Source organism: Paenarthrobacter sp. NPDC089307, assembly GCF_040685055.1.
In the GTDB taxonomy this organism is placed as follows: Bacteria; Actinomycetota; Actinomycetes; order Actinomycetales; family Micrococcaceae; genus Arthrobacter.
Genome location: NZ_JBFBHE010000006.1, coordinates 216307 through 272075, shown reverse-complemented (window position 1 = coordinate 272075; position 55769 = coordinate 216307). Strand labels below are relative to the sequence as shown.

Genomic DNA, 55769 nt, shown 5'->3' with positions numbered 1-55769 from the left:
GTCAAAATCCGTTCCCACCCCAGTAGATGACCACCACGCTGAAATGAGCAGACCACCCCGTGTCCCCGCGCCCCCTTGCACGACGCTCTACTTCTCGCAGTCCCGGCACTTCACGCGGTCCATCCACCGAGAGCTGGCACTATCCGCTGCGGCACCATAACTACCGGATCTTCGTGGCGCTCTCACTGGTGGGCAGCGGCGGGGTGTGGATGCAGCGGCTCGCCCAGGACTGGTTGGTTCTCCAGCTCACGGGCAGTCCGGCCGCAGTGGGCCTCGCGGTGGCCCTCCAGTTCCTTCCCATGTTGGTGGTGGGACCCATCAGCGGGGTCCTGGTGGACCTTTTTCCCAAGCGCCGCATTCTGCTGGCCTGCCAAACGGTGGCCGCCTTGCTCGCGGCGGGTCTGGCAGTTTGGAATGCGACGGGTGGCAGCGACGTCTGGGTGGTCTACGTTTCCTGCATAGCCCTGGGCATTACCAGCGCCATTGACGGCCCTGCCCGGCAGGTTTTCGTCAACGAGGTGGTGGGCGATGCCGGCCTCCCCGCAGCCATCGGATTGAACAGCGCAATCGGCCAATTGGGTGCCATGGCGGGTCCAGCCCTTGCCGGTGTCATCATTGCCCACGCCGGTCCTGCGGCGGCTTTCGCCGGTAATGCCTGCCTTGGTGTGGCTGTCCTGGCCATGATCGCCGCCATCAGGCCCGGCGAACTGCATCAATCCCCGGCGGCTTCGGAACCTACGGCCCGAAAAGGCCGGATACTCGCTGGCTTCCGCTTCGTCCGGGCCCGCCCGCCGCTCCTGTTGACCATGCTCCTGGCCGGATTGCTCGGTGCCTTCGGTATGAACGGCCCTGTGGTCCTGGCCGCGTTCGCGGACAGGGTGTGGCACAGCGGCCCGGCCGGATTCGGCCTGTTCAACACGGTCAGTGCTTTGGGCGCGTTGGCCGGGGCGCTGGTGGCCACCAGGATCAAGCGATTCGGCCGGAAGGGGATCGTAGCCAGTGCAGGCCTTTTCGGACTGACGCAATTGCTCGCGGCAGTGATGCCCACGCAGGAACTCTTTGTTGTGATGCTCGTGGTGGTGGGCTTCATGACCCTCGTTTTCCTCACCAGCGCGGCCACTGCGGTGCAGCTTGAGGCCGGCGCGCATGTCCGCGGAAGGGTTTTGGCCCTCTACTTCCCGCTGCTCCTGGGCGGACACGCGCTGGGTGGCCTGCTTGCCGGGTGGCTCACCGAGGACTTCGGCGTCAGGACCGGGCTGGTGGTCACGGGCGCCTTGGGCATGGCCTCCGCCGCGGTCATTGGCCTGCTGATGTGGCGGATCGGGCGGCTCAGCGTCCGGCCGTGACCAGGTCCTCGATCTCCTGACGGTCCAGGATGCCATCACTGATCCAGACAGTGTTGCTTCGCGTGAGCGGCTCACCGGCAGCGAGTTCCACGGCCTTGTCCCACGCCAGGGCCGAACCTACTGCCGGATAACCGTCACGCCGGACGAACCATGGGTCCGCCGACTCCAACGGTGCCGCGAACACCAAAGTGGCAGGGCCGCCGTCGAACTCCCCAGCCCATGCCAGCCACGGCGAAACGGAACCGTGCACGGCTGATTCGCCATCGGCCGTGGAGGAGAAGACGCGCGCCGAGGAGCTGGCGGGTAACCGCCAGAAGAACCCGCCGTATCCGCTGCCGTCCGCACCGTGCGAGCCCGGGCTGCCCAGCGAGGTATTGACGACGGCGGTGAGCTGGGTCTGGATGTCAAGGCGCCATATGCGGGGACTGCTGACGGAGCGTTCGAAAGTGCGGCGTTCCTGGAGGAGGAGGCTGCCGTCGGCGCCGAACCAGTCCAGTTCCAACGTGGTGCGGTCCGTTTCGCGGGCGACTCCAGCGACCTCGATCCGGCCATGGTCGTGGAGGTCGACGTACTTTCCTGCGGTCCTTCGGTAGCTGCGACCTCCCCAGAAGTTGCTCCCGTTGACGTCCTGCAACGCGAAACCAGCGCCGAGGTGCCAGACGTGGTCCGACGCAAGGTGGTCGGTCACCACGGTTCCGGAGGGCGTGCCCACAGGGTGCAGGTACGGCCTGGGCGAGAGCCAGGACTCGAGGCCCCTTCCATTCCGCAGGACAGCGCCGCCCGCGCCGCCGGCTGAGGTGTCGCTGCCGAAAAGAGGTTCCGCGCCCGATGCGGCGGGGCGTGCCCAGGGAAGTCCCAGTTCCGCGAAGGTGGCGTGGGCGCGGGTTGCCCGTTCCACGGCATCCTGGATGCCCCGGATCACAGCGTGGGCCTGATCGCCTGTTCCTACCCAGTCCACATGGTCGGAAGCGATCAGCCGGGGCGGTTCTGCGGTACGGATGGACTCCACCACGCGCATGAACGCGCCACTGTGGCTGAGCGGGCTGATGAGCTGTGCTCCCGTGGCGAGGTGTTGAAGCAGGTTCTCCGTCAGGTCGTCGCGGCCGAATACCCGGGTGGTTTCACCGGCCTCGGTGGTCACCACTACGCGGTCCTCCGTGTAGTGGAAGACGGCTGTTCCCTCCGTACCTTGCAAAGTGACGTATGGTTCCACCGACTCGGCCGAGCAGAGGGTGAGTGCGCAGGTGATCCGCAATCCGCTGTTGGTCCGCAGGCGGATCACCGAGGTGTCATCGGCTTCGATGTCGTTCGCGCGGTAGAGGTCTGTTTCCACGCTGGCCAGATCTTGTGCTTCCCGCGCGCCGGCAATGCGCAGCGCCGTTGCGATGGCGTGGGCCAGGGGGTTGGTGGCTACGCCATCAACCACGTCCACCCCGTCCAGGCTGCGCTTTCCGGCCCAGCGTGAGCGTTTGTAGTAAGCGCGGTCCCGGACCCAGCGGCCCGTCGCGGAGATTCCCTTCAGGGTGCCGATGCCGGGAAGATCTGCCGTGGAATCGCCGCCGGCCAGCTTCTCCAAGGCGGCCACGGCATGGGAACCAAGGCTTTGGAAGCCCACCTGGACGCTGCGGCCGGCGGCCGAGGCTGCTGCTTGGAGGCGAAGGAAGTCCGCCATCGACGCAACCGGAGGCTTCTCCAAATACAGGTCCGCATGGGAGGCCAGCGCGGACAACGCCAGCGGTGCGTGGGTCTGGATGGGTGTTGCCACAATGACGATGTCCGGGTGATGCTCTGCCGCCAGCAGCTCATCCAAGGTGGCGTGGACCGCCGTAGCCTCAGGCAGGGCTCCGGGTTCCGGGGGATTGGGGTCAGCCACAGCGACGAGTTCGACGTGTCCATCGGCGGAGAGCCGCTCGAGATTGTGCAAGTGGTGGGTGCCAAATCCGTGGACTCCAACCAAGGCGATCCTGGCTCGTGCCGGGGCGGTTCCGGATGCGGTCCGCGAGGGCGTGGGGCTGATCGTGGGCTCGATGGAGGGGGTGTCCATGGATCTCCTCTGCTGGCGCTGCAACGAAGGCGTATGACGTCGTCGTCGGATTCTTGTGGGGCGTTGTGGTTGACCCCAGACTACCTTCGGCAAGCGCTTTCCGAAAGGTGTGACTACTTGGCCCGGTGTGAATAACGGCCGAATGTAACGATTCAAGAAACTGCTTGACTCGAATATCCGGCCCGGTCTAAGTTGGCGGGAAAGCGCTTGCTAAGTGAGATGTGGCCCACACGGGTCGACCCCGGCTTTCAGGCAATGGCGGCTCATGCCGACCACTGTTGCCATGAAGGCAGGGCCTGTTCTGCAACGATGGAGAAGGGGGCGGACAATGACGCCTGATGGACTCGGCGCCCGGGCCTACACGTTCTTCGACACCCTGGTATGGATTGCCTGCCTGAATGTCCTGTGGATGGTTTTTACCGTTTTGGGTGGGGTGGTCTTCGGGGTGGGGCCCAGTACTGTTGCGGCGCACATCCTTGTGCGCTCCAGGGTCCGCGGCGAGGCCGCGCCACTCCTGCGACGGTTTGCGCGGGAGTATTTCCACAACTTTGCAAAGGGCAATGCCTTGGGTCTGCCCATCCTGGCCGTGGGTGTGGCGCTGGCCCTGAACTGGGCCTTCTTTTCAGCCGGATGGGATCTGGGATCGCAGATCGCCTCAGCGGGAATCCTGTTGGCCACCCTGTTCGTCGCCGGGACGCTCTGCTACGTCTTCCCGATGTTCGCCCGGTATGAGCTCACGGTTCCCCAGTATTTCCTGACGTCTTCGCGCTTCGCCATGCGCCACCTTGCGGGCACGGTCATCCTCCTGTTCGTGACGGCGGCCGCCCTGTTCGTTTGCCGCTCTGTTCCCGGACTGGTCCCCTTCTTCGGAGTGGGAGCCTGGCTTTACGTGACGGGCTGGCTGTGTGACAGGTTCTTCACGGCCAATGACCAGGTGATGGCCGGATCCGAGGCTGAGGCCGACGGTGGCCGCGGGCTCGCGCTATGGAGCGCTCCTGCCGGCTCGAAGGAGGCCAGTCTTGCCTGAGAGTGAACCCGCCCCGCGCACGGTGAAGCATCTCCTTCACCGGCCCCTGGATGTGCAGGAGCACGCTGAGGCCATTCGAAGTGCCTCAGCCACGATCGCTAGTGAAACGTATCAAGATGCGGATGGCCAGCACCTCTGGACCCTCAAAAGGTTCTACGGCGCACCGGACACCAACGCGTCGAACCCAAACAACCCCGAAGAAGTGGAGCAGGTAAGAAAATGATCCGTAAGAAACATACGCTGGCCGCCGCCGTCGTAGTCTCAGCTGCCCTGGCGCTGACCGCCTGCGGTGGCGAAGCACCGGCGTCGGACCTTTCCTCCGTCAAGATCATGGCGCCGTTCCTGGAGGCCCAGCCGCCCTCCGCCGACGGCGCCGTGCAGAAAAAGCTCGAAGAGCTGACCGGCAAGGACGTCAACATCACGTGGACGCCCAACGCGTCGTACGAAGACAAGATGAACATCACCTTGGCTTCCTCGGACATCCCGCACGTCCTGGTGGTCCAAGGCAAGACGCCGGGCTTCGTCAAAAACGCCGAAGCCGGTGCTTTCTGGGACCTGACGGACAAGCTGAAGGACTACCCGAACCTCAAAACCACGTTCCCGGAGGTCCAGCAGAACGCCAGCATCAACGGCAAGGTTTACGGCGTCTACCGGGGACGAAACCCCATCCGGGCCGCTGTCATGTTCCGCCAGGACTGGCTGGACAAGCTGGGGCTCAAAGCGCCTGAAACGGTTGAAGACCTTTACAAGGTGGCCAAGGCCTTCACCGAACAGGATCCAGACGGCAACGGGCAGAACGATACCTACGGAATCACCATCCCCAAGTGGGGCGCGTTGGGCACCAACAGCCCCTACGACCTCATCGAAACCTGGTACGGAGCCGGCAACCGCTGGACCGAGCGCGACGGCAAGCTGGTGCCCAGCTTCGAGACCGACGAATTCCTGGAAGCCGACCGCTTCATCAAGAAGATGGTGGACGAAAAGCTCATCAATCCCGATTTCGCCACCTACGACAGCACCAAGTGGAACGAGCCGTTCTTCAACGGCAAGGGCGGAATCATCATCGACGTCGACTCCCGCGTCAGCGTCCTGATCAACCTGTTCAAGCAGGCCAACCCCAACGACTTCCAGAACAAGGTGGGTTTCGTGGGCAGCTTGAAGGGTCCCGACGGGAAACTCCACGCACACCCCACCGACGGCTACTCCGGCTTCCTGGCAATTCCCAAGGCCAGCGTCAAAACCGAAGCCGACCTCAAGAACGTGCTCAGCTTCCTCGACAAGCTCAACAGCAAAGACGTTGCCATCCTCATGAACAACGGCATCGAGGGCGTGAACTTCACGGTGGAGGACGGCCTGGCCGCGACCATCAAGCCCGAAACTCCGGAAGGCAAAGCGGTCAACACCGATATCAAGAGCTTTGCCCAGTTGGGGACAAACGTCACGGGCAACAACTTCTACCCCGTCAAGCAGGCCTCCGAGTATGAGCAGAAGGTATTCGACGAGCGGACCGCCATCATGGCCGAGGACCTCAAGAGTGCTGTCTACAACCCCGCTGCCGCGTTCGTTTCGCCCACCTACGTTGCCAAGGGCGCGCAGCTGGACAACATCGTTGCCGACGCCCGCATCAAGTACCTCGCCGGCCAACTCGACGAACAGGGCCTGAAGGACGCCATCAAGCTGTGGAACACCAGCGGCGGTGACAAGGTCAAGGAAGAAATCAACAAGCTCTGGCAGGAAAACAAGAAGTGACAGCGCCGGTCGTTGAGGCCAAAGCGTCGGAGCGGGCGGCCAGCAAGCCCCCCGCCCCGGCGCGGCGGCGCGGATTTGCTGTCCACTTTGCGCACTACAAGTGGCTCTACCTCCTCCTGCTTCCGGGCGTGTTGTACTTCGCGATCTTCCGCTATGGACCCATGTACGGGGTATCCATTGCCTTCAAGGACTACGTACCGTTCCTCGGGGTCAACGGCAGCCCCTGGGTGGGATTCACCAACTTCACCGATTTCTTCGCCAACCCGGACTTCCCCCGGTTGCTGGCCAACACCCTGATCCTGGCGTTCCTGAACCTCGGGATCGCGTTTCCGTTGACCATCGTGCTGGCCCTGCTGCTCAATGAAGTCCGTTTGGCCGTGCTGAAGCGCACTGTCCAGACGCTCGTGTACATCCCCCACTTCCTGTCGTGGACCATCGTGGCGTCGTTGAGTTTCCTGCTGTTCGCCTTGGACATCGGGCCGTTGTTCCAGTTCGTCAACGGACTCTTCGGAACCAACGTGGATATCCTGTCCGACCCCAATTGGTTCAGGCCGCTGATCGTGCTCCAGGAAATCTGGAAGAACACCGGTTGGGGAACCATCATCTTCCTCGCCGCACTGGCCACAGTGGACCAGGACCAATATGAGGCGGCAATTATCGACGGCGCCGGCAGGTTCCGACGCGTCTGGCACATCACCCTCCCCGGCATCCGGTCCACGATCATCGTGATGCTCATTCTGGCGATCGGGCAGATGCTCAACACGGGCTTCGAGCAGATCTACCTCATGACCAACGCACTCAACCGCTCCGTGGCCGACGTCTTCGACACGTACGTGTACTTCGTGGGCATCACGCAGGGCGCCTACAGCTACAGCACCGCCGTCGGGCTTTTCAAGTCCGTGGTGGGCATCGTGCTGATCTTCGGCACCAACTGGCTGTCCAAGCGGTTCAACCAGAGCGGACTGTTCTAATGAAGATCCACAACACCCGCGGCGGCAGGGTCTTTGATGCCGCCAACTACGTCTTCCTGTCAGCAATCGGCATCATCACCCTGCTGCCGTTCGTGTACGTGATTGCAGGCTCTTTCGCGAACGAAGCGGAGATCACCCGGCGCGCGTTCTTCATCTGGCCGGAACAGTTCACCCTTGGCGCCTACGAGTACATTTTCTCCACGCCCGCGTTTACCCGTGCCCTGGTCACCACCGTCCTGGTGACCCTTGTGGGTACGGTGATCCAGCTGGTCCTGACCGTGACCATGGCCTACCCGCTTGCCAAGAAGAACCTCCGGGGCCGCAAGCTGATCATGTCCTTGGTGGTGTTCGCCATGGTGTTCTCCGGCGGCATGATTCCCACGTTCCTGCTGGTCAAGGACCTGGGCCTGCTCAACACCTACTGGGCCCTGATCCTCCCCGCTGCCATCAACCCGTTCAGCCTGATCATCATCAAGAACTTTTTCCAGGAATTGCCCGCCGAGCTGGAGGAGTCCGCCAAGATGGACGGTGCCACGGAAATCGGGATCCTCTGGCGGATCCTGTTGCCGCTGTCCAAGCCGGTGCTGGCCACATTTGCCCTGTTCTACGCCGTGGGTATCTGGAACGACTTCATGTCCCCGCTGCTCTACCTGAGCGATAACAACATGTGGACCCTGCAGATGTACCTCCGCCAAGTCACCGCAGCATCCGACCTCCTGGGCACCGGCAATGTGGATCCGTCGTACATCCCGCCGGAACAGGGGATCAAATTCGCGGTGATCGTCGTGGCAACCCTGCCCATCCTCATCTTCTACCCGTTCCTCCAGAAGCACTTCGCCAAGGGCATGCTGATCGGGTCGGTCAAGGGCTAGGCACGCTTGGCCCAGGTTCCTGAAAGGACAACCATGAAAATCCTCCTCGCCGGCGACTCCACTGTGGCTGCCTGCCCCAGCTACGAATATCCGATGAGCGGCTGGGGCGCCCACCTGGCGGCGGAGACCTACTGGTGGGGTGCCGTTCACAATTACGCCAAGGGCGGCGCTACCACGGAGTCGTTCAGGGAAGAGGGCCTCTGGCAGCAGTTGCTGCATCAGACCGTCCAGGCAGACGTGGTGCTCATCCAGTTCGGTCATAACGACCAAAAGCGTGAGCACCTTGCGGCGAGGACGGGCTATGCGGAAAACCTTCGCCGGATGGTGGCCGACGTGCGTGCCAAGGGCGGGGTGCCCATTCTGTGCACTTCCGTGGAACGCCGGCACTTCCTTGCCGGTCAACTGGAGCAGAGCCTTGGTGAGTATCCCGCCGTCGTGCGTGAACTGGGCGCCGAGCTGGGACTTGACGTCCTCGACCTCAACGCATGGACCCGCGACCTTTACCTGGAGCTGGGAGAGGAGGGGTCCAAGGAGCTCTTCTTCCATTTCGCTCCCGGGGCGCATGCGCATTGGGCCGGAGGTTTGGCGGACAACACGCACTTCCATGAGGCGGGTGCCAAACGGGTGGCCGCTTATGTCGCCGAACAGCTGGAAGCGCTGGGTTACGGCCTGGCCGCGCTCCCTTCCGGGGCACGCGCGTGACGTACACGAACCCCTTGCGGGGCCCTTCAGATGTGGCATCCTGGATCGCCGAAGGGCCGGTGCAGTTCGGAACGTTCGACGACGGCGGGCCCGGTCTTGGAGCCGACGGAACCAGTGCGCTGGTCCTGTCGGGTTCCCTCGACGGGGAAGAGCACGGTGACCATGCCCACTGGACCCTGTGGTGCCCCGAGAAGCTGCCCGACCACGTCCGCATCAGCTGGGAGTTCCTGCCGCTTGAGGAACCCGGGCTTGCCATGGTGTTCTTCGCGGCCCGGGGCCACGGGGGAGAGGACATTTTCTCCAAGGCCCTGGCCCCGCGGACCGGCTTTTATCCGCAGTATCACTCAGGGGATATCGATGCGCTGCACGTGTCCTATTTCCGGCACAAGTACGCCTCCGAGCGTGCCTTCAGGACCTGCAACCTGCGAAAGAGCGCGGGGTTCGAACTCGTGGCGCAGGGTGCAGATCCGCTCCCGCCGGCTGGGGATGCGGACGGTTTCTACCGGATGGAAGTGATCAAGGACGGTCCGCGGGTGTCCTTCGCCATCAATGAACTTCCGCTGTTTGCCTGGTTGGACCCCGCGCCTGTTCCGCTGGGTGGGGGCTATTTCGGCATCCGCCAGATGGCCCCGCTCAAGGCCGCGTACCGCAACCTGTCCATCAGCAATTTGTAGCCAGCCGCGCCTGTGGCCGAGCACACAAAACCATGACGTAGGATGTCCCCATGCCTCTCTTTGATCTCCCCCTCGAAGAACTCCGCGACTACACCTCAACAGCGGTCCCACCCGCAGATCTCGATGCTTTCTGGGACCGGACCATCGCCGAGGCCCGCGATGTACCACTGGACGCCGTGTTTGAGCCGGTGGACAACTACCTGGCCGTGATTGATTCATTCGACGTCACATTCTCCGGCTTCGGGGGAGACCGCATCAAAGGATGGCTGCATCTGCCCGCGCACCTTGAGCCTGGCACGCGGCTTCCCGTTGTGGTGGAGTACATCGGCTACTCCGGCGGCCGCGGCCTGGTCAACCAGAACACCCGCTGGGCACAGGCCGGCTACGCACACTTCGTCATGGACACCCGCGGCCAAGGCTACGGCGGTGTCTCGGGCGACACTCCGGACCCGCACCCTTCCGCCGGCGGGGTTGCCTTTGCAGGCTTGATGACCCGAGGTGCCGACCACCAGGACAACTACTACTTCAGGCGGGTCTACGTGGACGCCTTCCGTGCGGTGGAAGCGGCACAAAGCCATCCCGCCGTCGACCCTTCCCGCGTTGTCTTGACCGGCGTGAGCCAGGGCGGCGGCATTACCGTTGCCGCCGCGGGGCTGACGGCAGGGAGGCTCGACGGCGTCATCGCCGCACTGCCCGACGTCCCGTTCCTGCAGGACTTTCCGCGCGCGATAGACATCACCCCGCGCGGTCCGTACCCGGAGATTGCCTCCTTCCTCGGCAGGCACCGGGACCGCTACGAGTCGATGCTGTCCGTGCTGAACTACTTCGACGGCGTCCACCTGGGCAGGGCGGCGACTGTTCCGGCGCTGTTCTCCGTGGCGCAAATGGACGATATCTGCCCTCCGTCCACGGTCTTCGCCAGCTACAACAACTACGGGCTTTCTGCTGGGTCGCCTGAAAAGGACATCGAGGTATACCGCTTCAACAACCACGAGGGCGGCCAGGAACACCACTGGATCAAGCAGTTGCAGTTCCTCCGCAAACTTTTGTCATCATGACGGACGCGATTTGCCGGGTCTGGCCCGGGGTGGTTATGGTGTGGCTATGACAAACCGTTGGTATGCGTATTTTTCGTTGGCTCTGGAGGGGCCCGCGTCTAACTGACACGCATCCAACTTTCCTTCAGAGCCAGCAGGGCAGAGATGATTCTCTGCCCTTCGCCATATCCGGCGGGTTCTGAAAAGGGGCCCGCTCCGCATCCCGGACAGGACCCAGAAATGACCAGCATCGCCGCCGAATCCCCCTCGCTCGACTCCGCAGACTCTGCGCAGCCCGCCACCTCCAACCTTCGGGTGGCCCGCTTCGAGCCGCTTCCGGCACCACAGGACCTCATCGCGGAGTTGCCGCTGGACGCCCGCTCAGCTGCCGTCGTCGAGCGCGGCCGTGACCAGGTCCGCGCCATCATGGACGGAGTGGACGACCGTCTTCTGGTCATCGTGGGCCCGTGCTCCATCCACGATCCCAAAGCCGGCCTCGAATACGCACGGCGCTTGGTCAGCCAGGCCGAGAAGCACAAGGAAGACCTGCTGGTGGTCATGCGGACGTACTTCGAGAAGCCGCGCACCACGGTTGGCTGGAAGGGCCTGATCAACGATCCCCACCTGGACGGCAGCCACGACATCGCCGCGGGCCTCCGCGCAGCCCGCGGCTTCCTGAAGCAGGTCACCGCCCTGGGACTGCCTACCGCCACCGAATTCCTCGAACCCATCAGCCCGCAGTACATGGCTGACCTCGTTTCCTGGGGTGCGATCGGCGCCCGCACCACCGAAAGCCAGATCCACCGCCAGCTCGCCTCCGGCTTGTCCATGCCCATCGGCTTCAAGAACGGAACCGACGGCGACCTCCAGGTGGCCATCGACGCGTGTGGCGCCTCTGCCGCCGAGCAAGCCTTCCTGGGAATCGACGACGACGGCCGCGCATCTTTGGTTGCGACATCCGGCAACCCGGATACCCACGTCATCCTCCGTGGCGGACGCAAGGGGCCCAACTACGGAGCCGACGATGTTGCAGCTGCTTCCGCAAAGCTCGCCGCCAAGGGCTTGAACCCGCGACTGATCGTGGACGCAAGCCACGCCAACAGCGGCAAGAGCCATCACCGTCAGGCCGAGGTTGCGCTGGAAATCGGCGCCCAGCTGGAAGCCGGGGCTTCCTCTCCGATCGCCGGTGTGATGCTGGAGAGTTTCCTGGTGGGAGGGGCGCAGAACCTGGATACAGCCAAGCAGCTCTCCGGCGAGCAGGAACTTGTGTACGGCCAGAGCGTTACGGATGCCTGCATGGAATGGGGCGTCACGGCGTCGGTGCTGGAGCAGTTGGCTGCCTCTGCACGCAAGCGCCGGACTGTCTCTGGGGTTGCCTCGGGGGAGTAGGGTCCCACTTCCGGGGAAAGCTTTCACATTGGCCCCATGAGCCTCTAGAGTATCTAGCACATGGTTGTTTGATGGCTCAGCATCGTCACACCGTTTCCTGGGGGTGTCCTGGTCGGCTGAGAGCAAAGGAATATGGGAAATGTCGGCGGAGTCTAACTTCTCGAATGCGCGATTCATGACGGTGGCCGAAGTGGCCGACGTCCTGCGTGTTTCCAAAATGACCGTGTATCGCCTGGTCCACTCAGGGGAAATGCCAGCCGTCCGGTTTGGCCGTTCCTTCCGGGTGCCGGAGGAAGCCGTGGCACAGTACCTCAAAGGTGCCGTAGTGGACGGACAATCCGAGACTGCCTAAGGCTGCTGTGGTCCGTCCAGCGGACCGTGGTCATGGGGTACCCCTTTGAAGCGGTACTCTGTTAAGGAACGTTTTACGTCAATGTAAGAATCTGTCAGTTGTACTGTCTGCTTCCGCGGATCTGTTCCAACAGACAGGAACTTCTAGTTTGTAAGGAACTTTCGTGGGTTCAGTTATTAAGAAGCGCCGCAAGCGTATGGCCAAGAAGAAGCACCGCAAGCTGCTTCGCAAGACTCGCCACCAGCGCCGCAATAAGAAGTAGAGATACTTCATCAAGCGTGAATGCCCGTTGCCTCTCGAGGTGGCGGGCATTTTGCGTCCCGTCCCTCTCTCACATCCCGGGTGCTTGGGTGGGTCGCTCGCTCACGTTCCGGGTGCTTGGGTGGGTCGCTCGCTCATGTTCCGGGTGCTTGAGTTGGTCCCTCGCTCACGTTCCGGGTGTTTGGGTGGGTCGCTCGCTCACCCCTGGGGTCTCGCGAAACCTGCTTGCACTGAAGGGTCCACCCAACCGTTTCGCAACGCCTTCTTTATTTGCTGCGTAGCGTTGGCAAAGCCATCGGCAAGGTCGTCTTTTCCAAAGACAAGCACCGTCCAGCCGGCGGCCCGGAAGGCTTTATCCCGACGCTGATCGCTGAAGTACTGTGCCTCTTCAAGGTGATGGCCGCCGTCGTACTGGATAGCGACCCGACGCTTGCGGTATCCGAGATCTGCTGAAGGCGAGAAGGGATCGGAAAGTCGCAGCGAGACCTGAAGTTCCGGTTCGGGAAGCCCGGCGTCCAGCATCGCGAGACGCAGCATCGATTCCGGTGCCGAATCGGCCCCGACCCGCATAAGCTCGAGCGCTTCCCTGGCTCGGACAACACCTTGCAGGTTCTTATGGCGTTCCACCAAGGTGCGAAGGGCCTCAAGTGTTGTGAAGGGCGCATCCCGTTGCTCAAATTCAGGCCTTGGAATGCGAATAAGTTCGTCACCGATGCAGACGAGCTCATTCAGCGGCAGCACCCGGGCCAAGTCGAGCCAAGTCCTGGGTCTCGTGCTGATCCAAAGCCCGCGGATCAGCTCGACTTCGCCATTTTCGACCACGACAGTGTGGCCGATGACGCCTTTTCGCCGAACCGCCGGCAGACTTCTGGGTTTACTTAAGTGCAGCTCGTTTGAATCCGACAGCCACGGAGGAAGTGAAAAATTGTGAAGCTTGGCTGCTGTGACGTGGGAAATCCAAGCGCCGGGGCTGGCCGCTGACAGTGATCGGGCAGCCGCCTCGAGGTCGAAGTCCCAATCTGCGGGGCGGTAAATACCCTTACTGACAGGCTGGATGCCGATGCGGTTCCAGAGTTCCACATGGGCGAGGCCAGCTGCTTTGGCCTCCGTCAAGGTGAATGGGGCCGAACTCAGCTGAGCCGGAACGGGTATGGGAATCTGCATACCGGCATTCTTACCCAGATCGGACTCGACGCGCAGAAGTTATCCACAGGTAGGCTAGCCCTGCCTGGGACCTGATGGAGGGTTGGGTTCAAGCGCTTGGGACCTGATGGAGGGTTGGGTTCAAGCGCTTGGGACCTGATGGAGGGTTGGGTTTAAGCGCTTGGGACCTGATGGAGGGTTGGGTTTAAGCCCTTGGGTTGTGATGGAGGGTTGGGTTAGAGGCGGGGGCCGCGGAATCGTGAGAAGCCGCGCCACAGGCCGTAAACGGCACCGCCGACCGTGGCAGCTTTGAGGCCCAGAGTTGCTGCGCGGCGGCCGGAACGGAAGTCGTAAACGGGCCAGTTGTTGTCGCGGGCATGTCGCCGTAGCTTGGCATCAGGATTTATCACAACCGGGTGACCAACCATGGTCAGCAGCGGAATGTCGTTGGCCGAATCGCTGTAAGCCCAGCAGTGGTCCAGATCCAGGCCTTCGCGGTCAGCGACCAACTGGACTGCCACGGCCTTGGCGGGCCCGTGCAATATATCCCCGACCAATTTCCCTGTGTACATGCCCTCATGCACCTCCCCGACAGTCCCCAACGCTCCGGTGAGGCCGAGCCGGGTGGAAATGACCGTGGCCACTTCGATTGGCGTCGCGGTGACCAGCCAAACTTTACGGCCAACTCGGAGGTGCTGTTCGGCCAGGGCTTTGGTTCCAGGCCAGATGCGGGACTCGATCATTTCGTCGTAGACCTCTTCGCCCAGGGCTTTGATGTCATCGACGGTGATGCCGGCAGCCAGGGTCAGGGCAGAGTCCCGAACAGCATGGACGTCCTCCATGTTTTCGCCCCGCATTACGAACTTGAACTGCTTCCATGCAAAACCTGCCGCTTGCGGCAAGGTGAAGGCTTTACGTTCGTACATCTTGCGTGCCACGTGGAAAAGGCTCGCGCCCTTCATCAACGTGTTGTCGACGTCGAAGAAAGCAGCTTCACCGGTGTGCTTCTGCGCTTGGGCAGTTGCGGCAACAGCGGCGTTCTTCTCCTCGGGCATGCCTTGAGTCTAGTCAATCGCGGGTACCCCGCGTTGAGGGCGCACTGGCAGCCCGGTCGAGGGGGAGGTGGTGGAGGGTTGGCGGGAAGGGGGTGGGATGTGGTGGAGGGTTGGCGGGAAGGGGGTGGGATGTGGTGGAGGGTTGGCGGGAAGGGGGTGGGATGTGGTGGAGGGTTGGGGGCGGTTACCGTTAATCACATGGCTATTCCCGACGTCGTCCTCCTCACCAAAGCTGACTGCCACCTCTGCACGGAGGCGCGTGCCGCCGTCGAGCGCGTTACCAAGAGCCTCGGCGTGAACTGGACCGAACAGGCAATCGACGGCGACCCCCAACTTCAGGAGCGCTATGCGGAAGAGATTCCAGTGGTCCTGGTGAACGGTATTCAGCGCGATTTCTGGAAGATCGACGAGGATCGCCTGACCCGCACCTTGAAGAAAGCCCTGGCAGGCTGAGGCTGCGCTTACCCGCATGTAGTGGCTTTTGTTGAGTCCGGCCGGGGGTCATAGAGTGGAACAACAAAGCGACGCAATGGAGAATACCGTGACTGCGCTGGAACCGTCCGCGGAAGCAATATCCGGGGACAACGAACCTGCCGCCAAGCAGATCCCGCCCGCGGCTGTGGCCCGGATGACCCTCTATTTGCGCGCGCTGAACTCGCTCCTGGCCGAAGGAGTGGAGCGCGTCTCCTCCGAAGCGCTGGCAGAAGCGTCGGGCGTCAGTTCCTCAACGCTCCGCAAGGACCTTTCCTATGTCGGCTCGTACGGAACCCGTGGCGTGGGCTACGAGGTCCAGTACCTGAGCCGGCACATTGCCGCAGCCCTTGGCCTGACCCATGACTGGAAAGTGGCCATTGTCGGCGCCGGTAACCTCGGCAAGGCCCTGGCCCGGTATGGCGGCTTTGAGTCCAGGGGCTTCGACGTCGTGGCCATCTTCGACGCCGACCCCATGGTGATCGGCAACGAGGTAGGTTGGCTGCGCGTCAGCGATTCGGCCGAACTTGAGCGGGTCCTGGAACGAACGCACACAAACATGGTGGTGCTCGCACTGCCGGCCACCGTAGCGCAAGCGGTTTGCGACCGGGTCATCGCGGCTGGAATCAGGAGCATCCTGAGCTTCGCGCCGGTCCTTCTGCAGGTCCCGCCGCATGTGAACCTCCGCAAGGTGGACATGGCGACGGAACTCCAGATTCTGGCTTACCACGCACAAAGGGCGCAGACACCGGGTCAGGCTGTCTAGCCTTCGCCGGGTCCGCGCCCCTCGTGGATGTTTGCGGAACGTTGCCGCTTAGCGGCCCTGGTACGGGTTCCCGAACTGCGGCGTCTTGCGGAAGTACGGCGCCGACGCCGGCAGGTACAGCAGGATGATTCCTACGATGCCAAGAATGGCTGCCAGTGATGCCAGGCTCGGCGGCAGCAGGAAGAAGATGGAGAGCGCAGCAAGGACCGTGCCAAGGATACGTGCCCAGTTCCGGCCCTTGCGGACGTTGATGGCCACGAGGGCGTACAAACCGGCACCGATTACTCCGAGCGCAACCATGACGGCGACGATGAAGCCTTGGACGTCTTGGAAACGGACATCTGCGCCGCCGCTGGCCGACATCTGGTCCTCGAACATGCTCCTGAAGGAGGGGTCGTTCAACGCTGCCATGGAAATGATGATGGAGATGAGCCAGATGGCCCCCGCTCCGACAATCAACCAGAACGCGGTGTTGACCATCTGGGGAACAGTGGACGGCCCGGGCTGCTGGCTTGGCCAGTTGGTGTCCTGCCCGTACTGGGGTGCTTGGCCATAAGGCGATGCACCGGGCTGCCCGTACTGGGGCGCTGCCGGGGGCTGGGACTGCTGGCCGTACTGGGGCGCTGCAGGCTGCCCGTACTGCGGTGCTGCCGGGGGCTGGGACTGCTGGCCGTACTGAGGCGCCGAGGGCTGGCCGTACTGCGGGGCGGGCTGGCCGCCGGGCTGCTCGGACTGGTTGGAGTCGCCCGGGTTCGACGGCGGGTATGGAGGGTTGCTCATGGCATTCCTTTGCTTGTTCGACTGCAGGTACGGCCGCCGGGATCAGCAAAGTGACCCTGCCCCCAGCGTGGTTCTGCTTCCACCGTACCCCCGGGGTCCCGCACCGTTGCCTACCACACGCAGGAATTTCAAGAGGGCGGGGAAAATCATCATGTGGGCGTACTTCTTCATGATGAAGGCCGCGGGAATCCTTGGGGATCCGGCCGCGGCCTTCCGCTCAACGCGCTCCTAGACGAAGTGTTTTTGGGATTCGGGGAGCCACATCATCACTGCGGCAGCAATTGCAGCTGCTGAACTGAGCAATGACAGGTTGAGGGTGATGAGGAGGAAGAGCAACGAGAGGACAGCGAACCCGCCCAAAATGGTCAGAACCAGCCGGGCCCAGCGCGCTCCCTCCTTGAGGCGGATGGCGATGAACACGTACACGGCGGCTATCACCAAGCTGAAGACAAAGTTGAAGATGCCCGTCCCGATGGACAAGGCTCCGAAGTAGTCGCGGTAGATGAAGATGTTGGCGAAGTTGGCGATGATGCCCAACACCGCCGCAGCGATCCAGAGCCAGTAGGAGGTGGTGAGTGTCTTCGGAACGCCCGTGGTGTCACGGAACCTTTGTGCGATGTTGTTGAAGTCCAAACCGAAGACGTTGCGGGGCGGGGCGTTGTAGCCCAGGCCGGCGGGCGGTGCGGGATTCGGCCCGGCGGGCGCGGCGTACGCGGGTTGGCCGGGTTGCTGATAAGAAGGGGGCTGCTGGTAGGCAGGGGGCTGCTGGTAACCCTGCTGGTCCGGGTAACCCGGCTGTCCTTGGTAACCGCCGGGCGGAACGGTGCCGCCCTGTGGTGGCTGGTAACCGGCGGGGGGTTGGTAGCCCGCAGGAGGAACATTGCCTGGCTGCGGTGGCTGGGCGCCGGGCTGCTGTGGCTGTGGTGCTTCATCTGGGGTACTCATGGCATCACTGTAGACCGCAGGTTGAAGGTTGCATAGGAAATTCGGAGCCAACTCGCAGCTAAATACAGGGTGTTTGCCGAACAATATCGGGGTGACTCATGTGTATGCGAAACGGCGCCCCTGCAGCACCAGGCTGAACAGGGACGCCGTCCGGGGTGTTGTGGAATCAGGCAGCTGCCGGAGCGATGAACGCGAGCTCCAGGTTGATGACAACCTTGTCGCTGACCAGGACGCCACCGGCCTCGAGAACTGCGTTCCAGGTGAGGCCGAAGTCCTTGCGGCTGATGGTGGTTTCACCCGAGACGCCTGCGCGGGTGTTGCCGAACGGGTCAACTGCAACACCGTTGAACTCGGTCTCGATGGAAACTTCCTTGGTCACGCCCTTGATTGTGAGATCGCCCACGAGGTCGAAGCTGTTTCCGTTGGCCTTGACGTGGCGGGAGACGAAGGTGATTTCCGGGAACTTCTCCACATCGAAGAAGTCTTCGCCCTTGACGTGGCCATCGCGGTTGACGTCGCCGGAATCGAAGCTGGCGGTCTGGATGGTGGCGTTGACCTTGGAGTCGGCCAGGGTTTCGCCAACTTCGAGGGTGGCTGCAGCGTCCTTGAACTGGCCGCGGACCTTGCTGATGCCTGCGTGGCGAACGGTGAAGCCGATTTCGCTGTGGGAAGCGTCGAGGGTCCAGGTGCCGGTGGTGACGGAAGCGGGAAGGGTCATCATGGTTGTTGCTCCTATGTAGTGGAAGGTACTGCGTGCTTGCCCGGTTGAAACCAATTGCTTGAAGCGTCAACCGAGCTTCGTATCCAGTATAAACATGCATATGCATCTTTTATTCCAACTCCGCGGAACATTTCGGGAAATTTTTGAGTTCTACTTGCGGTAGAAGATTTCGGATCGCCCCGCTTCTTTGAGAAACTGGTAAACATGCCCCAAGCAACTGTCCATCTGCTTCGCCATGGCGAGGTCCATAATCCCGACGGCGTCCTCTACGGTCGACTGCCGGAATTCCACCTCTCTGAGCGCGGCCGGGAGATGGCCCGGATGCTGGCCGACCACTTCGTTGCCCGTGCCGGCCAAGGTGCCAAAATCGTCCACCTGGTTGCCTCACCCCTGACCCGCGCCCAGGAAACGGCCATGCCGACGGCGGAAGCGCTGAACCTTCAGATCACCATCGAACCGCGCATCATTGAAGCCGAGAACCACTTCCAGGGACTCCACCCCACCAAAAGCGAATTCCTGAAGCCCAAGCACTGGTTGTACTTCCGGAATCCGATGCGCCCGTCGTGGGGCGAACCCTATAAAGAGCAGGCCGCGCGTGTCCTGGCGGCAGTTGAAGATGCCCGGGTAAAGGCGATCGAACTGGGCGGGGACGGCGCCGAGGCCATCCTGGTCAGCCACCAGCTTCCCATTTGGTCGACCCGGCTGACTGCAGAAGGACGACGCCTGGCGCACGATCCCCGCAAGCGCGAATGCACCCTGACATCGCTTACGTCCCTGACGCTCGATGACGACGGCAAGATCATCCGGGTCGAGTACAGCGAACCCGCTGCCGCACTGCTTCCCGGTGCGGCGAGCACTCCGGGGGCATAGGAAAACATGGACAACAACCTTTCACGCCGCGGCGTTCTTACTGCCGGGGGCGTCCTGCTTGCCGGACTGACCATGGGGCTTTCCGCGTGCGCGCAAAAGGACTCCCTTGCGGAGCAGGCGAAGGCAGGCGATAACAAGAACTACGTGGCCGGAGACGGATCGGTCACGGAGTTCGCCAAGGCTGACCGTGCGGCGCCCGTAGTCCTCAAGGGCACGCTGTTCAACGGCGCGGAGGTAAAACCCGAGGACCTAAAGGGCAAGGTCACGGTGCTGAACTTCTGGTTCGCAGCCTGCGCTCCCTGCCGTATCGAAGCTCCCCAGCTCGAAGCCCTGCACCAGGAGTACAAGGACCAGGGAGTCCAGTTCTTCGGAGTGAACCTTCGCGACGAGAAGGCCACCGCTGAAGCCTTCGACAAGACGTTCAACCTCACCTACCCGAGCTTCAACGACAAGGACGGGTCGGTGCTCCTTTCCGTGTCTGGCATCGTCCCACCAGGAGCCGTGCCCACAACCCTGGTCCTGGACAAGGAAGGCAAAGTTGCCTCCCGCGTGCTCGGGGAGATCGAAAAGGGCACTTTGAAGGCCCTCATCAGCTCCGCAGTGGCCGAGTAGTCGCCGTGAACAGTCCTTTCGCCGAAACGATCCTCAACGGTTCCCTGCTGCTGGCTGTGCCGGTGGCATTGCTGGCCGGGCTGGTCTCGTTCCTCTCGCCGTGCGTGCTCCCCCTGGTCCCCGGTTACCTGGGCTACGTGACCGGGCTGACCGGCGTCGACCTTCAGAAGCAGCGGCGGGGCCGCATGCTGGCGGGTATCGGACTGTTCGTCCTGGGGTTCTCGGCGATCTTCGTGCTCCTGGGCGGCGCCTTCGGCCAGCTCGGCACGCTGCTGACCGGGCCGCAGAACGCCTGGATCACCCAGTTGTTGGGGGTCCTGGTGATCGTCATGGGCGTCGTGTTCATGGGTGGTTTCGGCTGGTTGCAGCGTGACGCCAAGATCCATGCGAAGCCGCCGGCCGGCCTGTGGGGTGCACCGCTCCTGGGACTGACCTTCGGCCTGGGCTGGGCACCCTGCATCGGCCCGACCTACTCCGCGGTACAGTTGCTGAGCTTGTCCGGAGGGTCCTCGGCCGCCAAGGGAGCGCTCTTGGCGTTCATTTACAGCCTTGGCTTGGGCATCCCGTTCCTCCTGATTGCCTTGGCTGTCCGCCGGGGCATGGGAGTGATGTCCTTCTTCCGCAAGCACCGGCTCGCTATCCAGCGGATTGGTGGAGGCATCCTGATTTTGCTGGGCATCCTGATGGCCACCGGTGTGTGGGGCCACTGGGTGACCGAGTTGCAGTACTGGTTCCAAAACGACGTGAAGTTGCCAATCTGATGAGCGAGTCCGTGAAAGCCAAGAAGAAGTCACCCTCCGCCGGCAGCACCAAGGCAGCGGAAGGAAAACTCCAGCAGGCCAAGTCCGACGCCGCGGTACCCGTGCTCGGATTCAAAGGCATGCTCCGGTGGGCCTGGACCCAGCTGACAAGCATGCGGACGGCGCTGTTCCTGCTGCTCCTGCTCGCCGTGGGTGCCGTGCCGGGTTCGTTGTTTCCGCAGCGCGCCGCCAACCCCGTTACCGTCACGGAGTGGATCAAGAACAACCCCGCCACGGGGCCGTTCCTGGACGCCCTCCAGATGTTCGATGTCTACTCGTCCGCCTGGTTCTCGGCCATCTACATCCTGCTGTTCATCTCCCTGATCGGCTGCGTCACTCCCCGCGCCATCGCGCACTACAAGGCCATGAAGTCGCAGCCTCCGCGCACCCCCAAGCGCCTTTCGCGCCTTCCGGAGTACGGCACCTTGGCGCTGCCCGCCGACGCCGGGATCCCGGCGTCGAAAGCCATCAACGATGCCGCCGGGCTGCTCAAGAAGCGCGGCTACCGCGTTGAAGTACGGGACGTCGACGGCGCCCTGCCGTCCTTGGGTGCCGAGCGCGGCTTCCTGAAGGAAGTGGGCAACCTGGTGTTCCACACCTCGTTGATCGGCGTGCTGGTGTCCGTGGCCATCGGCGGCCTTTTCGGATACAGCGGCCAGCGCATCCTGGTGGAGGGCGAAACGTTCGTGAACACCCTGGTGGGCTACGACCAGTTCACGCCGGGGACCAACTTCCAGAGCAGCTCGCTCCAGCCGTACTCCCTCCGGTTGGACAAGTTCCAAGCCACCTTCGACCGGGAGTCGCCCAAGAAGACCGGCCAGCCTATCGATTACACGGCCGAGGTCACCACCAAGGAAAACCCGGACGCCCCCGAGCAGAAGGAAGTCCTGAAGGTCAACGACCCCGTTTCCTTGGGCGGAACCAGCCTGTACCTCACCGGCAACGGCTACGCACCCGTGGTCACTGTCCGCGATGGCGATGGCAATGTGGCCTTCCAAGGGCCCGTCACGGCGAAGGTCCAGGGCGCCAACTACTACTCTTCAGTGGTCATCAAGGTCCCGGACGGCAAGCCCGAGCAACTCGGTTTCAACGGCTTCTTCCTGCCCACGGCCTTCGAATCCGAGCAAGGAATCTCCTACAGCGCCGACCCTGCATTGGCCAATCCGCAGTTGAACCTGGATTCCTACTACGGCGACCTCGGGCTGGATGACGGAGCGCCGCAAAATGTCTTCGAACTGGACGTCAGGAACCTCACCCAGCTGAACGGGCGGAAGCTCGAAGCGGGTGGCATCGTGTTGGGTCTGGGCCAGACCGCAACGCTGCCCGAAGGCAAGGGAAGTATTAGCTTCGACAGCGTCAAGAAGTACATCGGCGTGGACATCCACCACAACCCCGGCCAGCTGTACGCCCTCATTTTCGGCCTGCTGGCTGTGGGCGGCCTGATGGTTTCCCTCTACGTCAACCGCCGCCGTGTCTGGGTCCGCACCGGAACGCATGAGGATGGACGCACGATGGTGGAGTACGGCCTGCTGGCACGCGGCGAAGACCACCGCCTCGCCGGCGAAGCAGCAGCACTGCGTGAAATCCTTGCCCGCGAATGGAACATCCCGGAATCCCCGGAGCCACCACGAACCGTCTCTTCCTCAACCTCGAAGGACCAGTAATGCCAGCCATCAACGAAACCCTGGGCCAGTACAGCGAGCTGTTCATGCTGTTGGCCGCCGGCACGTATACCGTGGCGTTCATCGCCTTTGCCTGGGATCTGGCGAAGAGCAGCAAAACCTTCCAGGCGGTGGACCTGAGGGCCGCTGCCAGCTCCACCAGCGAAAAGGTGAGCGTTGCCGCCGGTCGCGTTGGAGCTGCGTTGTCAGGTCCCGACGCCGGTGGGCCGGCCGGCCGGGCCGAGCGTCCGACGTCGGGCCTCACCTATGCGGGCGGAACCGCCGCGGGCGACATGCGGTACACAGCCGAACGACGCGTCCCCGCTCGTGTTGCGGTGGCCCTGACGGTTCTTGGTGTCCTGATCCACGGCGCCGGAGTGGTGACGCGCGCCCTGGGTGCCGGCCGTGTGCCGTGGGGCAACATGTACGAGTTCCTCACCACGGGTGCGTTCGTTGCCGTGGCGGTCTTCCTCGTCACCCTGATCCGCCGCGACCTGAGGTTCCTGGGCACGTTCGTCCTGGGCCTGGCCATCATCATGCTGGTGGCTGCCTCGGTATCCTTCTGGACCCCGGTGGGCCACCTTGTTCCCGCGTTGCAGAGCTACTGGCTGATCATCCACGTTTCCATCGCGGTCCTGTCATCTGCGCTGTTCACCCTGACTTTCGCCATGTCCGTCCTGCAGCTGCTGCAGTCGTACCGGCAGAAGAACCTGGCCGCCGGGCGCAAGGACAACCTCGCTTTCATGCGGGTGGTTCCCAACGCGCTGAGCCTGGAGAACCTGTCCTACCGCATCAACGCGATCGCCTTCATCGGCTGGACGTTTACGCTCATGTTCGGTGCCATCTGGGCCGAGAAGGCGTGGGGCCGGTTCTGGGGCTGGGATCCGAAGGAAGTCTGGACGTTCGTCATCTGGGTTGTCTACGCAGGCTACTTGCACGCCCGGGCCACGCGTGGCTGGACGGGAACCCGGGCAGCCTGGTTGTCAATCGTCGGCTATGCCTGCGTCATCATCAACTTCACGCTGGTAAATACAGTTTTCAACGGCCTGCATTCCTACTCCGGGCTCTAGGCCGCTTGCTGGGCCATGCGTGCCTACTTCAGCTCGTCGGTATCATGCGTGTCCGGCTCACCGCGTTTGGCGTCCCCTGAGCCGAATCCCTTGCCCTCGCTGCTGCCATCGGATGACTTGTCCCGAAGCTTGCGTTCCTTGGCCTCAAGGTCCGCCTTGAGTTTTTTCAGGCGGTCCTCTTCGGCTTGGTTGCGGCGGCGGGTTTCAAGGTTGCGGAGGAACTCGGGGTCGTCGTCGGGCGCCGTGGGGTGACGCCTGACGGGTGCGGCGGTGGGTTTGTTGTAGGGGCGGCCGAAGATGAACCACAGGACGGCGCCCAGCACCGGCAGGACGATCATCACAATGATCCATGCGGTCTTCGAAATGCCACGCGTCTGGTGGCGGTCCGTCCGTATGACGTCCACCAGGGCATAGACGAAGACAACCAGGACGACGACGACGCCTATAACGCGGAGCATGCATCAAGTCTAGTGCCCGGAGGCCGTTCGCTGGACTGCCTGTTTTGGCCGTGATCAGAGTGCAACGATCCGGGCGGCTAAACTTGGATGGTGGCTTTCCTGAAGTATTCCCTCATTCGTCTGGCGCTGTTCGTGCCGTTGTTCGTGCTGTTCGCCTTCCTGGGGGTTGGCTGGATCCTGGCAGTTGTCTTTGCAGGACTGATCGCGTTCGCCATCAGCTACTTGTTCTTCCAGAAACAGCGCGACGCCGCCACGGCCGCCATGCGCGAACGTTTCTCCGGGCGGGCCAAGCCCATCCGCTCCGCCGGCGAGGTTGAAGACGCCGAAGCTGAGGACAGCCTGGTTGAGAAGAACCCGGACATTGCCGTCAACAACGACAAGCGCCCCGGCACGGCCTAGGAGTTTTTGTACAGCTAACGCCCTTAAGAAGGCTTCTTAAGGGCGTTAGCTGTACAAAAACCTAGAAGCCGTGGCTCAGAATCAGGCCCAGCGAGAACAGCACGCTGTAGCCGAGGTTGATCAGGCCGGTCTGCTTGAGCACCGGGATCAGGCTCTTGCGCTTCTTTCCGTTAACCATCAGCCAGGCGGGCATGAGGCACGCGGGGATCAGCAGGAGCACGATCAACATCCACGGCTTGGTCGGCGCCAGGACAATCACCAGCAGGATGGCGACGGCCAGCATCAGCACGTAGCTTTCCCGTGCGTGCCGGTCGCCCAAACGTACCGCCAGGGTCCGCTTTCCGGCCGCGGTGTCCGTGGGGATGTCCCGGACGTTGTTGGCCATCAGCAGCGCGCAGGCGATCAGGCCGGTGCCGATCGCACCGATCACCGCAGCCAGGCTGACCTGTCCTGCTTGCGTGTACGTGGTGCCCAGCGTGGCAACCAATCCGAAGAACACGAAGACAAACACGTCGCCCAGGCCCATGTACCCGTAAGGGTTCTTGCCGCCGGTGTAACCCCACGCCGCCAGGACGCAGCCGATGCCCACCAGGATCAGCCACCACGTCTGGGTAATGATCACAAGGATCAAGCCGCACAGCATGGCTGCACCAAACAGGGCAAAGGCGGCCCACTTCACCTGTTCCGGCCGCGCTGCTCCGGAACCCACCAAACGCAGCGGGCCGACACGGTCCTCGTCGGTTCCGCGGATGCCGTCAGAGTAGTCGTTGGCGTAGTTGACCCCGATTTGGAGTAGAAGCGCAACAAGCGCCGCCAGGATCGCGTTTGGCAGCCGGAAAGCCTGGAGCTCGTACGCCGCAGCCGAACCGATCAGGACGGGCGCAATTGCCGCGGGCAGGGTGCGGAGCCGGGCTCCTTGGATCCATTGTGCAGCTGTCGCCACGTGTAGTACCTCGTGTGTTTCGCGTTTGATCTCAGTGGGGGAAGAACTTGTCTATTGTCCCTGATGCAGATTGGAAAGAAGCTCAATCATGGCCAGCCTGTCCGGCTTGCCGTTGGGCAGCATCAGCAATTCCTTCTCGGCGAGGACGGTTTTCGGGGCCAGGACGCCCAAAGCGGCTTCCCGTCGGGCCGTGAAACCCTTGATGCCCTCGGGGCTGGGATCGTCCACGGCCACGTAGGCCGCAACAGCCTGGCCCCACTCGCGCGACGGTACGCCGGCCACGAAAGCCGCGTTGACGCCGTCGAGCGCTTCCAGCTTGCTTTGGATGAAAGCGGCGGAGGCCTTGATGCCGCCGGTGATGATGACGTCGTCGGCGCGGCCCAGCACGGTCAGCTTGCCGTCGTCGCTCAGCTCGCCGAGGTCGCCGGTGACGTACCAGCGTGTGCCGTCCTCCTCGAAGAACGCGTTCTCGGATGTTCCTGCGCCATCCAGGTAGCCCGCCGCCACGGTATCGCCACCCAGCAGGACCCGGCCTTCCAGCTCGCCCTCACCAATCCGGACCTCGACGCCGTCCAGTGGCTCGCCGTCGTAAACGCACCCTCCGCACGTCTCGGCCGAGCCGTAGGTGGTGACGACTTTCAGGCCTTCCGCGTGTGCTGCAGCCAGGAGCTCCGCCGAAGCGGGGGCGCCGCCCAGCAGGATCGCGTTGAAGCGGCGCAGCACGGCGAGGGTTTCGGGCGCGGGGGAGTCCAGCAGCCGCTGAAGTTGCGTAGGTACCAAGGAGGTGAATCGGATCTTGTCCGTCAGTTCCTCCGCTGCGGCGGTAAAGGCCTCGGGCGTGAAGCCGTTCGACTGGTCCATCACCCACGGACGCGTTCCAGCGTAGAGCGAGCGGACCAAAACCTGCGCACCTGCCACGTATTGCAGGGGGAGCGCCAGCAGCCACTGGCCTTCTCCCCGCAGTGCCATGGCGGTGGCCACGGACGACGCCGCGAGGGCGTCAATGGTCAGGACTGTTGCCTTGGGCGTCCCGGTGGAACCGGAGGTCCGGACCACCAGGGCTGCGTCCTCGACGCCGGTCTCCACCGGGACTGCCTGGGGCTCGCCGTTGCCGCCGATGACTATTTCGACGGCGGGGCCCTCGCCGTGGAGGGCAGCCATCAGTGCTTTCAGGACAGGATCGACGTTCACAGGGTAGTCCTAGAAGTAGTAGGGGAAGCTGGACCAGTCGGGGTCGCGCTTCTGGAGGAACGCTTCCTTGCCCTCAACGGCCTCGTCGGTCATGTAGGCCAACCGGGTGGCTTCGCCGGCGAAGACCTGCTGCCCGGCCAAGCCGTCATCGGCCAGGTTGAACGCGAACTTGAGCATGCGGATGGCCTGCGGGGACTGGCGGGCGATGTCCGCGGCGTACTCCAGGGCCACTTCTTCCAGTCGCTCGTGGTCCACTGCCTCGTTCACGGCGCCCATTCTGACCATGTCCTCCGCGGAATATTCGCGGGCAAGGAAGAAGATTTCCCGCGCGGCTTTCTGCCCGATCTGGCGAGCCAGCAGCGCAGAGCCGTATCCGGCGTCGAAACTTCCCACCGTGGCGTCCGTCTGCTTGAACTTGCCGTGCTGGCGGGACGCGATGGTGAGGTCGCTGACGACGTGCAGGGAGTGCCCGCCGCCTGCCGCCCAACCGTTGACGACGGCGATGACCACCTTGGGCATGGTCCGCATCAGGCGCTGGACTTCAAGGATGTGGAGGCGGCCGGCGCGGGCAGGGTCGATAAATTCAGCGGACTCGCCCGCTGCGCCTTCCACTTGATAGCGGTAGCCGTCCCGCCCACGGATCCGCTGGTCTCCGCCGGAACAGAAGGAGTGTCCGCCGTCCTTTTCCGAAGGCCCGTTGCCGGTGAGCAGGACGGTGGCGACATCGGGGGTCATGCGGGCATGGTCCATGGCCCGGTAGAGCTCGTCGACTGTGCCCGGGCGGAACGCATTTCGGACCTCGGGCCGGTTGAAGGCGATGCGGACCGTGGGGAGGTCCTTGACCGTGCCGTCCGCTGAACGCTCGACTTGCCGGTGGTACGTCATGTCCTTGAAGTCATCGAAGCCGGAAACTGTGCGCCAGCGCGAGGGGTCAAAGATGTCGGAAACCTTGGCAGGGAGATCGTTGTTCACATACCGAGTCTAGTAATGGCCTTAGCTGATGCAGAACTCGTTGCCTTCCGGGTCCGCCATGGTGTGCCATTCGTGGGGTCCCTGGCTGGCTGTCCAGAGGTGCGTGGCGCCGCGGGCTTCCAATTCCTTGCGGACCACGTCCTTGTCCCGGCCGGCCAGGCGGACGTCCCAGTGGACGCGGTTCTTCACGGTTTTCTCGTTGGGGTCTGTCTGGAACAGGATGCGCCGTCCGGTGGTGGGGTCTGTGTCGCCTGCCGGGATGATCGCGCAGCCCTCGGCCCAGACCAGCTTTCCGTTGTGCGTGATGGTCTGGTCTTCGCTGGCGAAACCTTGCTCGATCATGGAGCGGATGAACGCCTCGTCCTGGGGCTCGACAACCCATTCGAGCGTTTCGGCCCACCAATCGGCGAGGTCGTGGGGCTTCTTGCAGTCCACTACTACCTGGATGTTGAGTGTCATGCACCCAAAGCTATTCCGACGGCGGGTGGCAGGGTAGGGCTTTGCGGTCACTTTCCGTCCGGATTACCCAACTGCTACCTAGTTGGGGAGGAGCTCCGGTGGAACGGCGTAGATCAGGACCACTGCCATGAGGTTCTTGGCGGCGTGCACGAAGTAGGAGAACATCAGGTTCTTCCCCGTCCATACATAGACGGCGACCAGCACCGTGGCCATCCCCAAATAGGGGGCCAGGGCGGACAGCACCAGGCCTTCGCGGCCCATCACATGGATGGAAGCGAACACCAGCACCGAAACCACGCAGCAGATCCAGATGTTCACGTGTTGTGACAACTTGCCGATGAGGAGGTGCCGGAACAGGTACTCCTCAACGAACGGTCCCAGGACCACCAACAACGGGACCATGAGCCAGGCCGGAACGTGTTGCAAAAGTCCCTGGATGCCCAGTTGGTTCTCGGAACTCTGGGCGGTCCCAAAGGCTGCGACAAGCAGGGCCGTGAGGATGAGCATCACCACGATCGCGAGGGGAACCATGCCCAGCGTGAACCACGGCCTGGTGCCCAGGATCTTCAGGTCCCGGCCCACCACCCGCCAGGCTGAGGCCACGGCGAATATTCCGACGCCGGCATAGAAGATTGCGTTGACGGCATAGGAGGCGGTGGCCGGGTCGGGAAACAGCCGAAGCATCAGCCGTTCGACAGCTTCGCCGCTGACGGTGAAGTAGGCGGTGAACCCGAGATAGACGGCTACGGCAATGGCGTCCAGGGCGGTGAATCTGTACAAAGATGCCTTGGTGTGAAGAGTGCCCATGTGACCAGCCTAGCTTCGCCGGACCCGTGGGCCGGAGTGGGCGGTATCAGGATTGGCCGCTCAAGGTCAGGGTGATAAGGACACAGTTCAGTCCGACAATCAGGGTGGCGCTGGTCCAGCCCGCGATCCGCAATAGCGGGGAATCCGCGTGCGGACCCATGACGTCCTTCTTGCCGGTAAGCCGGATCAGGGGGATCAACGCGAACGGGATGCCGAAGCTGAGCAATACCTGGCTCAGGACCAGCGCGAGGGTCGGTTCAATGCCCGCGCCCAGGACGATCAGGGCAGGAATGAGCGTGATGACCCGGCGGGCAAGCAACGGGATGCGGACCTTGAGGAGACCGCCCATGATGGTGGCGCCGGCGTAGCAACCTACCGATGTGGATGCCAGCCCGGACGCCAGGAGGCCGATGGCGAACACCACTCCGATCGCGGGACCCAGGGCTGAGGTGACGGCCGCGTGAGCTCCGGCGATCGTGTCTGTTCCTTCGATGCCTCGCAGGCTCGAAGCTGCGAGCAGGAGCATCGAAATGTTGACCACTCCTGCCAGCAGGAGGGCGCCCACAACGTCCGTGCGGGTGGCGCGGATCAGCCGGGTCCGGATGGCGGGGTCAGGCGAGAAGCCGTGCCGGTCGCGGGCAAGGGCCGAGTGGAGGTAGATGGCGTGTGGCATCACGGTGGCTCCGAGCATGCTCGCCGCCAGGAGGATGGTGTCCGTGCCTTCAAAGCGGGGAACCAGGCCGCCAAGGGCGCTCCCTGCGTCCGGGGGATTGACGAACAGTCCGGACACGAAGCCCACTGCGATGATCCCCAGGAGCACCAGGATTGCGTACTCAAAGGAGCGCTGGCCCCGTTGGGACTGCAACGCCAGCAGCAGCATGGAGGCGACGCCGACGATCACTCCGCCGGCGAGCAGCGGTAGTCCGAACAACAGGTTGAGGGCAACGGCCCCGCCGATTACCTCGGCCATGTCTGTGGCCCCGGCGACGATTTCGGCTTGGGCCCAGTAGAGGCGCCGGCGTTTGGTACCCAGCCGCTTTCCCAGGATTTCCGGAAGGCTCATCCCCGTGGCGAGGCCGAGCTTGGCGGATTGGTACTGCACCAGGACTGCCATGGCGTTCGCAACCACCAGGACCCAGACCAGCAGGTAGCCGTAGTTGGCACCGGCAGTGAGGTTGGCTGCGACGTTCCCTGGATCCACGTAGGCGATGGCAGCCACGAAGGCTGGTCCGAGCAGCAGGAGCCGGGACCATACTCTGCCGGGTGTGGCACGTTTTTCCAGGGTGGGTGTAGCCATCGGGGTTCCTCGTCGTTGGGGGTTCTCATTACGAGGATAGCGAAATTTAGGCATACCGAAAAGTTTTATTTAGGCCATCCATTTGAGAGTCCCTGGAGAACTGCAACGCGGGGTCAGATATGGCCCATGTTCACCCTCCGGATGGGCCAAATCTGACCCCGCGTTGCTCTTAACGAGGGGCGTCCTGTTGCCTGCGTCACGGGCTCCGCGTCACATGCCGTAAGATAGACGGGTTGCGCGAAGCTTCGGCGTTCTGCGTTCTTTGTCACACTTCGGGGCCCTCAAAGCAGGAAAGCTCGAATTATGTGTGCCAAAGCCGCCCGTGTTCCGGCACTGGGCGAAACCCCTACAGCAATACCCCAACCCACAAGGAACAGCTGTGCCGCAAAGTACTCCCACAGATCTCAAGAGCCAGACGGCCTCAACCACCGCCGTCGGTTCCTCCCTCAGCGCCGAGGGTTACAAGAAGACCCTGAGCCGCCGCCACGTCACCATGATCGCCATGGGTGGCGCCATCGGCGTCGGCCTCTTCATGGGTGCCGGTGGCCGCCTGGCCTCCACCGGCCCGGCCCTGATCTTCTCCTACGCCATTGCCGGCGTCATCGCCTACCTGCTGATGCGCGCCCTGGGCGAACTCATCATGTACCGCCAGACCTCCGGCTCCTTCGTGAGCTACGCCGGCGAGATGTTCGGCAAGAAGGGCGCCTTCCTCTCCGGTTGGATGTACTTCATCAACTGGGCCATGACGGGCATCGCCGAGCTCATCGCGATCGGCCTGTACTTCCAGTTCTTCTTCCCGAACGTCCCGATTGAACTGTCCGCCATCGCAGCATTGGTGCTGCTGGTGGCCGTGAACCTCTTCAGCGTCAAGGCGTTCGGCGAATTCGAATTCTGGGCATCCTGCCTCAAGGTCGCGGCAATCGTGATCTTCCTGGCCGTGGGCACCTTCATGGTGGTCACCAACGCCAAGGTAGGTGCGGGCCACGCCTCAGTTGCCAACCTCTTCCACGAAGACGGCGGCATGTTCCCCAAGGGCGGCCTGGTAATGATCCTGGTCCTCAACGCCGTGATCTTCGCCTACAACGCCATCGAACTCGTTGGCATCACCGCAGGTGAGATGGAGAACCCGGAACGCGAAGTTCCCAAGGCGATCCGCGCCGTCGTGATCCGTATCGTCGTCTTCTACGTCGGTTCCGTGACGCTGCTCGCCATGCTGCTGCCCTCGGACCAGTACGTGGCCGGCACCTCGCCGTTCGTTACGGTATTCGGCCAGATGGGCCTGGGCTGGATGGGCGATGTCATGAACATGATCGTCATCACCGCAGCGCTGTCCTCCTGCAACTCGGGCCTGTACTCGATCGGTCGCATCTTCCGGACCATGGCCAACAACGGCCACGCACCGCAGTGGCTCACCAAGATGTCTTCCCGCCACGTGCCGTACGCGGCCATCCTGGCCATCGGCGGCGTGTACCTCGTGGGCATCCTGCTGAACATCTGGCTGGGCGGCTCGCACGCGTTCGACCTCGCGCTGAACACGGCCTCCATCGGTGTCATCTTCACGTGGGGCTCCATCTTCGCCAGCCAGATTGCGCTGCGGAAGAAGCACGGCCGGGTCTCCAGCCTCCCCATGCCCGGTTCGCCGTGGACCAGCTGGTTGGGTCTGGTTGCGCTGCTGGCCATCACCGTGCTGATCGGCTTCGACACCATGACCGACAAGGCAACGGGGGAGGTCTTCCTGCTGGGCCTCTGGACCCTGGCCACCATTCCGTTCTTCGCTCTGGTGCTGTGGCTTGGCTGGCAGAAGGTCAAGAACAACCAGCCTAAGAGTGAGCTTTACAGCTGACGCTCCAGGCTGCGTAAGCGCTCGACGGCGGGTGCCTCCTTGGGTGATTGATTCACCTTGAGGGGGCGCCCGCCGTTTTTGTGTCGACCATTCAGTCCTTCAGGTGTTTCGCGAAATGTTCTTCGATACGCCGCCAGGCTTCGGGAGCGGCTGCCGGGTCGGGTTTGATCCCCATCACCCGCATGAGCGGCCTCAGCGGCCTGGGCCCTATGGGCGCGTCATTCATGAAGGCGTGGCCCGCCGTCGGAAATTCCTTGACGTCGTGCTCGATGCCGAGGTCGGTGAGGGCTTTTTCCAGCTTTGCCGCGGCTCCTGGCAGGGTGCGGTCCTTGCCGCCATAGTTGGCGACCATGGGACAGGCGCCTTGAAGCGCGCTGTGCAGGTCACGGGGCAGTTGGCCGTAGTTGACGGATGCTGCGTCAAAGCCATCGTTGGCGGCGAGCAAGGCGAAAGCCCCGCCCATGCAAAAGCCGATCACGCCAACTTTTCCGGTGGATCTTTCGTCATCGCGGAGCCAGGCCCTGGCCGTTGAAATGTCCGTAAAGGCCCGCCCCTCGCCGGAAAGCACGGACCGCATCGTCGCTACGAGGCACCGCCTGGCGCCGCCGTCACTGTAGAGGTCCACCGCGAGGGTCAGGTAGCCTGCCGCGGCCATCCGGTCCGCGTTGCGGCGCATGACGTCGTCCAGCCCGAAGGCTTCGTGGATCATCACCACGCCCGGGAAAGGCCCTGCTCCATTGGGGACGGCCAGGTATCCCTTGAGTGCTGATGAGCCCCCGGCAGCCCTGCTCTTGACGCTCAGATCGATGGTGACCATGGGTTGGCCTTTCACTGTGGTTTCAGCGGACGGCAATCTTTTGTCAGTGGCCGGGGATAGGCTCGAACCATGGAACTACCCCCTACTTTGACGCAGCATATCAACGCCGGACCGGGAAAGGTTTGCCCCGGCATGCCGGGCCTTCGGCAGCAATCCGGGAAGGTGGCGGCGCTCTGATGGCGGCTGCAAAGGTTGCGGCCCCCAAGATCTCCCCGGTGCGGCTGGAGGAACTGCGCGACGACGACGCCCCGGACTTCCAGCGTGGTGAAAGGTACGACGGCGTCCGGCTCACCCGTGTCTCGGCTGACGGCGAGGAACTCAGTGGCGCGGATTTTATTGAGTGCGAGTTCAATGGGGTGTCCTTCAACGAGGCCCAACTGCGCGGGGCAACGTTCCGTGAGTGCGTTTTCGCTGAGCCGTACGCGCCCGTCTTCACGGCCGCGCGTACATCCTGGCAGGACGTTGAGATTACCAACCCCCGGTGGGGTTCAGCCGAACTTTATGAGGGGACCTGGCGGTCTGTCCGAATCGACGGCGGCAAGTTGGACTACGTGAACCTGCGTGGCTCCAAGCTCATGGATGTCCAGATTTCGGATTGCATCATCAACGAACTCGACCTCGGTGGTTGCACGGGGACGCGGGTGGCTTTGAAGAACTGCACCATCGGTACCTTGGACGTCACGGGCGCCAAGCTCAAGGACGTGGACCTGCGGACCACGGAGTTCCGCGGCGTCAATGGCCTGGCAGGGCTTGCCGGAGCGGTTATTGATGACTATCAGTTGAGCCTCATGGCGCCCTTGCTGGCCGGGCATTTGGGAATCCGGGTGGTCTAAGCGGCGGTGTGGGACGGTCCGGCGGAGAGCTTCATCTGTTGACCGTCCCGCTGGGCCGTGTAATCTTTATAGAACGAACGGTCGGTATATTATTCCGTGCCGGTCCCTTTCACTTTCGCGAAGGATGTTCTCATGGTCGAGGCTTTTCTTGTTGGCGGCGCCCGCACGCCTGTAGGTCGCTACGGTGGGGCGCTGTCCTCCGTCCGCCCGGATGACCTGGCAGCGTTGGTGGTCCGGGAAGCAGTGGCGCGTGCCCGCGTCGATCCCGACTCCATTGATGAGGTCATCCTCGGCAACGCCAACGGCGCCGGTGAGGAAAACCGCAATGTGGCGCGCATGGCAACGCTTCTTGCTGGACTTCCCCTCCACATCCCCGGCATCACGGTCAACAGGCTTTGCGCCTCGGGGCTGAGTGCGATCATCATGGCCAGCCAGATGATCAAGTCGGGCGCTGCGGACATCGTGGTTGCCGGTGGCGTCGAGTCGATGAGCCGTGCGCCTTGGGTCCAGGAAAAGCCCGCCACGGCGTTCGCCAAACCGGGCCAGATTTTCGACACCTCCATCGGCTGGCGCTTCACCAACCCGCTGTTCAGCAAGGGTGAGCTCTCCCGTGACGGCAAGATGACCTACTCCATGCCCGAAACGGCCGAGGAAGTGGGCCGTGTGGACAACATTTCCCGCGAGGACGCGGATGCGTTTGCCGTCCGCTCCCATGAGCGCGCGCTCGCTGCCATTGCCGGGGGCCGGTTCAAGGACGAGATCGTCCCCGTCACGGTCAAGACCCGCAAGTCCGAGACCGTCGTCGACACCGATGAAGGCCCGCGCGAAGGCACCACCATGGACGTCCTGGCAGGCCTTCGGCCTGTCGTTCCGGGCGGCTCCGTGGTGACCGCAGGCAACTCCTCAAGCCTTAACGATGGCGCGTCGGCCATCATCGTCGCCTCCGAGGCCGCCATCAAGAAGTTCGGCCTCACCCCGCGCGCCCGCATCATCGACGGCGCATCGGCTGGTTGCGAGCCCGAAATCATGGGCATCGGCCCGGTCCCCGCCACGCAGAAGGTCCTGGCACGCACCGGCCTCTCCGTCGACCAGCTCGGTGCGGTGGAACTCAACGAGGCATTTGCGACCCAGTCCCTGGCCAGCATGCGCCGCCTCGGATTGGACCCGGAAATCGTCAACAACGACGGCGGCGCCATCAGTTTGGGACACCCGCTCGGTTCCAGCGGCTCGCGGATCGCCATCACGCTGCTGGGCCGGATGGAACGGGAACTGGCCTCGGCCAACGGACCGAAGCTTGGCCTGGCGACCATGTGCATCGGCGTCGGGCAGGGCACCGCAATGCTGCTGGAAGGCGTGTAATGGCACTGAATCCCGAAGACTTCACAGCGCTCCTGATCGAGGAACGCGAAGACCGGCTCATCGTCCTCCTGAACCGGCCCGAGGTCCGCAACGCGATCGACCAGGCGATGGTGGATGAGCTCCACGCCGTCTGCGCCGAGTTGGAACGCAATCCCAAAGTGCTAATCATCGCAGGAACCGATGGGGTGTTTGCTTCAGGCGCAGACATTGGACAGCTGCGTGAACGTCGCCGGGACGATGCTTTGCAGGGGATCAATTCCACGATCTTTGTCCGCATCGCCAAGCTGCCCATGCCGGTCATTGCGGCCCTGGATGGATATTGCCTCGGTGGGGGAGCCGAGCTCGCTTATGCCGCCGACTTCCGGATCGGCACCCCGGCCGTCCGGATCGGAAACCCGGAGACCGGCCTGGGCATTCTGGCCGCGGCCGGTGCCACCTGGCGCCTCAAGGAACTCGTCGGTGAGCCCAAGGCCAAGGAAATACTTTTGGCCGGGGCCGTGCTGCGGGCCGAGGAAGCGCTCCGGATCAACCTCATCACAGGGATTTACGAGGCACCTGAGCTTATGGAGGCCGCGCATGCCTTGGCGGACCGGATTGCCCGCCAGGACCCGATGGCCGTGCGCATCACCAAATCGGTGTTCCACGCACCGGCCGATGCCCACCCCCTGATTGACACCCTGGCCCAGGGAATCCTCTTTGAGTCCCAGGCCAAGTTCGACCGTATGCAGGCTTTTCTCGATAAGAAGTCAGCCAAGGACGCAGACGCCCCGGCGCAGGACAGGACACAGAAATGACAGCAGTACCCACCATCCCGCACGTCGTCGGTGTCCTTGGCGGAGGCCGGATGGGTGCCGGGATTGCCCATGCCTTCCTCACCAAGGGTGCCACGGTCATCGTGGTGGAGCGCGATCATGAGGCAGCAGCGGGTGCCCACACCCGCGTGGCTGACGCCGTGGCAAAATCCGCGGCCCGCGGCACGCTCAGTGAAACAACTGAAGAGGCAATGTCCCGTTTCAGTACCTCCACTGATTACGAGTCCTTCATCCACTGCGGCCTTGTGGTGGAAGCTGTCCCCGAAGACTTCGATCTCAAGGTCACGGCGCTCAAAGCCGTGGAGGACCACCTGTCTGCCGAGGCGTTCCTGGCCTCGAACACGTCATCGTTGTCTGTGACAGGACTCGCCAATGAACTCCGCAGGCCCGCCAACTTCGTCGGTCTTCACTTCTTCAACCCGGTGCCCGCTTCAACCCTCATCGAAGTGGTGCTGGCCAAGGAGACCTCTCCCGAACTCGCTGTTGCGGCGAAGAACTGGACGGAGGCACTCGGCAAGACCGCCGTCGTCGTCAATGACGCTCCTGGTTTTGCCTCCTCAAGGCTGGGCGTGGCCATTGCCCTGGAAGCGATGCGCATGGTCGAGGAAGGCGTAGCCTCCGCGGAAGACATCGATGCCGCGATGGTCCTGGGCTACAAGCACCCTACGGGTCCGCTGAAAACTACCGACATTGTGGGGCTGGACGTCCGGCTTGGCATCGCCGAGTACCTGCACTCCACGCTGGGTGAACGTTTTGCGCCGCCGCAGATCCTTCGTGACAAAGTGGCGCGGGGAGAACTCGGCCGCAAAACGGGCAAGGGTTTCTTCGACTGGAACGACTAAGCCCCGCAGCCGGTTAGGCTAGCCGGGTGACTTCATTCGAGCCCATCACCCTGACCGGCAAGTTCGTGACCCTTGAACCGTTGGCGCCAGAGCACCATGACGGTTTGGTGGAGGCTGCCCGCGACGGTGACTTGTGGAAGCTCTGGTACACCTCTGTGCCCACGCCGGAGGGGATGGCCGCGGAGATTGATCGTCGCCTGGCGCTTCAGGAGGCGGGTTCCATGCTGCCGTTCGCCACACGATCCAACGCAACGGGCAAGGTCATCGGCATGACCACCTACATGAACATCGATGCCGCGACGCCTCGCGTGGAGATCGGCTCCACGTGGAACGCGGCATCGGTGCACGGCAAGGGAACCAACCCGGATTCCAAGCTGTTGCTGCTGCGTCATGCCTTTGAAACCTTGGGCTGCCCGGCCGTGGAATTCCGCACGCACTGGCTGAACCAGCAGTCCCGGGACGCCATTGCCCGGCTCGGCGCCAAGCAGGACGGGGTTTTGCGGAACCACTCGCGCACCAAGGACGGCGTGCTTCGGGACACCGTGGTGTTCTCCATCCTTGAGCACGAGTGGCCGGCGGTGCGGAACGGCCTGGAGTACCGGCTGGCCAAGTACGGCGCATGACCGGGGACAGCAGCGAATACCGCAAGCCCAGATTCAGCCTCCGCACTGCAGTCATCACCATCGTCCTCGGCGTCTTGTGGCTGCTTGTCATGAACAATGCGGCGCCACCCCAGGGGACCGTGACCGTGCAAGGGACTGTGGTTGAGCAGAAAATAAGCGGCAAAGGACTGTGTGAACCCATCGCTGATGTCGAAGTTGGTGGCGTCACCTACCGGACCCCGCCAGGCACCAGCGCAAAGCCCTGCGCGTACGAGGTAGGGGAGTCCATCGATGTCAGCTACCATCCCGATGACGTGGCCGGAACGCTCGAAATCCCCCTTGAAGGTTCGTCAAAGAAAGCGGTGGCTCTGCTTCCGCTGCTTGGCGTAGTCCTGATAATCGGCGGCTCTGTGTCGTTGGTAGGAAACATCCTGTACCGCCGGCGCGTCAAGGCCTGAGAACACCGTGCTGCAGGCCTTTGCCCCGCTAGCCGGCAGTTCGCCACGGTTCCGCCCTTGTGTGCTTAGCTGGCTCCTATGGACGGGATTTCTTCAGCTCACCAACATGTCCACTGGGACGGCGCCGTCAATGCATGGAAGATTGCCGGGGACGTGTACCGGATGGGCCGCCACGAATGGGTCACCGCGGCGGGTTGGCAGCAAATGTACGACGACGGCGTCCGCACCGTGATCGACCTCCGCGCCTCGCGCGAGCGGCGGCAACGCGACACGGATCCCGAAGTGCCCGCCGAGGTGAAGGCGCGCATCGACGTCGTCCATTGCCCAACGGAAGATCCGGACCACAGCCAGTTCGGTGAGCTGTTCGGCCCCTATTTGAAAGACCCGGCGCAGTATGGCGACTATCTGCAGCTGTTCGGGGACAAGATCGCCGCCGTGTTCAAGGCGATTGCCGCCTCCCCAGGGAAGGTGGTGGTTCATTGTTCGGCCGGCCGGGACCGCAGCGGAATGATCGCGCTGATGTTGCAACGGCTTGCCGGCTTAAGCGACGGCGAAATTCTTAGGGGATACGAGCTCGCTGCCCGCGGTATCAACGAGCGGCATCGGACCCACGGGGCGCCCCACGCGCATGATCCCTACCTTCCAGGCGAGCAGCTGGAGGCTATGTTGGCGGAACGGCTGGCTAGCCTGCGGGTCTTCCTGGCATCGGTTGACGTTCCTGCATTCCTATCGGCGAACGGGGTTTCGGCGCTGGAGTTGAGCGCTGTCCGGGCCAAAGTGGGGGCCGGGGCGGACCTCCGGGGCTGAGAAATAACTGCTGTACTCTCCCGGGCATTCATGTACCCTGTATATATTACCGAACGGCCGGTCAGTAATGTTGATCTCCGACAATGCATGACCGTGCCGATTTCATGTGCCTTGGAAGGACCCGTCGACGATGACCACTACCGCAGTCGCCCCGGAAACCACAGCCGTTGCCACCGTCCCCAGCTACGTCCAGGATGCGTGGTGGACTCCTGCACCTGACGCGCAAAAAGTCCCGGTCCGCGATGCCAGCACCGGAGAAGTCCTGGCCAACGTGAGCACCGACGGACTGGACCTTGCCGCCGTCGTCAATTACGGACGCACCACAGGCCAGACGGAACTGGGAAAGCTGACTTTCCACCAGCGGGCGCTCAAGCTCAAAGAGCTGGCAATGTATCTCAACGGCCGGCGCGAAGAGCTGTACGCGTCCTCCTCGCAGAGCGGCGCCACCAAGATCGACAACATGATCGACATTGACGGCGGCATCGGCGTGCTCTTCACGTTCGGCTCAAAGGGCCGCCGCGAACTGCCCAACTCGCAGGTGGTGGTGGACGGTCCCATGGAGATACTGTCCAAGGACGGCTCGTTCGCGGGTGAGCACATTTACACCCGCATTCCCGGTGTCGCGGTGCAGATCAACGCCTTCAACTTCCCGGTTTGGGGCATGCTGGAAAAGTTTGCTCCCGCGTTCCTGGCCGGCGTCCCCACCATTGTGAAGCCGGCGACGCCCACGGGCTATGTTGCTGCTGACGCGGTCAAAGCAATCGTTGAGTCCGGAATCCTCCCCCCAGGTTCGTTGCAGCTGATCTCCGGCTCCGCCCGGACCATCCTGGACGAACTCGACTACCGCGACCTCGTGTCCTTCACCGGGTCGGCGTCCACCGCCAACTCACTGAAGTCGCACAACAATGTGGTCCAGGGCGGTGTCCGCTTTACGTCCGAAACCGACTCGCTCAACGCCGCCATCCTCGGCCCCGATGCCGTTCCCGGCACCGCCGAGTTTGACGCCTTCGTCAAGGCCGTCGTCACCGAAATGACCGTCAAAGCCGGGCAGAAGTGCACCGCCATCCGTCGGATCATCGTCCCTGCCGCACTGACCGCCGACGTCGCTGCCGCCGTCGGGGCCCGGATCAACGAACGCGTCGTGCTTGGCGACCCGCGCGCCGAGGGCGTCACCATGGGCGCCCTCGCGTCCCTGGAACAGCTCGCCGACGTCCGCGCAGCTGTGCAGTCAATGCTCGACGCCGGTGGTGAACTTGCGTACGGATCGCTGGAATCGCCGTCGGTCACCTCAGTTGGCGGCGCCGTGGGCGTGGTGGAAGACGGCGCGTTCATGTCGCCCGTGCTCCTCAGCTGGGCCGACGCCGAAGCCGAAGAAGTTCACTCGCTGGAAGCTTTCGGGCCTGTTTCTTCGGTGATCGGTTACGCAGACCTTTCCGACGCCATCCGGCTCGCTGCCCGTGGTTCCGGCTCTTTGGTGGCTTCCGTGTGCACCAACGATCCCGCCGTTGCCCGCGAGCTTGTGACCGGAATTGCCGCTCATCACGGCCGCGTTCATATGCTCAACCGTGAAGATGCGCGGTCCTCCACCGGCCACGGTTCACCCGTGCCCCACTTGGTCCACGGTGGCCCCGGCCGCGCTGGCGGCGGCGAGGAACTGGGCGGCATCCGCTCCGTCCTGCACCACATGCAGCGCACGGCCATCCAGGGCTCGCCCAACATGCTCACCGCCGTCACGGGCCAGTGGCACACCGGCGCCGACCGCAACTTCACCGTGGAAACCGAGGGCGAGCACCCGTTCCGCAAGTCCTTGGCGACGCTGCGGATCGGGGATGCGGTTCGCTCGGAGCTCCGGCAGGTTTCCCTGGAGGACATCACTGCTTTCGCGAACTCCACTGGCGACACCTTCTACGCGCACACCAACCAGGAAGCCGCCGAAGCCAACCCGTTCTTCCCGGGCATCGTGGCACACGGCTACCTCCTGCTGAGCTGGGCCGCCGGGCTGTTCGTGGAGCCGGCGCCGGGTCCCGTCCTGGCCAACTATGGCCTGGAGAACCTGCGCTTCATCACCCCCGTTGCGGCGGGCGACTCAATCCGCGTTACTTTGACCGCCAAGAAGATCACGCCGCGCGAGACCGACGAATATGGCGAGGTTGCCTGGGATGCCGTGCTGACCAACCAGAACGACGAGATCGTGGCAACCTATGATGTCCTGACCCTCGTGGAGAAGTAGGCCCCCTTTCACGGCAGCACGATGCTTCCTCCCGCTTCGGCGGGAGGGAGCATCGCGCGTTAACCCACCCTCGATCACATCCCAAGTGCTTCACCCCGACCGTCGATCACATCCCAAGTGCTTCACCCCAACCGTCGATCACATCCCAAGTGCTTCAGCCTGACCCTCTTGCACATCCCGGGCGCTTCACCCCAACCCTCCTGCACGTTTCGGGTGCTTCAGCCCAACCCTCCGGCAGGTACCGGTGCATCAACCCAACCCTCGATCACGTCCCAAGTGCTTGGGCCTGACCCTCGATCACGTCCAAGTGCTTCAACCCAACCCTCCTGCACACTTCGGGTGCTTCAGCGTGACCCTCGATCACATCCCGGGCGCTTCAGCCCAACCCTCCTGCAGGTTTCGGGTGCTTCAGCGTGACCACATTGCAGGCCCCGGTGATAGGGCCAATCGTCAGAATCGACGTTCCTCCACCCTGGACGGCGGGCTCTGAGTTGTGCCATGAGTAACCGTTTAAAGCTCTCGACGGCGGCACTCGGCAAAGCGGCTCGGCCGTGGAGGGGTGGTTCGTGAGTGAGGGTTGGCCGTGGAGGGGTGGTTCGTGAGTGAGGGTTGGCCGTGGAGGGGGTGGTTCGTGAGCGAGCGTCAGCCCGGAAGGGGGTGGGACGTGAGCGAGGGTCGGCCCGGAAGGGGGTGGGACGTGAGCGAGCGTCAGCCCGGAAGGGGGTGGTTCGTGAGCGAGGGTTGGCCGGGGAGGGGGTGGTTCGTGAGCGAGGGTCGGCCCGGAAGGGGGCGGGACGTGAGCGAGCGTCAGGCGGCCGTGTGGAGCCCGTCGAAGGCCATGGTGATGACGTCGTCGGCGAGCTTTTCCGGGGACAGCGAGCCGCCGGGCTTGTACCACTCGACGATCGAGTTGATGGTGCCGAACAACAGGCGCGTGACGGTGCGGGGATCGATGTCCTGGCGCAGCGAGCCGTCTTCCCGGGCAGCCGAAATCAGCTCAGCCACCTTGTGGTCGAACGCGCGCCGACGTTCCAAAGCGTCCCGTTCGATCTCCGTGTTGCCCCGCAAGCGCAGCAGCAGCGTGACGAACGGCAGCCGGTCCACCAGCACGGCAATGGTCTGCCGCAGGACGAACTCCAGCCGGGCATCGGCCGGCCCCGAAGTGGCGGCCGGCTCTTCAAGAATTGCTTCCAGGCCACCCAACGCGTGGTCCAGGGCGAGCTTCAGGAGATCGCCCTTGGACGGCACGTGGTGGTAGATGGCTGACTTCGAGATCCCGAGGTTCTCGGCCAGGATGCCCATAGACGTAGCGTCGTATCCGTGGCGGTTGAAGACGTCGACGGCGATGCGGAGCACCGACTGCTGGTCATAACCGGGCCGTCCGCGCTTGGTGGTGGTCTCAGTAGGCATGCTGGCATTTTCTCACGATCTCCGCGAACGGAAGTGACTCAGCCCTTCGGACGAAGGTCGTAGATGCGGCGGAGCTTCCCGTTGGAGCGCTCAAGGGATCCGGGCTCCACGACGTCAACGACGCAAGATGACCCAACATGAATCTTGATCTGCTCACGCAAGGTGTGTGCCGCCGTCGTGCTTGCCTCTGAAGAGACTGACTCGCGGCGTTCAATCCTGACCGTCAGCGAGTCCATGCGTTTGCCCTCGGGGCGGGTGATTTCGAGCTGGAAGTGGGGGCTGAGCTCCGGGATTCTCAAAGCGATTTCCTCGATCTGCGAGGGGAAGAGGTTCACGCCGCGGAGGATGATCATGTCGTCGCTGCGGCCGGTGATGCGGCCCATGCGGCGGTGCGCCGGGCGGGCGGTGCCGGGGAGCAGACGGGTGAGGTCCTTGGTGCGGTATCGGATGATCGGCAGCGCTTCCTTCGTCAAGGACGTGAAAACAAGCTCGCCGGGTTCGCCGTCCGCAAGGACTGTCGAGTGGTCGAAGGGGTCGATGATCTCCGGCCGGAAGTGGTCCTCCCAGATGTGGCAGCCGTCCTGCGTCTCAACAGCCTCGCCGGCAACGCCCGGGCCCATGACCTCGGAGAGCCCGTAGATATCGCAGGCCTTGATGTTCATGGTGACTTCGAGTTCGTGGCGCATTTCCTCGGTCCACGGCTCTGCGCCGAGCACCGCGTATTTCAGCGACGTGGAGGTGGGATCGACACCCATGTGGGCCATGGCGTCGGCGATGGTGAGCAGGTACGTGGGCGTGGCCAGGATGGCGTCCGGCTTGAAGTCCTGGATGAGCTGGATTTGGCGTTCGGTCTGGCCGCCGGACATCGGGATGACGGTGCAGCCAAGGGCTTCGGCGCCGGCATGGGCGCCCAGGCCGCCGGTGAAGAGCCCGTAGCCGTAGGCGTTGTGGACTTTCATGCCGGGACGGACACCCGAGGCCCGGAAGGAGCGGGCCACAAGCGTTGCCCAGTTGGCGAGGTCGTTCTTGGTGTAGCCGACAACCGTGGGCCGTCCGGTGGTGCCGGAGCTGGCGTGGATGCGGGCAACCTCATTCTGGGGCACGGCGAACATGCCGAACGGGTACTCCAGGCGGAGGTCTTCCTTGGTGGTGTAAGGGAACTTGCCGAGGTCGCTCAGTTCGCGGAGATCGGTGGGATGCACGCCGGCTTCGTCGAACTTGCGCTTGTACAACGGCACGCGGTCGTAGGCGTAGGCCACTGTGTGCTGGAGGCGGGCAAGCTGCAGGGCCTCGAGTTCGTCGCGGGAGATGGTCTCTTCACGGTCCAGCACAGCATCCTGGGAATCGGGAGTAGCTGGTGCGGCCACGGTGTTCTGCGTCATGGGGGTTCCTACTTCTTGGAGATGGTACGGCTGCGGCCACGGAACTCAGCGATGAGCTCCCCTGGCTGGGAGTCGGACGGGGCGCCGGGGGCGGCGGCGTCGGCGGCTGCGGCGAAGATCTGGATGTCGTACAGCCCGCTGCGGCCGGTGCTTGCGCGTCGGTTCGCGACGGCGGTAATCACCTGGCCTTGGAAGGCCGGCTTGATGAAGTTGATGTCGACGCCGGAGGCCACCGTGATGGAGGCGGCCTCCTCGGGCGTTGGGTTGGCCGGGTTGCAGGCCAGTGCGAAGGCGGTGTCGCCGAAGGCGAAAATCATGCCGCCGTGGGCCATGCCGAATCCGTTGAGCATTTCCTGCCGGAGGTGCATGCGGATGGTGGCGTGGCCGTCGTCGAGCTTGAGGACCTCGATGCCCATCCATTCGGACGCGTAGTCGTTCGTCAGGATGTGGTGCGATGCACCGGAGAGGGTTGTTTCAACCATGCGTCATTGCCTCCAGCTTTATTTACCGAATGTTCATTAGGTAATCCCAGATCGCGCCACGTGTCAAGACTGGGCCATGATTCGTCCGGGCCTAGTAGCCTCGAGTGCATGCCCGAAATTGAGCTCCCGATTCTCACAGACCGCCTGATCCTGCGTCGCTTCGAGGTGGATGACCTGGACCGCTTCCATGGATACCAGTCGCTCCCCGAAACCGCGCGGTTCCTTTTCCGCCACGAACTGACCAAGACCAAGTCCATGGAAGTCCTTGGCCGTTACGCGAACTTCGAGTTCACCAAGGAAGGGGACTGGGTGTGCTTGGCCATCGAGCGCCAGGACCAGCCCGGCCTGATAGGCGAGGTAGTGCTGAAGTGGCTGGAGGGCACCGGGCAGGCCGAACTGGGGTGGATCCTCCACCCGGATGCACGTGGCCACGGCTTCGCCACGGAGGCGGCCGAAGCTGTCCTGCGGCTGGCCTTTGAGCAGCTGTCCTTCCACCGCGTCGATGCCAAGCTGGATGCCCTCAATGAAGGCTCGGCAGGGATCTGCAAACGGCTGGGCATGCGCCTGGAGGCCACCCTGGTGGACAACTGGCACTACAAGGGGCAGTGGGCCACCGAGAACATCTACGCGATCCTGGACTCGGAGTGGCGCAACCGGCACCATCCATGGACCCGGAAAATCAGCTGACGGGCCACGCCGTGTGATGCTTCAGCTGCTCGGTCAGCTGTGCCGCGGCAAGGGGCCTGCTGAAGTAATACCCCTGCCCGCTGGTGCAGCCAATGCCCAGCAGATACTCGGCCTGCTCCGCAGTTTCGATGCCTTCCCACACGGCCTTCAGCCCGCACGCCCGGATGAGCTGCAGGACTGCTGCCAGCAGGGCAGGCTGTGAGGGATCGCTTCCCAGGGCCGACAACAGTGTCCGGTCCACCTTTACCGTGTCCACGGGCAGCTGCCGCAGGTAGCTGATGGAAGAGTAGCCGGTACCGAAGTCGTCGATTTCCAGCCCGACGCCCAGGCGGCGCAGGCTGTTGAGGGTGTATCGGTCCAGGTCGTTTCCCTGGATGACGGCGCTTTCGGTCAACTCCAGGACCAGGAGCGAGGGCTCCAGCCCGGCCGCCCCCAGGGCTTCCCGCACGTCCTCGACAAACTCCAGCCGCTGCAGGTCCGCCGCTGAAACGTTGATGCGCATGTTGAAGTTGTGGCGCGCCGTGAGGGGGTCGCTGCGCCAATGCTTCAACTGCTCGACGGCGGTGCGGAGCACCCAGCCGCCAAGATCCGAAATCATCCCTGTCTCTTCGGCGATGGGGATGAATTCATCAGGCATGATGAGTCCCCGGGTGGGGTGGTTCCAACGGACCAAGGCCTCGACGCCCTCTATTTCCCTGGTGTCCAGCCTGATGATTGGTTGGTAGTGGAGCACCAGTTGGGATCCGCTGATCGCTTCTTTGAGCTCTCCCACAAGTTGGTTCCGCATCTGGCGGGCGTGCAGCATCTCCGGTTCGAAGATCTTGAGTTTGCGGCGTCCGTCGGCCTTGGACTCATACATGGCGATGTCCGCTTCCATCATGAGTTCCTCCGCGCGTTGGCCGGGGTCGGCCATCCGGAGGCCCATGCTGGCACCGCAGCGCAGGTGCTGGCCCTCAATCTCCATTGGCTCCACTACCTCGGCCAGGATGCGGTTGCCGATCACCGCGGCTTCGCTGGGGGTCACGCCGGGGATCAAGACGGCGAATTCGTCACCGCCCATTCTGGCCACCATGTCCTGGTCCCGGACTGCGGCGCTGATCCTTGCGGCAACGGTTTCAAGGACTTTGTCGCCGATGGTGTGGCCGAGGGAGTCGTTGATGGCTTTGAAGCCGTCCATGTCCAGCAGCAGGATGGCGGCACGCTTCTTGCCGTCCGTCCCGGTGGCCTGGGCTTCGTTGAGGGCGGAGGCGAAAGCGGAACGGTTGTGGAGGCCCGTCAAGGGGTCGGTCATGGCCATGCGCCGCATGGCAAGATGCGCTTCGTTGAGCTGCTTTGTCCGGGCCTGCACGCGTTGTTCCAGCTCTTCGTAAACGATCTGGAGGTCTTCGGCCAGGAGGTTGGTGCCCATGATTACGGCGTCGATCTCGTCGCGTGCGTCGGAGATCTCGATCCTGGTGGTCAGGTCCCCTGCAGCGAGCCGCACGATCCCTTCGAGGAGTTGCCCCAAGCGGGGATCGCTCCCGGAATACATGCTTGCCTCGGCCACGTTCACACCCCGTGGGTGCCGTCCTGCAGCCCAACGGTCTGCTGCAGGTATTCGCGAACGGCCGCGCTTCGCTCGGGCAATGCGGCCTGGTCGAAAAGCCTGGCAGCGACGTCGCAAGCGGCCAGCCCGTCCTCGGTACGGTCGGAGTCCAGCAGGGCCCTGGCAAGGAGGAAGTGTGCTTCGGCCGCCGTTTGGGTGGCCAGGACGGAAGAGCGGGCACTCAGGGGCTCAAGGATGGCGAGTGCTTCCTTCAGGTCCCCGATGAGGAAGTTCCAGTGGGCGCGGACCAGCGACATCTCCAGGTGGTCCCGTTCGGATCCGCCCACGATGTCCGTGGCCAGCTCTGCCCGCTCAATGCAGCGCAGCGTGGCGGCATCGTCGAGTTTGGCCTGCAGCCGCATTTCCGCCGAGGCGCGGTTGAAGCGCGCCCATAGATCAACGTCCTTCGACGGCGAAAGCCTTTCGGCTGCGAGGTCGTGGTACCTGCCGCCGTCGGTCACGCGGTCCGCCAGGAACGCGACGTTTCCGATCACCCAGTAGCCCTTGCCCGCTGTGTCCTCATCGACGTCGTCGGTTATCAGTGTCTCCAGGACAAGGCATTCCCGCCAGGCGTCATCGAGCATCCGGCTTTCTGCCAGGGCTGCGATGAGCGCCCTTTGGGCGAGGATCTGCACGTACACCAGATCGGAGTCCAAAGAGGCGAGCTTCGCGGCATCGGCGGCGGTGGCGGCAGCCTCCGCGAGCCGGCCCAGGCCCTGGAAGGCCACGGCCACCATGGTTCCGGCTTTGGCGCCGAGCTCGGGCGATGATGCGGTGATGCTGTGGTCCTTCAGCTCGGTGGCCTGGTGCAGGAATTCCTCGATCCGTCCTTGATCACGGAGGCATTCGGCTTGCAGGTACCGCATGTTCCACCACGACTGGTCATCCCCGGCGTCGGCGGCCAGCTCCGCGGCTTCACCCGCCAAGCGAAAAGCCTCGTCGAAGTCCCGTTCCTTCCATTTGGCACGCGCCGTGAGACCGGCCACGAGGTGCGAGGCGAGGTGGGGACTATTCATGTGCCCATTATCCATGTCATTGCCGAAGAAAAGCTCGTATAGTTTGCCCCGTGACTTTATTCAAGTCACAGTCACCAATTCGCATCAGTACGAAAGGGCATAGCGGATGAAAAAATTTGCGGCAACCCTGCTCATGGCGGCGGTTCTGGCAGTAACGGGATTCGCTGCTCCGGCTAATGCCGAGCCTTCGCAGGACAGCACGGCAATCGGCTGGTGGCCGAACAGCACCACCACTACGAAGACGAACACCACCAGCATCGGGTGGTGGCCGAACTAAATATTGGGGGAGCCTCTCGAGGCCACTTGACATAAAATTGATGCCCTGGGTTGCTGCCCGGGGCATCAATTTTTGTTTCTGAATGTGTCGTGCATTAGTGACTGCCCGGGTTTGTTGGGGACGCGGCATTGACAGGGCTGTCACAGGGGTCCGCCGCTACGGTCCGCCCACGGGGAGCTCAACGGACACCGTGGTCCCCGAGCCGAGCGTGGAGTCAAAGACCATGCGGCCCATGTGGCGGCTGATGATGTCCTGTGCGATCGCGAGGCCCAGCCCGCTGCCGGGAACCGCCGCCGAGGTGGCATTGGAGGCGCGGTAGAAGCGGGTCAGGATGTGGGGGAGGTCGTGTTCAGGAATCCCCAGGCCGTTGTCCGCGATTTTCACCAGCGCCGCACGTTTTCCATCTTTGGAGGAAGATACTGCGCTGCTGATACCCACGCGGCCGCCCTCGGGAGTGAACTTGATGGCGTTGGCCACGATGTTCGTGAAGACCTGTTCCAGCTTGGCCTCGTCGGCAGTGACTTCGATGTCCTCTGGTCCTTCTGTGACTGATACGGACACGTGGCGTGACTCGGCCAGCGGACGGAGGGTTGCCACCACCACTTGGAGGAGCTTGGCGATATCCACCGGTTTGAGGTCGAGGTTGCTGCCATCCTGCATGGACACCGTGAGCATGTCCTCGATGAGCTTCCGGAGGCGGCTTGAGTTGCGGGCAATGACGTCCAGCATCTTGTTGATGCCTTCGGGAACTGGCCCGCCGGAACCATCCTGGATCATGTCCAGGTAGGCAGTGATGGACGTCAGGGGCGTCCGTAGCTCGTGGTTCACGGTGGCCAGGAAGTCAGTCTTGGCCTTGTCCAGTTGCCGCAGCTGGTGCAGGACGCGCTGCTGGGCGCTGATGAGGTGGCCTTGGATGAGTCCGTGTGCCACGTTCCCTGCTACGTGCTGCAGGAGCGCGATCTCGGGGCGCGTCCATTCGTGGCGTTCCTGCACGGTGGACAGCAGGATGATGCCCATGGCCGAGGCTCCTTCGCCCACGGGCAGGAGCACCGTGGACACCGGATTGAGTTCGCTGGACCATGCTTTGAGGGCCTTGGCGATGTCCGATTCGGGGTCGTCGCGGTGGTCCGTTACGGCCAGAACATCGGCCTCGGTCCAGAGCTTGTTGGCCACTTCAATGATGGTGCTTCCACTGTCGCCAAGCCTGGCCGGAAGCAACGGCCGGCCGTCGCGGCTCCATTGGGCGCGGATGGTGGGGACCCGTTCGTCTTTGAACGTCGCGAACCATACGTGGTCCACACCCAGGGCTTCGCCGAAACCGTGGACAACCCGGTCTGCGATCGATTGGGGATCGTTGGTTTCCCGGATGGCCGAGGAAACCCTTCGCAGGCCTTCGCGCAGGGCCTCGATCTCGCCCCGGGAGCGGGCACGTTCCTCGGAACGGCCAATCAGTGTCCGTACCCGGTGTACGATTTCCCCGCTGCGGACCGGGCTCATGACGTAGTCGGCAACCCGCAAGGCGTTCACCGCTTTTACGTCAAGGGAATCTTCCTCGCCGAGGATCAAAAGGACCGGAACCCCAGGGCTGCGGAGGGATTGGCCAAGCGCGTTTTCGCAGACAACCACCGTGGGACTCTCGTGCTGGAGCAGCCAGGCCAACTCCTTGGCGTCATGGGCGGCGGATACGCGGAAGTCCGCGGCGGCCAGCGCCTCCGATGTCGCAGCCAGGCGGCCCGCATCTGAATCCGCAACTACCGCGGAAAGGAAATGCTGTACTTCGGCACCGTTCCGGCCCACAGGGCCCCCTCCCTTCCAACGACCAACCACGGAAATTGCGGATGTGGCAACACCCTATCAGCGGCATGACGCGGTGCGGGCGCCCCGCGGAAAATGCGCCGGATGAGTCGTGGGCCACGCTTTACTTTGCCCGCCCGATTCGACAGCCTTGGGGGAGAACCGCAGCCCGACTGCCAGGTGCACAGAATCGGATGAGGAGCATCGTGGACCAACCCACTACACCGCAGGGAGACCAACAGGTGTCTTTTCAGCTGGACCTGGAAGAGTCCGGGGTTTTGCGCCTGACGTGGCCTCGTGGAGCCAGGATCAAGGAAGCTGATGCCCAGCGCGCCATGGACCGGGTCAACGAGTTGTGCGGCCAGGAGCGCCATCCCATGATCGTGGACATGGCAACCACGGACGACGTCACCCGTGGTGCCCGCTCCGTCTTCGCCAAGCCTTGCCAGGCCAACAGAATCGCCCTGTGGGGTTCCTCGCCGGTGGACCGGGTCATCGCCAACTTCTTCCTGGGCATCATGAAACCTCCGTGCCCCACAAAATTCTTCACGTCCGAAACAGAAGCACTGGAGTGGCTGGGACAGGGGTAAGGCCCCCTATATTTGGAGGATGTTCTCTGCGCTGAGGAAGTACCTGCTGATCCCACGCCTCATCAGGCTCTCTTCTGCGGCGCCCAAGGATCCGCTCACCGCATGGGACCAGTATTGGGGCAATGTGCGCTCGACGGGCGCCACGGGTGACGTCCTGTGGGATTCAGGCAGCGACCACGAACTGAAGGGCTACCTTCCCAAACTGGCCCACCTTGATCCGACGCTCCCGGTGGTGGACGTGGGATGCGGCAACGGCAGCTTTACCCGGCTCCTGGCGGAGCATTTCCCGTTGGCCTTGGGCCTGGACTACTCCGCGAACGCCGTGGAACGCGCCCGCCAGGAGTCAGCAGGCATCACGACGGCGTCATTCGCCGTCTGCGACATGACGGCGCCGTCCGCTGCGCAGACTGTCGCAACGGCGCTGCAAAAGGCAGGGTGGACCGGCGATGCCAACGTCTTCATCCGCGGCGTGCTGCACGTGCTGGACCGCAAGGGCCGTGGCAGCATGGCAGCGAACCTGCTGCCCGTCGTCGGACGTCGCGGGGGCGTTTTCCTGGCCGAGACCAATTTTCCAGGGACCCCGGTGGACTACGTCAGTCATCTCGGCGCTACCCGGAAGTCAATCCCGGCACCGCTGGAGTGGGCCATCCGGGGCTTGCCCATGCCCGGCCGCTTCGGCGCGGCCCAGCGCGCCAAGGCATTTCCGACGGCGGACTGGAACCTTGTGGAGGACGGCTCAACCAACATCGAGACCCGTCCGCTGAGCAACCCTTCGGCTCCCGACGTGATCCCCGGCTACTTCGCCGTCCTCCGAGCCCGCTGAGCTATTTGAGGCCGGCGCCGGGGAGGAGTTCGGTGGCACCGAGGGAGTCGGCCACAAACGCGTAGTCCCAGGCGCGCTCCCGCCACTGGACGTAGCGGCCGGAGGCGCCGCCGTGGCCGCCGTCCATTTCGATCTTCATGACGATCGGCTCCGATCCCGTGGACCCGGAGCGCAGTGCCTGCACCCATTTGGCGGGTTCAACATAGAGAACGCGGGTGTCATTGAAGGACGTCACAGCGGCGATCTTTGGGTAGGCCGTTGGCACCACATTCTCGTACGGAGTGTAGGACTTCATGTAGGCATACGCCTCGGGATCGGTAATCGGGTTTCCCCATTCCTCCCATTCCAGTGCGGACAGCGGCAGTTCCGGGTCCAGGATGGTGGTCAATGCGTCCACGAAGGGTACTTGGGCCACCACGGCAGCGTACTTTTCCGGTGCCATGTTGGCGATGGCGCCCATCAGCAGCCCACCGGCAGAGCCACCCATCGCCGCGATGCGGGCCGGGTCTACCAGTCCGGAGGCCGCAAGCCAGTCCGTAGCTGCGATGAAGTCCGTGAAGGTGTTCTTTTTGTTGAGTTTCTTCCCATCCTCGTACCAGTGGCGTCCCAGCTCACCGCCGCCCCGGATGTGCGCGATGACCATGACGATCCCACGGTCCAGGAGGGACAGCCGGGCCACGCCGAAGCCGGGGTCCATGCTGACCTCGTAGGAGCCATAGCCGTAGACCAGGCCGGCAGCGGTGCCATCCGCCTGTACCGAGGCGTGACGCAGCACTGACAGCGGGACGCGCGTGCCGTCGTCGGCGGTTGCCCATTCACGGGTGGCCACATAGTCGGAAGACGAGTAGCCGCCCAGGACGGGGCTCTCCTTGCGGAGCAACAGCTCGCCGGCGGGCAACTGGTCCGTGGGCAGCACGAAGTCGTAGACCCGGGACGGGGTGAAGTAGGAGGTGTAGCCCATCCGGATCACCGGGGCCTCATAGTCCGATCCGGAGACGCCGGCCGTGTAGAGCTCTTCCTCGAAGGCGGGCTCTACGGGGGCGCCTTGAGCGGGAGTGCCCAGTCCGGCCAGTGGCAGCACTTGCACCCGCTCAATGGTGTCCTTGCGGATGGAAAGGACCAGGTGCGTCGAGGTCACGCCTGCGCCGTTGACCCTGACGTCGTCGGAATGTTCGACGACGGTACGCCAGTCCTGCTCGGACAGCGGCTTGTTCAGTTCTTCCGGATCAACAAGACTCACCATTGAGTTGATGGCGTCCTTGTTGTGGGTCAGGAGTAGGGTCTCCCGGCCGTCGAGGAGGAAAGGCTCCGCCTCATAGAGGATGTGTTCGTCGCGGGAGATGACCGTGCGGAGGCCGGCGTCGTAGTCGTCGAAGCGGAGGAGCCGTGTTTCGCTGAATTCGGAGCAGCCGATGCCCAACACAAGGTGACGGCGGTCCGAGGCGAGGTCGAAACCCAGCCACATGGCGACGTCGTCCTCCTGGTAGAGAACCTCATCCTCGGTGACGGGCGTGCCCAGGACGTGGGACTTCACTTGGTACGGGCGCCAGGAATCGTCCACCACGGTGTAGAAAAGGCGGGTGCCGTCGGGGGAGAAGGCCACTCCGTAGAAAATGTTCTCGATGACGTCCGGCAGGAGTTCGCCTGTCCGGAGGTCCTTGATCCGGAGGGTGAATCGCTCATCGCCTGTGTTGTCCACAGCGTAGGCGTAGAGGTTGCCGTCCACTGTCACGGCAGCGCCGCCAACACTGAAGAACGGTTGGCCTTCGGCTTCGACGTTGCCGTCCAGGAGCACTTCTTCGCCGGGAAGTTCCACTCCTGCCTCCACGGCAGGAGGTGTCCAGTCCGCCACGGGATCGCCCGTGTTTTGGGCCAGGACACGGCACTGGATGCTGTATTCCTTGCCCTCCACCGAACGGCTGTAATACCACCAGCCGTCCTTGCGGCTTGGTACTGACAGGTCCGTTTCCTGGGTGCGGCCCTTGATCTCCTGGAACATCGCTTCGCGCAACGGTTCCTGATGCGCGGTCACGGCTTCCTGGTAGGCATTTTCGGCCTTCAGGTGCTCCACAACCTCCGGGGATTCCTTGTCCCTGAGCCACTCGTAATGGTCGACGAAGACATCTCCGTGATGTTCACGGCGGAAAGGAACCCGCTTGGCAACGGGCGGCTCCAAGGCAGGTTCCCGGACGGCAGGGGACGCAGAAGAAGTGTGGCTCATGGGGCCACTCTATAGACGGTCTCCGACACTGAACCAGCAATTTCGCTCAGAGCCCGGCAAGGGGCAGCGGATCGGGCAGCGGACCGACGGTCCGAGGTCAGACAGCCCGAGGTCAGTCCGCCCTGCCCGTACTGGCAAGAGCCACCCGGTTCCTGCCCGCGGCCTTGGCGGCGTACAGTGCGAGATCGGCCTCCCGCATGAGCTGTCCGGTTCCGGCACGGTGCCCGTCGGTGGAAGCTGCAATCCCGGCGCTGATGGTCAGGACACCGTCGGGGTCGCCTGAGTGCTCAATCCGCAAGCCGTGCACTGCCGCCCTGACCCGTTCCATGACGGTTTCAGCGGTGGCTGCCGAATGCTCCCGGAGCAGCAGCAGGAATTCCTCGCCGCCGAACCGGTACACGGCATCCGAGGCCCGGATTTCACTGGCCAGGGTGGCTGCGATAGCTACCAGTGCCGCGTCGCCCGCTTGATGGCCGTAGATGTCGTTGTAGCTCTTGAAGTTGTCCACATCCACCATGGCCAGGCAGTAGCCGGGGCTTCCATCCTGGAGCTTCCCCAGGTCTTCTGACAACTTCAGCCGGTTGTGCACCTTGGTCAGGGGATCCGTGCGTGCCTGCTCGGTCAGGGCCGAACGGTAACGGGCCAGGTCCGCATGCAGCGAGGTGATGCGCTGGGCGGCGAGGAGCCGGATGTGCAGGCTGAACGGGTCCAACGGTTTAGTGACGTAGTCGTCGGCTCCCGCTTCCATCCCGGCAAGGACGTCCTGCCGCGACCCGTGGGAGGTCACCAGGATCACGTACGTATACCGGTCCTCCTCCACGGCCCGGATGGCACGGCAAAGATCCAGCCCGTTGAGTCCGGGCATCATCAGGTCCGTCACCACGGCTTCGGGGCTGTGCTCCTTGAACAACTGCCACGCCGAGTCGCCGTCCACGGCCACGATGCACTCATGCCCGGATTGCTCCACCGCGGCTTTGGTGATCATGCGGGAGATTTGGTCATCGTCCGCGATAAGGATCTTCATAGGGCCCCCAATAAGATGCGCTCAAGGGCGTGGTCCACCCTTGACAGTTCTGCGGTCAGCCGGCCCAGCAGCTGCGTTCCTTTCGAGGCCAGGCCAGGGCCGGCCTCCCGCCCCAACGCTTCCAACTCTTTGCACAGGGCAGCGGCGTCGACAGCTCCGATGTTGGCTGCCGCGCCGGCCAGCTTGTGCGCCGCTGCTGCCACCGCCGGAGCCTGGCCGGCCCCGATCGCAGAGCGCAGTGCCTCAACGGTGCCTGTGGCGTCGTGCCGGAAAGCTTCGATGGCGGCCGGGAGCAAGCCCACGCCGTCATCGGGTCCAAGTTCGCGCAGGATCTGCAGCCGGGCGTCGTCGAGGACCGCAGCGTCCGACGCCGGTGCTTCCGCCGGCAGCGCGGCCCCGGCTGCCGGCAGCGCGGCCCCGGCTGCGGGAGGCGCAGCAGGCAGCGCCGACCCGGCGGCGCCTCCCGCCGTCGTCGTGTCTTCCACCGTCGGGACCCAGCGCGCCAAGACTGTGCCCAGCGTTGCGAGGTCCACTGGCTTGCTGATGTAGTCGTCCATGCCGGCCGCGAAGCAGCGCTCGCGGTCCTCGTTCAGGGCCCCGGCTGTCATGGCGATGATGGGTATCCGGGCGGAGTGTCCGTTGCGGGCACGGATGGCGCGGGTGGCGTCGAAACCGTCCATGACAGGCATGTGGCAGTCCATGAGCACGGCCGCATAGTTTCCGGACAGGGCAGCCGTGACGGCCTGGGCGCCGTCCTCGACAATGTCCACGCCATAGCCGAGCCGGTTGGCCATGCCGCGGGCAACAAGTTGGTTGACTTCGTTGTCCTCTGCCACCAGCAACCTGCCCAGTCGCGCGGCCGGTTCCGGGGACGGGAGGGCAGGCGAAGGTGCCGGCGGGGCGCCCGTGGTCCTGGTGGCCATGAGGCGAAGAAGCCGGTTGTAGAACTCGGAACTGCGGACAGGCTTTGTGAGGTACTCGCGGATCCCGGCTTCGGCCAGATCCACTTTTTCCACCAGCATGGTGGAAGTCAGCAGGATGATCCCAGGCGTTCCGGGAATACGGCTTTCACTGTTGATTTGGCGTGCGAGTTCCAAGCCGTCGGTGTCGGGCATGCACATGTCCACCACGGCGATGTCATAGGGGTGACCTTGCTGGATCGCGTTGCGGTATTCCGCCATGGCTGAAGATGCATCAGCAACGGCCACGGGCGTCATGCCCCAGCTGTCCAGTTGGGATTCGAGCACCAGGCGGTTCGTGGCGTTGTCATCCACCACCAGCACCCTGCGGCCGGCGAGGGTGGCGGGCAAGGTGAGCGTGTCCGAAGCCGGGCCGATGGGCAGCTCCAGTTCAAACCAGAACCTGCTCCCCTTACCCGGCTCGCTGTCCAGGCCGATGTGGCCACCCATGGCTTCGGTGAGCCTCCGGGATATGGCCAAGCCCAGCCCTGTGCCGCCGTAGCGGCGCGTGGTGGAGGCATCTGCCTGGGCGAAGGAATCAAAGAGGCGGTGATGGTCTTCGGGGCTGATGCCGATTCCTGTGTCCCGTACTTCAAAGCGAAGCGAGGCGTTGTCGGCGTCGAAGGCCAGCACGGAGACTTTGATTTCCACTTCTCCCGACGGCGTGAACTTCACGGCGTTGGAGGAGAGATTCACCAGGATCTGCCGGATGCGGCCGGCGTCTCCCATAAGGCGTCCGGGGACATCGGGGTGGCAGTAGGAAATGAGTTCCAGGTTCTTGCCCTGCGCGGCTTCTGCAACCAGTCCGGCTACTTCTTCCACGAGTGCCCGGGGATCGAAGGCGTTGACCTCCAGGTCCACTTTCCCGGCCTCCAGTTTGGAGAAGTCCAGGATGTCGTTGATCAGGGTGAGGAGGACTTCGCCGGCTCCCTTCACACCTTGGGCGTATTGCCGTTGCCCCTCGCTGAGGGGCGTGTCCATCATCAGCGAGGTCAGGCCGATCACGGCGTTGAGGGGAGTCCGGATTTCGTGGCTCATGGTGGCCAGGAATTCCGATTTGAGCCTGCTTGCT

57 protein-coding genes (2 of these 57 only partly in view) are annotated in these 55769 nt (G+C 63.4%); 34 read left to right on the top strand and 23 right to left on the bottom strand.

Features of this window, described 5'->3' with window-relative positions; all coding sequences use genetic code 11:
- Together AB0N72_RS16670 and AB0N72_RS16665 are read left to right on the top strand one after the other, a co-directional pair.
- Window positions 1-30: the 3' end of a Poxvirus protein I5 gene (locus tag AB0N72_RS16670; protein ID WP_363933301.1), read on the top strand. It extends 615 nt beyond the left edge of the window; the window shows 30 of its 645 coding nt (coding positions 616-645); the start codon falls outside the window, past its left edge; it ends in the stop codon at window positions 28-30.
- A 116-nt stretch (window positions 31-146) separates the two neighbouring features.
- Window positions 147-1346 carry an MFS transporter gene (locus AB0N72_RS16665; RefSeq protein ID WP_363933303.1) on the top strand — a complete coding sequence of 400 codons (1200 nt, stop codon included), beginning with the start codon at window positions 147-149 and terminating at the stop codon, window positions 1344-1346.
- Here AB0N72_RS16665 and AB0N72_RS16660 read toward each other — a convergent pair.
- Entirely contained in the window at window positions 1330-3390 is a 2061-nt protein-coding gene (locus AB0N72_RS16660; protein ID WP_363932831.1) for a DUF6807 family protein, read from the bottom strand. The genes AB0N72_RS16665 and AB0N72_RS16660 overlap by 17 nt on opposite strands.
- A 328-nt stretch (window positions 3391-3718) precedes the next feature.
- On the opposite strand from AB0N72_RS16660, the gene AB0N72_RS16655 reads away from it, so the two are divergent.
- The 11 genes from AB0N72_RS16655 to AB0N72_RS16605 all read left to right on the top strand — a co-directional run bounded on the left by AB0N72_RS16655 (window position 3719) and on the right by AB0N72_RS16605 (window position 12425).
- The gene (locus AB0N72_RS16655; protein ID WP_363932833.1) at window positions 3719-4417 is read left to right on the top strand and encodes a DUF624 domain-containing protein; all 699 of its coding nucleotides are present in this window, start codon (window positions 3719-3721) and stop codon (window positions 4415-4417) included.
- On the top strand, window positions 4410-4640 hold the full coding sequence (locus tag AB0N72_RS16650; RefSeq protein ID WP_363932835.1) for a hypothetical protein: 231 nt from the start codon (window positions 4410-4412) through the stop codon (window positions 4638-4640). The genes AB0N72_RS16655 and AB0N72_RS16650 overlap by 8 nt, the downstream gene beginning before the upstream one ends.
- On the top strand, window positions 4637-6166 hold the full coding sequence (locus AB0N72_RS16645; protein WP_363932836.1) for an extracellular solute-binding protein: 1530 nt from the start codon (window positions 4637-4639) through the stop codon (window positions 6164-6166). The genes AB0N72_RS16650 and AB0N72_RS16645 overlap by 4 nt, the downstream gene beginning before the upstream one ends.
- Window positions 6163-7137 (top strand): ABC transporter permease subunit, encoded by a 975-nt coding sequence (locus AB0N72_RS16640; RefSeq protein ID WP_363932838.1) that lies wholly within the window; start codon window positions 6163-6165, stop codon window positions 7135-7137. The genes AB0N72_RS16645 and AB0N72_RS16640 overlap by 4 nt, the downstream gene beginning before the upstream one ends.
- Window positions 7137-8009 carry a carbohydrate ABC transporter permease gene (locus AB0N72_RS16635; protein ID WP_363932840.1) on the top strand — a complete coding sequence of 291 codons (873 nt, stop codon included), beginning with the start codon at window positions 7137-7139 and terminating at the stop codon, window positions 8007-8009. The genes AB0N72_RS16640 and AB0N72_RS16635 overlap by 1 nt, the downstream gene beginning before the upstream one ends.
- 33 nt (window positions 8010-8042) lie before the next feature.
- On the top strand, window positions 8043-8711 hold the full coding sequence (locus AB0N72_RS16630) for a rhamnogalacturonan acetylesterase (protein WP_363932841.1): 669 nt from the start codon (window positions 8043-8045) through the stop codon (window positions 8709-8711).
- Complete coding sequence (locus tag AB0N72_RS16625; protein ID WP_363932844.1) at window positions 8708-9385, top strand: DUF1961 family protein; 678 nt, start codon at window positions 8708-8710, stop codon at window positions 9383-9385. Before AB0N72_RS16630 ends, AB0N72_RS16625 begins: the two co-directional genes overlap by 4 nt.
- 50 nt (window positions 9386-9435) lie before the next feature.
- Window positions 9436-10443: an acetylxylan esterase gene (locus tag AB0N72_RS16620; RefSeq protein WP_363932845.1), complete on the top strand. Its 1008-nt coding sequence runs from the start codon at window positions 9436-9438 to the stop codon at window positions 10441-10443.
- Between the two features lie 219 nt (window positions 10444-10662).
- Window positions 10663-11811, top strand: a complete 1149-nt coding sequence (locus AB0N72_RS16615) for a 3-deoxy-7-phosphoheptulonate synthase (protein WP_363932848.1) — start codon at window positions 10663-10665, stop codon at window positions 11809-11811.
- Between the two features lie 139 nt (window positions 11812-11950).
- Window positions 11951-12163, top strand: a complete 213-nt coding sequence (locus tag AB0N72_RS16610) for a helix-turn-helix domain-containing protein (RefSeq protein ID WP_363932850.1) — start codon at window positions 11951-11953, stop codon at window positions 12161-12163.
- Window positions 12164-12326: 163 nt separating this feature from the next.
- Window positions 12327-12425, top strand: coding sequence for an AURKAIP1/COX24 domain-containing protein (locus tag AB0N72_RS16605; RefSeq protein WP_003792170.1), 99 nt, complete (start codon window positions 12327-12329; stop codon window positions 12423-12425).
- A gap of 197 nt (window positions 12426-12622) precedes the next feature.
- Here AB0N72_RS16605 and AB0N72_RS16600 read toward each other — a convergent pair whose 3' ends face one another.
- A complete protein-coding gene (locus tag AB0N72_RS16600) occupies window positions 12623-13588 on the bottom strand; it encodes a DUF559 domain-containing protein (RefSeq protein ID WP_363932853.1) in 966 nt (321 codons plus the stop codon).
- Window positions 13589-13803: 215 nt separating this feature from the next.
- On the bottom strand, window positions 13804-14622 hold the full coding sequence (locus AB0N72_RS16595) for an HAD-IB family hydrolase (protein WP_363932855.1): 819 nt from the start codon (window positions 14620-14622) through the stop codon (window positions 13804-13806).
- A 198-nt stretch (window positions 14623-14820) separates the two neighbouring features.
- On the opposite strand from AB0N72_RS16595, the gene AB0N72_RS16590 reads away from it, so the two are divergent.
- Window positions 14821-15075, top strand: a complete 255-nt coding sequence (locus AB0N72_RS16590) for a glutaredoxin family protein (protein ID WP_363932857.1) — start codon at window positions 14821-14823, stop codon at window positions 15073-15075.
- A 76-nt stretch (window positions 15076-15151) separates the two neighbouring features.
- Complete coding sequence (locus AB0N72_RS16585) at window positions 15152-15859, top strand: redox-sensing transcriptional repressor Rex (protein WP_281452685.1); 708 nt, start codon at window positions 15152-15154, stop codon at window positions 15857-15859.
- A 48-nt stretch (window positions 15860-15907) separates the two neighbouring features.
- Here the strand turns inward: AB0N72_RS16585 and AB0N72_RS16580 are convergent, their stop codons facing one another.
- From AB0N72_RS16580 to AB0N72_RS16570, 3 genes are all read right to left on the bottom strand, one after another.
- Window positions 15908-16639 carry a hypothetical protein gene (locus AB0N72_RS16580; RefSeq protein WP_363932860.1) on the bottom strand — a complete coding sequence of 244 codons (732 nt, stop codon included), beginning with the start codon at window positions 16637-16639 and terminating at the stop codon, window positions 15908-15910.
- Between the two features lie 228 nt (window positions 16640-16867).
- Window positions 16868-17584, bottom strand: coding sequence for a hypothetical protein (locus AB0N72_RS16575; RefSeq protein ID WP_363932862.1), 717 nt, complete (start codon window positions 17582-17584; stop codon window positions 16868-16870).
- Between the two features lie 166 nt (window positions 17585-17750).
- Window positions 17751-18302, bottom strand: a complete 552-nt coding sequence (locus tag AB0N72_RS16570) for a YceI family protein (protein WP_144659655.1) — start codon at window positions 18300-18302, stop codon at window positions 17751-17753.
- A gap of 207 nt (window positions 18303-18509) precedes the next feature.
- Between AB0N72_RS16570 and AB0N72_RS16565 the strand changes: the two genes are divergently transcribed.
- Genes AB0N72_RS16565 through ccsB form a run of 5 tightly spaced genes read left to right on the top strand, consistent with a single transcriptional unit; the run spans window position 18510 to window position 23318 of the window.
- Complete coding sequence (locus AB0N72_RS16565) at window positions 18510-19175, top strand: histidine phosphatase family protein (RefSeq protein WP_363932865.1); 666 nt, start codon at window positions 18510-18512, stop codon at window positions 19173-19175.
- Between the two features lie 6 nt (window positions 19176-19181).
- Complete coding sequence (locus AB0N72_RS16560; protein ID WP_363932867.1) at window positions 19182-19787, top strand: TlpA disulfide reductase family protein; 606 nt, start codon at window positions 19182-19184, stop codon at window positions 19785-19787.
- 5 nt (window positions 19788-19792) lie between these two features.
- A complete protein-coding gene (locus AB0N72_RS16555; protein ID WP_363932869.1) occupies window positions 19793-20548 on the top strand; it encodes a cytochrome c biogenesis CcdA family protein in 756 nt (251 codons plus the stop codon).
- Window positions 20548-22251 (top strand): cytochrome c biogenesis protein ResB, encoded by a 1704-nt coding sequence (locus tag AB0N72_RS16550; protein WP_363932871.1) that lies wholly within the window; start codon window positions 20548-20550, stop codon window positions 22249-22251. Before AB0N72_RS16555 ends, AB0N72_RS16550 begins: the two co-directional genes overlap by 1 nt.
- Complete coding sequence (gene ccsB, locus AB0N72_RS16545; RefSeq protein WP_363932873.1) at window positions 22251-23318, top strand: c-type cytochrome biogenesis protein CcsB; 1068 nt, start codon at window positions 22251-22253, stop codon at window positions 23316-23318. The genes AB0N72_RS16550 and ccsB overlap by 1 nt, the downstream gene beginning before the upstream one ends.
- 23 nt (window positions 23319-23341) lie before the next feature.
- Here the strand turns inward: ccsB and AB0N72_RS16540 are convergent, their stop codons facing one another.
- On the bottom strand, window positions 23342-23776 hold the full coding sequence (locus AB0N72_RS16540; protein ID WP_363932876.1) for a PLD nuclease N-terminal domain-containing protein: 435 nt from the start codon (window positions 23774-23776) through the stop codon (window positions 23342-23344).
- 87 nt (window positions 23777-23863) lie between these two features.
- Here AB0N72_RS16540 and AB0N72_RS16535 point away from each other — a divergent pair, with 87 nt between their 5' ends.
- Window positions 23864-24175, top strand: coding sequence for a DUF4229 domain-containing protein (locus tag AB0N72_RS16535; protein WP_363932879.1), 312 nt, complete (start codon window positions 23864-23866; stop codon window positions 24173-24175).
- Between the two features lie 61 nt (window positions 24176-24236).
- On the opposite strand, the gene AB0N72_RS16530 is transcribed toward AB0N72_RS16535, so the two are convergent.
- From AB0N72_RS16530 to AB0N72_RS16505, 6 genes are all read right to left on the bottom strand, one after another.
- Window positions 24237-25118, bottom strand: coding sequence for a 1,4-dihydroxy-2-naphthoate polyprenyltransferase (locus AB0N72_RS16530; protein WP_363932882.1), 882 nt, complete (start codon window positions 25116-25118; stop codon window positions 24237-24239).
- A 51-nt stretch (window positions 25119-25169) separates the two neighbouring features.
- Window positions 25170-26309 (bottom strand): AMP-binding protein, encoded by a 1140-nt coding sequence (locus AB0N72_RS16525; RefSeq protein WP_363932885.1) that lies wholly within the window; start codon window positions 26307-26309, stop codon window positions 25170-25172.
- Window positions 26310-26318: 9 nt separating this feature from the next.
- On the bottom strand, window positions 26319-27281 hold the full coding sequence (locus AB0N72_RS16520) for a 1,4-dihydroxy-2-naphthoyl-CoA synthase (protein ID WP_363932888.1): 963 nt from the start codon (window positions 27279-27281) through the stop codon (window positions 26319-26321).
- Between the two features lie 21 nt (window positions 27282-27302).
- Complete coding sequence (locus tag AB0N72_RS16515) at window positions 27303-27740, bottom strand: VOC family protein (protein WP_363932891.1); 438 nt, start codon at window positions 27738-27740, stop codon at window positions 27303-27305.
- A gap of 78 nt (window positions 27741-27818) precedes the next feature.
- Window positions 27819-28547 (bottom strand): lysostaphin resistance A-like protein, encoded by a 729-nt coding sequence (locus AB0N72_RS16510; protein WP_363932894.1) that lies wholly within the window; start codon window positions 28545-28547, stop codon window positions 27819-27821.
- Window positions 28548-28593: 46 nt separating this feature from the next.
- Window positions 28594-29844, bottom strand: a complete 1251-nt coding sequence (locus tag AB0N72_RS16505; protein WP_363932897.1) for an Nramp family divalent metal transporter — start codon at window positions 29842-29844, stop codon at window positions 28594-28596.
- Between the two features lie 379 nt (window positions 29845-30223).
- Between AB0N72_RS16505 and AB0N72_RS16500 the strand changes: the two genes are divergently transcribed.
- Complete coding sequence (locus AB0N72_RS16500) at window positions 30224-31687, top strand: amino acid permease (RefSeq protein ID WP_363932900.1); 1464 nt, start codon at window positions 30224-30226, stop codon at window positions 31685-31687.
- A gap of 91 nt (window positions 31688-31778) precedes the next feature.
- Here AB0N72_RS16500 and AB0N72_RS16495 read toward each other — a convergent pair whose 3' ends face one another.
- Complete coding sequence (locus AB0N72_RS16495; protein WP_363932902.1) at window positions 31779-32504, bottom strand: dienelactone hydrolase family protein; 726 nt, start codon at window positions 32502-32504, stop codon at window positions 31779-31781.
- Between the two features lie 176 nt (window positions 32505-32680).
- Between AB0N72_RS16495 and AB0N72_RS16490 the strand changes: the two genes are divergently transcribed.
- From AB0N72_RS16490 to paaZ, 8 genes are all read left to right on the top strand, one after another.
- Entirely contained in the window at window positions 32681-33337 is a 657-nt protein-coding gene (locus AB0N72_RS16490) for a pentapeptide repeat-containing protein (protein ID WP_363932904.1), read from the top strand.
- Window positions 33338-33469: 132 nt separating this feature from the next.
- The gene (locus tag AB0N72_RS16485) at window positions 33470-34696 is read left to right on the top strand and encodes an acetyl-CoA C-acyltransferase (RefSeq protein ID WP_363932907.1); all 1227 of its coding nucleotides are present in this window, start codon (window positions 33470-33472) and stop codon (window positions 34694-34696) included.
- Window positions 34696-35490, top strand: coding sequence for an enoyl-CoA hydratase/isomerase family protein (locus AB0N72_RS16480; RefSeq protein ID WP_363932909.1), 795 nt, complete (start codon window positions 34696-34698; stop codon window positions 35488-35490). The genes AB0N72_RS16485 and AB0N72_RS16480 overlap by 1 nt, the downstream gene beginning before the upstream one ends.
- Entirely contained in the window at window positions 35487-36350 is an 864-nt protein-coding gene (locus AB0N72_RS16475) for a 3-hydroxyacyl-CoA dehydrogenase family protein (protein ID WP_363932912.1), read from the top strand. Before AB0N72_RS16480 ends, AB0N72_RS16475 begins: the two co-directional genes overlap by 4 nt.
- A gap of 26 nt (window positions 36351-36376) precedes the next feature.
- A complete protein-coding gene (locus AB0N72_RS16470; protein WP_363932915.1) occupies window positions 36377-36973 on the top strand; it encodes a GNAT family protein in 597 nt (198 codons plus the stop codon).
- The gene (locus tag AB0N72_RS16465; RefSeq protein WP_363932917.1) at window positions 36970-37410 is read left to right on the top strand and encodes a hypothetical protein; all 441 of its coding nucleotides are present in this window, start codon (window positions 36970-36972) and stop codon (window positions 37408-37410) included. The genes AB0N72_RS16470 and AB0N72_RS16465 overlap by 4 nt, the downstream gene beginning before the upstream one ends.
- Before the next feature lie 78 nt (window positions 37411-37488).
- A complete protein-coding gene (locus AB0N72_RS16460; RefSeq protein WP_363932920.1) occupies window positions 37489-38217 on the top strand; it encodes a tyrosine-protein phosphatase in 729 nt (242 codons plus the stop codon).
- A 130-nt stretch (window positions 38218-38347) separates the two neighbouring features.
- Window positions 38348-40447, top strand: coding sequence for a phenylacetic acid degradation bifunctional protein PaaZ (gene paaZ, locus AB0N72_RS16455; RefSeq protein ID WP_363932922.1), 2100 nt, complete (start codon window positions 38348-38350; stop codon window positions 40445-40447).
- A gap of 807 nt (window positions 40448-41254) precedes the next feature.
- Here paaZ and AB0N72_RS16450 read toward each other — a convergent pair.
- From AB0N72_RS16450 to AB0N72_RS16440, 3 genes are read right to left on the bottom strand one after another with little or no spacing between them, the layout of a single operon-like run.
- On the bottom strand, window positions 41255-41857 hold the full coding sequence (locus AB0N72_RS16450) for a TetR/AcrR family transcriptional regulator (RefSeq protein ID WP_089596031.1): 603 nt from the start codon (window positions 41855-41857) through the stop codon (window positions 41255-41257).
- 38 nt (window positions 41858-41895) lie between these two features.
- Complete coding sequence (gene paaK / locus AB0N72_RS16445; RefSeq protein ID WP_363932926.1) at window positions 41896-43239, bottom strand: phenylacetate--CoA ligase PaaK; 1344 nt, start codon at window positions 43237-43239, stop codon at window positions 41896-41898.
- 8 nt (window positions 43240-43247) lie between these two features.
- On the bottom strand, window positions 43248-43721 hold the full coding sequence (locus AB0N72_RS16440) for a hotdog fold thioesterase (protein ID WP_363932929.1): 474 nt from the start codon (window positions 43719-43721) through the stop codon (window positions 43248-43250).
- A gap of 108 nt (window positions 43722-43829) precedes the next feature.
- On the opposite strand from AB0N72_RS16440, the gene AB0N72_RS16435 reads away from it, so the two are divergent.
- A complete protein-coding gene (locus AB0N72_RS16435; RefSeq protein ID WP_363932932.1) occupies window positions 43830-44408 on the top strand; it encodes a GNAT family protein in 579 nt (192 codons plus the stop codon).
- Here the strand turns inward: AB0N72_RS16435 and AB0N72_RS16430 are convergent.
- Together AB0N72_RS16430 and AB0N72_RS16425 are read right to left on the bottom strand one after the other, a co-directional pair.
- A complete protein-coding gene (locus AB0N72_RS16430) occupies window positions 44401-45954 on the bottom strand; it encodes an EAL domain-containing protein (RefSeq protein ID WP_363932934.1) in 1554 nt (517 codons plus the stop codon). The two genes, AB0N72_RS16435 and AB0N72_RS16430, sit on opposite strands and share 8 nt — an antisense overlap.
- A gap of 2 nt (window positions 45955-45956) precedes the next feature.
- Complete coding sequence (locus tag AB0N72_RS16425; protein WP_363932937.1) at window positions 45957-47009, bottom strand: hypothetical protein; 1053 nt, start codon at window positions 47007-47009, stop codon at window positions 45957-45959.
- 106 nt (window positions 47010-47115) lie between these two features.
- Here AB0N72_RS16425 and AB0N72_RS16420 point away from each other — a divergent pair, with 106 nt between their 5' ends.
- Window positions 47116-47286: a hypothetical protein gene (locus AB0N72_RS16420; protein ID WP_162239598.1), complete on the top strand. Its 171-nt coding sequence runs from the start codon at window positions 47116-47118 to the stop codon at window positions 47284-47286.
- A 156-nt stretch (window positions 47287-47442) separates the two neighbouring features.
- Here AB0N72_RS16420 and AB0N72_RS16415 read toward each other — a convergent pair whose 3' ends face one another.
- The gene (locus AB0N72_RS16415; protein ID WP_363932940.1) at window positions 47443-49083 is read right to left on the bottom strand and encodes an ATP-binding protein; all 1641 of its coding nucleotides are present in this window, start codon (window positions 49081-49083) and stop codon (window positions 47443-47445) included.
- 203 nt (window positions 49084-49286) lie between these two features.
- Here AB0N72_RS16415 and AB0N72_RS16410 point away from each other — a divergent pair, with 203 nt between their 5' ends.
- Window positions 49287-49670, top strand: coding sequence for an STAS/SEC14 domain-containing protein (locus AB0N72_RS16410; protein ID WP_363932942.1), 384 nt, complete (start codon window positions 49287-49289; stop codon window positions 49668-49670).
- Between the two features lie 19 nt (window positions 49671-49689).
- On the top strand, window positions 49690-50493 hold the full coding sequence (locus AB0N72_RS16405) for a class I SAM-dependent methyltransferase (RefSeq protein ID WP_363932944.1): 804 nt from the start codon (window positions 49690-49692) through the stop codon (window positions 50491-50493).
- Window position 50494: 1 nt separating this feature from the next.
- Here the strand turns inward: AB0N72_RS16405 and AB0N72_RS16400 are convergent, their stop codons facing one another.
- The 3 genes from AB0N72_RS16400 to AB0N72_RS16390 form a co-directional block, all read right to left on the bottom strand.
- Window positions 50495-52714, bottom strand: a complete 2220-nt coding sequence (locus AB0N72_RS16400; protein ID WP_363932947.1) for a S9 family peptidase — start codon at window positions 52712-52714, stop codon at window positions 50495-50497.
- Window positions 52715-52826: 112 nt separating this feature from the next.
- Window positions 52827-53738, bottom strand: a complete 912-nt coding sequence (locus tag AB0N72_RS16395; protein ID WP_363932949.1) for a diguanylate cyclase — start codon at window positions 53736-53738, stop codon at window positions 52827-52829.
- Window positions 53735-55769, bottom strand: partial view of a response regulator gene (locus AB0N72_RS16390; protein ID WP_363932951.1) — the 3' portion only. The gene runs 1418 nt beyond the window's last position; only the last 2035 of its 3453 coding nucleotides appear in the window; its start codon lies off the right edge, out of view; its stop codon occupies window positions 53735-53737. The genes AB0N72_RS16395 and AB0N72_RS16390 overlap by 4 nt, the downstream gene beginning before the upstream one ends.

Bases quoted from the DNA above. Each gene is read 5' to 3' on its own strand.
- AB0N72_RS16660 (WP_363932831.1), bottom strand. From the start codon at position 3,390: ATGGACACCCCCTCCATCGAGCCCACGATCAGCCCCACGCCCTCGCGG.
- AB0N72_RS16655 (WP_363932833.1), top strand. From the start codon at position 3,719: ATGACGCCTGATGGACTCGGCGCCCGGGCCTACACGTTCTTCGACACC.
- AB0N72_RS16645 (WP_363932836.1), top strand. From the start codon at position 4,637: ATGATCCGTAAGAAACATACGCTGGCCGCCGCCGTCGTAGTCTCAGCT.
- AB0N72_RS16635 (WP_363932840.1), top strand. From the start codon at position 7,137: ATGAAGATCCACAACACCCGCGGCGGCAGGGTCTTTGATGCCGCCAAC.
- AB0N72_RS16630 (WP_363932841.1), top strand. From the start codon at position 8,043: ATGAAAATCCTCCTCGCCGGCGACTCCACTGTGGCTGCCTGCCCCAGC.
- AB0N72_RS16620 (WP_363932845.1), top strand. From the start codon at position 9,436: ATGCCTCTCTTTGATCTCCCCCTCGAAGAACTCCGCGACTACACCTCA.
- AB0N72_RS16615 (WP_363932848.1), top strand. From the start codon at position 10,663: ATGACCAGCATCGCCGCCGAATCCCCCTCGCTCGACTCCGCAGACTCT.
- AB0N72_RS16610 (WP_363932850.1), top strand. From the start codon at position 11,951: ATGTCGGCGGAGTCTAACTTCTCGAATGCGCGATTCATGACGGTGGCC.
- AB0N72_RS16600 (WP_363932853.1), bottom strand. From the start codon at position 13,588: ATGCAGATTCCCATACCCGTTCCGGCTCAGCTGAGTTCGGCCCCATTC.
- AB0N72_RS16595 (WP_363932855.1), bottom strand. From the start codon at position 14,622: ATGCCCGAGGAGAAGAACGCCGCTGTTGCCGCAACTGCCCAAGCGCAG.
- AB0N72_RS16590 (WP_363932857.1), top strand. From the start codon at position 14,821: ATGGCTATTCCCGACGTCGTCCTCCTCACCAAAGCTGACTGCCACCTC.
- AB0N72_RS16585 (WP_281452685.1), top strand. From the start codon at position 15,152: ATGGAGAATACCGTGACTGCGCTGGAACCGTCCGCGGAAGCAATATCC.
- AB0N72_RS16580 (WP_363932860.1), bottom strand. From the start codon at position 16,639: ATGAGCAACCCTCCATACCCGCCGTCGAACCCGGGCGACTCCAACCAG.
- AB0N72_RS16575 (WP_363932862.1), bottom strand. From the start codon at position 17,584: ATGAGTACCCCAGATGAAGCACCACAGCCACAGCAGCCCGGCGCCCAG.
- AB0N72_RS16570 (WP_144659655.1), bottom strand. From the start codon at position 18,302: ATGACCCTTCCCGCTTCCGTCACCACCGGCACCTGGACCCTCGACGCT.
- AB0N72_RS16565 (WP_363932865.1), top strand. From the start codon at position 18,510: ATGCCCCAAGCAACTGTCCATCTGCTTCGCCATGGCGAGGTCCATAAT.
- AB0N72_RS16560 (WP_363932867.1), top strand. From the start codon at position 19,182: ATGGACAACAACCTTTCACGCCGCGGCGTTCTTACTGCCGGGGGCGTC.
- AB0N72_RS16550 (WP_363932871.1), top strand. From the start codon at position 20,548: ATGAGCGAGTCCGTGAAAGCCAAGAAGAAGTCACCCTCCGCCGGCAGC.
- ccsB (WP_363932873.1), top strand. From the start codon at position 22,251: ATGCCAGCCATCAACGAAACCCTGGGCCAGTACAGCGAGCTGTTCATG.
- AB0N72_RS16540 (WP_363932876.1), bottom strand. From the start codon at position 23,776: ATGCTCCGCGTTATAGGCGTCGTCGTCGTCCTGGTTGTCTTCGTCTAT.
- AB0N72_RS16535 (WP_363932879.1), top strand. From the start codon at position 23,864: ATGGTGGCTTTCCTGAAGTATTCCCTCATTCGTCTGGCGCTGTTCGTG.
- AB0N72_RS16515 (WP_363932891.1), bottom strand. From the start codon at position 27,740: ATGACACTCAACATCCAGGTAGTAGTGGACTGCAAGAAGCCCCACGAC.
- AB0N72_RS16510 (WP_363932894.1), bottom strand. From the start codon at position 28,547: ATGGGCACTCTTCACACCAAGGCATCTTTGTACAGATTCACCGCCCTG.
- AB0N72_RS16505 (WP_363932897.1), bottom strand. From the start codon at position 29,844: ATGGCTACACCCACCCTGGAAAAACGTGCCACACCCGGCAGAGTATGG.
- AB0N72_RS16495 (WP_363932902.1), bottom strand. From the start codon at position 32,504: ATGGTCACCATCGATCTGAGCGTCAAGAGCAGGGCTGCCGGGGGCTCA.
- AB0N72_RS16490 (WP_363932904.1), top strand. From the start codon at position 32,681: ATGGCGGCTGCAAAGGTTGCGGCCCCCAAGATCTCCCCGGTGCGGCTG.
- AB0N72_RS16485 (WP_363932907.1), top strand. From the start codon at position 33,470: ATGGTCGAGGCTTTTCTTGTTGGCGGCGCCCGCACGCCTGTAGGTCGC.
- AB0N72_RS16480 (WP_363932909.1), top strand. From the start codon at position 34,696: ATGGCACTGAATCCCGAAGACTTCACAGCGCTCCTGATCGAGGAACGC.
- AB0N72_RS16475 (WP_363932912.1), top strand. From the start codon at position 35,487: ATGACAGCAGTACCCACCATCCCGCACGTCGTCGGTGTCCTTGGCGGA.
- AB0N72_RS16465 (WP_363932917.1), top strand. From the start codon at position 36,970: ATGACCGGGGACAGCAGCGAATACCGCAAGCCCAGATTCAGCCTCCGC.
- AB0N72_RS16460 (WP_363932920.1), top strand. From the start codon at position 37,489: ATGGACGGGATTTCTTCAGCTCACCAACATGTCCACTGGGACGGCGCC.
- paaZ (WP_363932922.1), top strand. From the start codon at position 38,348: ATGACCACTACCGCAGTCGCCCCGGAAACCACAGCCGTTGCCACCGTC.
- AB0N72_RS16450 (WP_089596031.1), bottom strand. From the start codon at position 41,857: ATGCCTACTGAGACCACCACCAAGCGCGGACGGCCCGGTTATGACCAG.
- paaK (WP_363932926.1), bottom strand. From the start codon at position 43,239: ATGACGCAGAACACCGTGGCCGCACCAGCTACTCCCGATTCCCAGGAT.
- AB0N72_RS16440 (WP_363932929.1), bottom strand. From the start codon at position 43,721: ATGGTTGAAACAACCCTCTCCGGTGCATCGCACCACATCCTGACGAAC.
- AB0N72_RS16435 (WP_363932932.1), top strand. From the start codon at position 43,830: ATGCCCGAAATTGAGCTCCCGATTCTCACAGACCGCCTGATCCTGCGT.
- AB0N72_RS16425 (WP_363932937.1), bottom strand. From the start codon at position 47,009: ATGAATAGTCCCCACCTCGCCTCGCACCTCGTGGCCGGTCTCACGGCG.
- AB0N72_RS16420 (WP_162239598.1), top strand. From the start codon at position 47,116: ATGAAAAAATTTGCGGCAACCCTGCTCATGGCGGCGGTTCTGGCAGTA.
- AB0N72_RS16405 (WP_363932944.1), top strand. From the start codon at position 49,690: ATGTTCTCTGCGCTGAGGAAGTACCTGCTGATCCCACGCCTCATCAGG.
- AB0N72_RS16400 (WP_363932947.1), bottom strand. From the start codon at position 52,714: ATGAGCCACACTTCTTCTGCGTCCCCTGCCGTCCGGGAACCTGCCTTG.
- AB0N72_RS16395 (WP_363932949.1), bottom strand. From the start codon at position 53,738: ATGAAGATCCTTATCGCGGACGATGACCAAATCTCCCGCATGATCACC.